Annotated in this window: 51 protein-coding genes and 1 rRNA gene (1 of these 52 running past the window's edge); 21 read left to right on the forward strand and 31 right to left on the reverse strand. The window is 55.1% G+C overall.

Going from position 1 to position 57,671, the window contains the following annotated elements; genetic code table 11:
• Positions 1–97, forward strand: a 5S ribosomal RNA gene (gene rrf, locus KIF87_RS11815); the annotation flags it as partial.
• Between the two features lie 106 nt (positions 98–203).
• Here rrf and KIF87_RS11820 read toward each other — a convergent pair.
• The 7 genes from KIF87_RS11820 to KIF87_RS11850 all read right to left on the reverse strand — a co-directional run bounded on the left by KIF87_RS11820 (position 204) and on the right by KIF87_RS11850 (position 9,621).
• Entirely contained in the window at positions 204–962 is a 759-nt protein-coding gene (locus tag KIF87_RS11820; protein ID WP_014171880.1) for an amino acid ABC transporter ATP-binding protein, read from the reverse strand.
• A 7-nt stretch (positions 963–969) separates the two neighbouring features.
• Positions 970–2,073: an amino acid ABC transporter permease gene (locus KIF87_RS11825; protein WP_213328940.1), complete on the reverse strand. Its 1,104-nt coding sequence runs from the start codon at positions 2,071–2,073 to the stop codon at positions 970–972.
• 9 nt (positions 2,074–2,082) lie between these two features.
• Positions 2,083–3,264 carry an amino acid ABC transporter permease gene (locus tag KIF87_RS11830; RefSeq protein WP_213328833.1) on the reverse strand — a complete coding sequence of 394 codons (1,182 nt, stop codon included), beginning with the start codon at positions 3,262–3,264 and terminating at the stop codon, positions 2,083–2,085.
• 67 nt (positions 3,265–3,331) lie between these two features.
• Positions 3,332–4,357 carry an amino acid ABC transporter substrate-binding protein gene (locus KIF87_RS11835; RefSeq protein ID WP_023333654.1) on the reverse strand — a complete coding sequence of 342 codons (1,026 nt, stop codon included), beginning with the start codon at positions 4,355–4,357 and terminating at the stop codon, positions 3,332–3,334.
• Between the two features lie 473 nt (positions 4,358–4,830).
• Positions 4,831–5,052, reverse strand: coding sequence for a lipoprotein (locus KIF87_RS11840; RefSeq protein WP_008502867.1), 222 nt, complete (start codon positions 5,050–5,052; stop codon positions 4,831–4,833).
• Between the two features lie 304 nt (positions 5,053–5,356).
• Positions 5,357–8,470, reverse strand: coding sequence for an efflux RND transporter permease subunit (locus KIF87_RS11845; protein WP_213328834.1), 3,114 nt, complete (start codon positions 8,468–8,470; stop codon positions 5,357–5,359).
• An 11-nt stretch (positions 8,471–8,481) separates the two neighbouring features.
• Entirely contained in the window at positions 8,482–9,621 is a 1,140-nt protein-coding gene (locus KIF87_RS11850) for an efflux RND transporter periplasmic adaptor subunit (protein ID WP_213328835.1), read from the reverse strand.
• Between the two features lie 389 nt (positions 9,622–10,010).
• On the opposite strand from KIF87_RS11850, the gene envR reads away from it, so the two are divergent.
• Positions 10,011–10,730 (forward strand): acrEF/envCD operon transcriptional regulator, encoded by a 720-nt coding sequence (envR, locus tag KIF87_RS11855; protein ID WP_213328836.1) that lies wholly within the window; start codon positions 10,011–10,013, stop codon positions 10,728–10,730.
• Here envR and KIF87_RS11860 read toward each other — a convergent pair.
• The 14 genes from KIF87_RS11860 to acuI all read right to left on the reverse strand — a co-directional run bounded on the left by KIF87_RS11860 (position 10,646) and on the right by acuI (position 23,562).
• Positions 10,646–12,727: a putative bifunctional diguanylate cyclase/phosphodiesterase gene (locus tag KIF87_RS11860; RefSeq protein WP_213328837.1), complete on the reverse strand. Its 2,082-nt coding sequence runs from the start codon at positions 12,725–12,727 to the stop codon at positions 10,646–10,648. The two genes, envR and KIF87_RS11860, sit on opposite strands and share 85 nt — an antisense overlap.
• Positions 12,728–12,866: 139 nt before the next feature.
• The gene (locus KIF87_RS11865) at positions 12,867–13,031 is read right to left on the reverse strand and encodes a DUF2556 family protein (protein WP_193941273.1); all 165 of its coding nucleotides are present in this window, start codon (positions 13,029–13,031) and stop codon (positions 12,867–12,869) included.
• 177 nt (positions 13,032–13,208) lie between these two features.
• The gene (gene fis, locus KIF87_RS11870; protein ID WP_000462905.1) at positions 13,209–13,505 is read right to left on the reverse strand and encodes a DNA-binding transcriptional regulator Fis; all 297 of its coding nucleotides are present in this window, start codon (positions 13,503–13,505) and stop codon (positions 13,209–13,211) included.
• Between the two features lie 23 nt (positions 13,506–13,528).
• Complete coding sequence (dusB, locus tag KIF87_RS11875; protein WP_023309409.1) at positions 13,529–14,494, reverse strand: tRNA dihydrouridine synthase DusB; 966 nt, start codon at positions 14,492–14,494, stop codon at positions 13,529–13,531.
• A gap of 330 nt (positions 14,495–14,824) precedes the next feature.
• A complete protein-coding gene (locus tag KIF87_RS11880; protein WP_213328941.1) occupies positions 14,825–15,565 on the reverse strand; it encodes a carbonic anhydrase in 741 nt (246 codons plus the stop codon).
• 128 nt (positions 15,566–15,693) lie between these two features.
• Positions 15,694–16,575 (reverse strand): 50S ribosomal protein L11 methyltransferase, encoded by an 882-nt coding sequence (prmA, locus tag KIF87_RS11885; RefSeq protein ID WP_032639765.1) that lies wholly within the window; start codon positions 16,573–16,575, stop codon positions 15,694–15,696.
• An 11-nt stretch (positions 16,576–16,586) separates the two neighbouring features.
• The gene (gene panF / locus KIF87_RS11890; RefSeq protein WP_032650448.1) at positions 16,587–18,038 is read right to left on the reverse strand and encodes a sodium/pantothenate symporter; all 1,452 of its coding nucleotides are present in this window, start codon (positions 18,036–18,038) and stop codon (positions 16,587–16,589) included.
• Positions 18,028–18,270, reverse strand: a complete 243-nt coding sequence (locus KIF87_RS11895; protein ID WP_063143609.1) for a YhdT family protein — start codon at positions 18,268–18,270, stop codon at positions 18,028–18,030. Before KIF87_RS11895 ends, panF begins: the two co-directional genes overlap by 11 nt.
• 108 nt (positions 18,271–18,378) lie before the next feature.
• The gene (gene accC, locus KIF87_RS11900) at positions 18,379–19,728 is read right to left on the reverse strand and encodes an acetyl-CoA carboxylase biotin carboxylase subunit (RefSeq protein WP_010436177.1); all 1,350 of its coding nucleotides are present in this window, start codon (positions 19,726–19,728) and stop codon (positions 18,379–18,381) included.
• 10 nt (positions 19,729–19,738) lie between these two features.
• Positions 19,739–20,200: an acetyl-CoA carboxylase biotin carboxyl carrier protein gene (gene accB / locus KIF87_RS11905; RefSeq protein ID WP_010436174.1), complete on the reverse strand. Its 462-nt coding sequence runs from the start codon at positions 20,198–20,200 to the stop codon at positions 19,739–19,741.
• A gap of 21 nt (positions 20,201–20,221) precedes the next feature.
• Entirely contained in the window at positions 20,222–20,674 is a 453-nt protein-coding gene (gene aroQ, locus KIF87_RS11910; RefSeq protein ID WP_063143608.1) for a type II 3-dehydroquinate dehydratase, read from the reverse strand.
• A 234-nt stretch (positions 20,675–20,908) separates the two neighbouring features.
• Positions 20,909–21,508: a protein-methionine-sulfoxide reductase heme-binding subunit MsrQ gene (msrQ, locus tag KIF87_RS11915; RefSeq protein ID WP_213328838.1), complete on the reverse strand. Its 600-nt coding sequence runs from the start codon at positions 21,506–21,508 to the stop codon at positions 20,909–20,911.
• Positions 21,509–22,510: a protein-methionine-sulfoxide reductase catalytic subunit MsrP gene (gene msrP / locus KIF87_RS11920; protein WP_213328839.1), complete on the reverse strand. Its 1,002-nt coding sequence runs from the start codon at positions 22,508–22,510 to the stop codon at positions 21,509–21,511.
• A 77-nt stretch (positions 22,511–22,587) separates the two neighbouring features.
• Positions 22,588–23,562: an acrylyl-CoA reductase (NADPH) gene (gene acuI, locus KIF87_RS11925; RefSeq protein ID WP_213328840.1), complete on the reverse strand. Its 975-nt coding sequence runs from the start codon at positions 23,560–23,562 to the stop codon at positions 22,588–22,590.
• 183 nt (positions 23,563–23,745) lie between these two features.
• On the opposite strand from acuI, the gene csrD reads away from it, so the two are divergent.
• The 8 genes from csrD to tldD all read left to right on the forward strand — a co-directional run bounded on the left by csrD (position 23,746) and on the right by tldD (position 36,017).
• Positions 23,746–25,686, forward strand: a complete 1,941-nt coding sequence (gene csrD / locus KIF87_RS11930; protein ID WP_213328841.1) for an RNase E specificity factor CsrD — start codon at positions 23,746–23,748, stop codon at positions 25,684–25,686.
• Between the two features lie 282 nt (positions 25,687–25,968).
• A complete protein-coding gene (gene mreB, locus KIF87_RS11935) occupies positions 25,969–27,012 on the forward strand; it encodes a rod shape-determining protein MreB (protein ID WP_000913396.1) in 1,044 nt (347 codons plus the stop codon).
• A gap of 62 nt (positions 27,013–27,074) precedes the next feature.
• Positions 27,075–28,091 carry a rod shape-determining protein MreC gene (gene mreC / locus KIF87_RS11940; RefSeq protein ID WP_023309400.1) on the forward strand — a complete coding sequence of 339 codons (1,017 nt, stop codon included), beginning with the start codon at positions 27,075–27,077 and terminating at the stop codon, positions 28,089–28,091.
• On the forward strand, positions 28,091–28,579 hold the full coding sequence (gene mreD, locus KIF87_RS11945) for a rod shape-determining protein MreD (RefSeq protein WP_023309399.1): 489 nt from the start codon (positions 28,091–28,093) through the stop codon (positions 28,577–28,579). The genes mreC and mreD overlap by 1 nt, the downstream gene beginning before the upstream one ends.
• Positions 28,580–28,588: 9 nt before the next feature.
• Entirely contained in the window at positions 28,589–29,182 is a 594-nt protein-coding gene (locus tag KIF87_RS11950) for a Maf family protein (protein WP_032639757.1), read from the forward strand.
• Complete coding sequence (rng, locus tag KIF87_RS11955; protein WP_010436156.1) at positions 29,172–30,641, forward strand: ribonuclease G; 1,470 nt, start codon at positions 29,172–29,174, stop codon at positions 30,639–30,641. The genes KIF87_RS11950 and rng overlap by 11 nt, the downstream gene beginning before the upstream one ends.
• Positions 30,642–30,683: 42 nt before the next feature.
• The gene (yhdP, locus tag KIF87_RS11960; protein WP_213328842.1) at positions 30,684–34,487 is read left to right on the forward strand and encodes an AsmA2 domain-containing protein YhdP; all 3,804 of its coding nucleotides are present in this window, start codon (positions 30,684–30,686) and stop codon (positions 34,485–34,487) included.
• A gap of 84 nt (positions 34,488–34,571) precedes the next feature.
• Entirely contained in the window at positions 34,572–36,017 is a 1,446-nt protein-coding gene (gene tldD / locus KIF87_RS11965; protein WP_196367259.1) for a metalloprotease TldD, read from the forward strand.
• A gap of 48 nt (positions 36,018–36,065) precedes the next feature.
• Here tldD and KIF87_RS11970 read toward each other — a convergent pair whose 3' ends face one another.
• Positions 36,066–36,680 carry a YagU family protein gene (locus KIF87_RS11970; RefSeq protein WP_032642433.1) on the reverse strand — a complete coding sequence of 205 codons (615 nt, stop codon included), beginning with the start codon at positions 36,678–36,680 and terminating at the stop codon, positions 36,066–36,068.
• 218 nt (positions 36,681–36,898) lie between these two features.
• Entirely contained in the window at positions 36,899–37,825 is a 927-nt protein-coding gene (aaeR, locus tag KIF87_RS11975) for an HTH-type transcriptional activator AaeR (RefSeq protein ID WP_023616809.1), read from the reverse strand.
• A gap of 179 nt (positions 37,826–38,004) precedes the next feature.
• Between aaeR and aaeX the strand changes: the two genes are divergently transcribed.
• The 5 genes from aaeX to KIF87_RS12000 all read left to right on the forward strand — a co-directional run bounded on the left by aaeX (position 38,005) and on the right by KIF87_RS12000 (position 42,984).
• Positions 38,005–38,208 carry a p-hydroxybenzoic acid efflux pump operon protein AaeX gene (gene aaeX, locus KIF87_RS11980; protein ID WP_003860416.1) on the forward strand — a complete coding sequence of 68 codons (204 nt, stop codon included), beginning with the start codon at positions 38,005–38,007 and terminating at the stop codon, positions 38,206–38,208.
• A gap of 7 nt (positions 38,209–38,215) precedes the next feature.
• A complete protein-coding gene (aaeA, locus tag KIF87_RS11985; protein ID WP_032659667.1) occupies positions 38,216–39,148 on the forward strand; it encodes a p-hydroxybenzoic acid efflux pump subunit AaeA in 933 nt (310 codons plus the stop codon).
• Between the two features lie 5 nt (positions 39,149–39,153).
• The gene (gene aaeB / locus KIF87_RS11990; protein WP_121424793.1) at positions 39,154–41,121 is read left to right on the forward strand and encodes a p-hydroxybenzoic acid efflux pump subunit AaeB; all 1,968 of its coding nucleotides are present in this window, start codon (positions 39,154–39,156) and stop codon (positions 41,119–41,121) included.
• Positions 41,122–41,211: 90 nt separating this feature from the next.
• On the forward strand, positions 41,212–42,666 hold the full coding sequence (locus tag KIF87_RS11995) for an NAD-dependent succinate-semialdehyde dehydrogenase (RefSeq protein WP_213328843.1): 1,455 nt from the start codon (positions 41,212–41,214) through the stop codon (positions 42,664–42,666).
• 45 nt (positions 42,667–42,711) lie between these two features.
• Entirely contained in the window at positions 42,712–42,984 is a 273-nt protein-coding gene (locus tag KIF87_RS12000) for a barstar family protein (protein ID WP_063143598.1), read from the forward strand.
• Between the two features lie 62 nt (positions 42,985–43,046).
• Here the strand turns inward: KIF87_RS12000 and yhcN (KIF87_RS12005) are convergent, their stop codons facing one another.
• From yhcN (KIF87_RS12005) to argR, 3 genes are all read right to left on the reverse strand, one after another.
• A complete protein-coding gene (yhcN, locus tag KIF87_RS12005; RefSeq protein ID WP_023333630.1) occupies positions 43,047–43,313 on the reverse strand; it encodes a peroxide/acid stress response protein YhcN in 267 nt (88 codons plus the stop codon).
• A 112-nt stretch (positions 43,314–43,425) separates the two neighbouring features.
• Positions 43,426–43,689 (reverse strand): peroxide/acid stress response protein YhcN, encoded by a 264-nt coding sequence (gene yhcN, locus KIF87_RS12010; RefSeq protein WP_023309389.1) that lies wholly within the window; start codon positions 43,687–43,689, stop codon positions 43,426–43,428.
• A 375-nt stretch (positions 43,690–44,064) separates the two neighbouring features.
• Positions 44,065–44,535 carry a transcriptional regulator ArgR gene (gene argR / locus KIF87_RS12015; protein WP_023309388.1) on the reverse strand — a complete coding sequence of 157 codons (471 nt, stop codon included), beginning with the start codon at positions 44,533–44,535 and terminating at the stop codon, positions 44,065–44,067.
• Between the two features lie 397 nt (positions 44,536–44,932).
• Between argR and mdh the strand changes: the two genes are divergently transcribed.
• A complete protein-coding gene (gene mdh / locus KIF87_RS12020) occupies positions 44,933–45,871 on the forward strand; it encodes a malate dehydrogenase (protein ID WP_213328844.1) in 939 nt (312 codons plus the stop codon).
• Between the two features lie 57 nt (positions 45,872–45,928).
• Here mdh and degS read toward each other — a convergent pair whose 3' ends face one another.
• The 3 genes from degS to zapG form a co-directional block, all read right to left on the reverse strand.
• A complete protein-coding gene (gene degS / locus KIF87_RS12025; RefSeq protein ID WP_213328845.1) occupies positions 45,929–46,996 on the reverse strand; it encodes an outer membrane-stress sensor serine endopeptidase DegS in 1,068 nt (355 codons plus the stop codon).
• 91 nt (positions 46,997–47,087) lie between these two features.
• On the reverse strand, positions 47,088–48,455 hold the full coding sequence (gene degQ / locus KIF87_RS12030; protein ID WP_213328846.1) for a serine endoprotease DegQ: 1,368 nt from the start codon (positions 48,453–48,455) through the stop codon (positions 47,088–47,090).
• A 171-nt stretch (positions 48,456–48,626) separates the two neighbouring features.
• Positions 48,627–49,025 carry a Z-ring associated protein ZapG gene (zapG, locus tag KIF87_RS12035; RefSeq protein WP_008502832.1) on the reverse strand — a complete coding sequence of 133 codons (399 nt, stop codon included), beginning with the start codon at positions 49,023–49,025 and terminating at the stop codon, positions 48,627–48,629.
• 189 nt (positions 49,026–49,214) lie between these two features.
• Here zapG and zapE point away from each other — a divergent pair, with 189 nt between their 5' ends.
• From zapE to sspB, 5 genes are all read left to right on the forward strand, one after another.
• Positions 49,215–50,339, forward strand: coding sequence for a cell division protein ZapE (gene zapE, locus KIF87_RS12040; protein ID WP_213328847.1), 1,125 nt, complete (start codon positions 49,215–49,217; stop codon positions 50,337–50,339).
• Positions 50,340–50,629: 290 nt separating this feature from the next.
• Positions 50,630–51,058 (forward strand): 50S ribosomal protein L13, encoded by a 429-nt coding sequence (gene rplM / locus KIF87_RS12045; protein WP_006178824.1) that lies wholly within the window; start codon positions 50,630–50,632, stop codon positions 51,056–51,058.
• A 15-nt stretch (positions 51,059–51,073) separates the two neighbouring features.
• Entirely contained in the window at positions 51,074–51,466 is a 393-nt protein-coding gene (gene rpsI, locus KIF87_RS12050) for a 30S ribosomal protein S9 (protein WP_003860436.1), read from the forward strand.
• Between the two features lie 308 nt (positions 51,467–51,774).
• On the forward strand, positions 51,775–52,413 hold the full coding sequence (gene sspA, locus KIF87_RS12055; protein ID WP_023333624.1) for a stringent starvation protein SspA: 639 nt from the start codon (positions 51,775–51,777) through the stop codon (positions 52,411–52,413).
• Positions 52,414–52,418: 5 nt separating this feature from the next.
• Entirely contained in the window at positions 52,419–52,916 is a 498-nt protein-coding gene (gene sspB / locus KIF87_RS12060; RefSeq protein ID WP_024906337.1) for a ClpXP protease specificity-enhancing factor, read from the forward strand.
• Positions 52,917–52,946: 30 nt separating this feature from the next.
• Here the strand turns inward: sspB and KIF87_RS12065 are convergent, their stop codons facing one another.
• Positions 52,947–54,365: a glutamate synthase small subunit gene (locus KIF87_RS12065; protein ID WP_193941261.1), complete on the reverse strand. Its 1,419-nt coding sequence runs from the start codon at positions 54,363–54,365 to the stop codon at positions 52,947–52,949.
• 9 nt (positions 54,366–54,374) lie between these two features.
• A protein-coding gene (gltB, locus tag KIF87_RS12070) for a glutamate synthase large subunit (protein ID WP_063143593.1) crosses the window boundary here: on the reverse strand, positions 54,375–57,671 show its 3' portion. The gene runs 1,164 nt beyond the window's last position; 3,297 of the gene's 4,461 nt are visible here — the last part of the coding sequence; its start codon lies off the right edge, out of view — the gene reads right to left on this strand; it ends in the stop codon at positions 54,375–54,377.

Genomic DNA, 57,671 nt, shown 5'->3' on the forward strand with positions numbered 1-57,671 from the left:
TGGTCCCACCTGACCCCATGCCGAACTCAGAAGTGAAACGCCGTAGCGCCGATGGTAGTGTGGGGTCTCCCCATGTGAGAGTAGGGAACTGCCAGACATCAAATAAGTGAAAAGGCCATCCGAAAGGATGGCCTTTTTGCGTTTATGCGCAGAAAAAACGGTAGGCCGGGTAAGGCGAAGCCGCCACCCGGCAGAGCAAACGACTAATGAATCACCTGCGACAGGAATGCTCGCGTGCGTTCTGACTTCGGATGCGCAAAGAACTCATCCGGCGGTGCCTGCTCAACAATCTCCCCGCGATCCATAAAGATCACCCGGTCGGCCACGGTTCGCGCAAACCCCATCTCATGCGTCACACACAGCATGGTCATACCGGATTGCGCCAGCCCAATCATGGTGTCCAGAACCTCTTTCACCATTTCCGGATCCAGGGCAGATGTTGGTTCATCAAACAGCATAATTTTCGGTTTCATGCACAGCGAACGGGCGATAGCCACACGCTGCTGTTGGCCACCCGATATCTGGCCAGGAAACTTATTGGCATGCTCTGCGATACGTACGCGCTCCAGGTAGTGCATGGCTAATGCCTCCGCTTCCTTTTTCGGCATCTTTCGTACCCAAATTGGCGCAAGCGTACAGTTCTGCAGAACGGTCAGGTGCGGAAACAGATTAAAGTGCTGAAATACCATTCCCACTTCCTGACGTACGCGTTCGATATTGCGGATATCTTCATTCAGCTCGATGCCATCAACCACAATGCGTCCTTGCTGATGTTCTTCAAGATGATTAATACAGCGAATGGTTGTGGATTTCCCGGATCCAGAAGGGCCGCAAAGGACAATGCGCTCTCCCTGCTTTACCTTAAGATTAATGTCCTTCAGGACATGAAATTGTCCGTACCATTTATTCACATTTTCCAGCGTAATCATCGCGTCGGCGGGTGTCATAGTTATTTGGCTCATAATTTCCTCAGTGCGGTGTACGCCCGGTGTTAAAGCGCTTTTCCAGATGCTGGCTATAGCGCGACATGCTAAAACAAAAGATCCAGTAGATCAGAGCTGCAAAGACATATCCTTCGGTGGACATACCCAGCCAGACAGGGTCAACGGTTGCCTGTTGCACGCTGCTAAAGAGATCGAACAATCCAATGATTATCACCAGGCTGGTATCCTTGAAGAGGGCAATGATCGTGTTGACCAGACCCGGGATGACCAGCTTGAGTGCCTGTGGAAGAATGACCAGTCCCTGCGTTTTCCAGTAACCGAGAGCCAGTGATTCCGCCGCTTCGTACTGGCCTTTAGGCAACGCTTGTAGCCCACCTCGCACAACTTCAGCGACATAGGCGGACTGGAAGAGAATCACCCCCACCAGGGCACGGATCAGCTTGTCGATGGTGGTACCTTCCGCCATAAACAGCGGCAGCATGACCGACGACATAAACAGAACGGTGATAAGCGGTACGCCGCGCCAGAACTCAATGAAGATAACGGAGAGCACGCGGACGATCGGCATTTTTGAACGCCGTCCCAGAGCCAGTAAAATCCCCCACGGTAGCGCACCGGCTATCCCCACTGAAGCGATAATCAGCGTCAGCGTCAGGCCGCCCCACTGGCGTGTTTCAACGCGTTCCAGCCCCAGGAAACCGCCATACAACAGTGCCCAGACAATAATTGGATAAACCACTGCCCAGGCGGCAATATAGCGTCCACGATGAGGCAGCTTTTTCCAGAACATGGCCGCGATAGAAAGCAGGCCGATAACCAGCGCCAGATTAATCCGCCAGCGCTGTTCATGGGGATACAATCCATACATAAACTGGCCGAAGCGCTCATGAATAAACACCCAGCAGGCGCCGGCCTTTGTGCAGTCTGCTCGGGTTGAACCGACCCAGTTGGCCTGTAAAAACGCCCAGTTCAGCAGGGGAGGAATCAATTCCCACATGAGCCACAGGCAGACAATCGTCAGCAGGCTGTTACTCCAGCTGGAGAACAGATTCTTACGCGCCCAGAGAATGAAACGTCCACCTGTCGAGTTGGCAGGGCGCGAGGAGTGCGACAGTATCGCTTTTGTCATCATAGATCCTTAGCGCTCGACCAGTGCTATACGACGGTTATAAAGGTTCATCAGCAGTGAAATCACCAGGCTGATGATCAGATAGACAGACATCGTGATGGCGATGGTTTCAATGGCTTGTCCGGTCTGGTTAAGCACGGTTCCGGCGAAGAGTGACACCATATCCGGGTAGCCAATGGCAGCGGCCAGCGACGAGTTTTTGACAATATTGAGATACTGGCTGGTCAGGGGCGGAATGATGACCCGTAAAGCCTGCGGAATGATGACCTGGCGAAGCGTCACGGTATGGGGTAATCCCAGTGAGCGTGCCGCCTCGTGCTGTCCATAAGGTACGGCCTGTATCCCCGCACGGATAATCTCTGCGATAAACGCGGACGTATAAATCGACAGCGCCAGCGTCAGGGCTGCCAGCTCGGGAATTAATACCATCCCGCCCTGAAAGTTAAAGCCCCGCAGATGTGGAATGTCCCAGTGCAGCGCGGCCCCAAACAGCCAGTGTGCGATCAGCGGCAGGCTAACGATCAGGACGACTGCCGTGGGCCAGGTTCTACGGAGCTGACCGGTTTTGATCTGATGCTTGCGGTTAAAACGGAATACCCCAGCAGAGAGAGCAAGCGCTATCGCAATCGCGCCGATGAAAGCGTACAGGCCTTCACCCACCAGGGGAGAGGGGATGGACAACCCACGGTTACTCAGGAAAAACAGCTCAAACGCGTCGACGGCCTGGCGGGGACCGGGAAGGTTACGCAGTACGGCGAAATACCAGAAGAATATCTGCAGGAGCGGGGGGATATTGCGGAACGTCTCAATATAAACAGTCGATAGTTTCCGCAGGAGCCAGTTTTCAGAAAGACGCGCCAGGCCAATAAAGAAGCCCAGTATCGACGCGAAGACGATACAAAGCGCCGATACCAACAGCGTATTCAGTAAACCGACTACGAACACGCGTCCGTACGTGTCACCTTCCTGGTAATCAATAAGGTGCTGAACAATACCAAACCCCGCGCTGCGATCTAAAAACGCGAAACCGGAAGTAATGCCGCGATTATTCAGGTTGGTGATGGTGTTATGGATGAGATACACGGCGATGAGAACAACCGCAACAATAGCAATAATCTGGAATAGCCAGGCGCGGACCGCGGGATGAGAAAAGGATAGCGATCCTTTTACGGCTGAGCGGCGATGGGACATAAAGAAACCTCAGTAACCATGACTCTGGAGTGGGCACTGCCTGAGCAGTGCCCGTTACAGCTATGACTTAACGTACTGGTGGCGCGTACTGAATACCGCCGTTGTTCCAGAGATTGTTCTGGCCGCGTTTGATCTTCAGCGGGCTTTCCGATCCCACGTTGCGCTCAAAGATCTCAGAGTAGTTGCCCACCTGTTTGATGATGTTGTAAGCCCACTTGTTATCCAGCTTCAGATCCTTGCCGAAATCACCTTCTTTACCGAGCAGGTGTGCCATATCCGGGTTGGATGGCTTAGCAGCTTTCTCATCAACGTTTTTAGAGTTGATGCCCATCTCTTCTGCGTTCAGCATGGCAAACAGCGTCCAGCGAACAATGGAGAACCAGTCTTCATCGCCGCGACGAACGACGGGGCCGAGAGGTTCTTTGGAGATTACTTCTGGCAGGACAATCCACTCTGCCGGGTTGCTCAGCTTAATACGTAAGGCATACAGCTGTGACTGGTCAGAGGCCAGCGTGTCGCAACGGCCGGATTCCAGCGCTTTGGCCGATTCATCCGAGCGGTCGAATGTCACCGGGGTGTATTTCATGTTGTTTGCTTTGAAATAATCCGCGACGTTCAGCTCGGTATCGGTGCCCGCCTGGATACAAACGGTGGCACCATCCAGTTCTTTGGCGCTTTTCAGACCGGCTTTATTGTGGGTCAGGAAGCCGATGCCGTCATAATAGGTCACGCCCGTAAATGACATCCCCATGCCTGCATCGCGGGAGGAAGTCCAGGTGGTATTACGGGAGAGCATGTCGACCTCGCCGGACTGCAGCGCCGTAAAGCGTTCTTTCGCCGTCAGCGGGGTGTATTTTACTTTGCTGTCATCGCCAAAAACGGCGGCTGCAACGCCACGGCAGACATCTACATCAATACCGGTAAATTTGCCGTTCGCATCGGCATAAGAGAAGCCAGGCAAACCGTCACTGATACCACATTGAACAAAACCTTTCTTTTTAACGGCATCCAGTGTCGTTCCCGCATGGGCTTGACCGGCTACGGCAAACAACATGCCTGCAGCGGCCAGGCTGGCTATCATCGTCTTTTTCATAATGCATCCTGTGTGGCGAAATTTATCGTTATAGAGGCGTTTTTAAACGCTTAACCTGTCTGTGGCTTTGGCCAACGTTTATAAAGCAAACGTAATGCCAGTTTTGCGTTCGACAAAATAAGAGACGAGTGAACGCTTAATGCTGAGTGTAGACAGGCTTAAATAAAACGAGCGCCCCGAAACGGTGCGAAATTACAACCTGTGCCACAAATCGGAGCAAAAGTTTTGAGTCGGGTCAGGAAAAAGAAGAGATAGTTTCCGGGGTGAATATTGGCAGGGTATTCAATAATATTAATGTGTGAAAATCATCACGATAGAATAAGTAATTTGAATGAGTATGCGAAAAAGTTGTGACTAACTTCAGGCTTGTATTAATTACGTGAATAAATACGGGGCTATTTTTTTACTTATTTGAAAATACTGCACTCATTAAAAGCAAAAGCGCGGGCAGAGCCGCGCTTTCTGAACAGATGTTACTTCGTCAGAGCAACAATACCCAGCGTCAAACCCGCTACTGCGGCAGCACCGCCGGCGATAGCACCCGCAGTCTCCCAGTTATCCTGGGTGGTGCCCTTCATACAGGTATTGGTATGAACCAGTCGGCCCTGGTCGTCGTAAACCGGTACACATGGAGAGTCGTGCGCGCAACCAGCAAGCAGCGCAGCGAGAAGTGCAACGGAAATGAATCTTTTCATGATGTTACCTCAGTATTATTTCTCATCCGCCATAAAGCCAGGAGGGCTATTAACGAACTGGAGGTTATTTTACCACCGGGGTAAGTCCTCGTTACACGAGGAATAATCTCAAATTATGTAGTTTGTAAAAATCGTGGAGAAAAGTCGGTTTCAGGAGGAATTAATGGAGACATTATGAAGATGTAAGGGGCTGTTTTTACTTAATGCAAATCATCATGTTTAAACACTGCCTTTATGTAAAGCCTAATTTATTGTTTATGTTAAAAATAAAAAAAGGCACCAGAGGTGCCTTTTCAGGGGAACATTACTCTTTATGGTGAGTAAACCGTCGCCGAACAACCACAAAGAAGACGGGCACGAAGAAAATCGCCAAAAGCGTTGCGGAAAGCATTCCCCCCATAACCCCCGTACCGACGGCATTTTGGGCGCCGCTTCCGGCCCCGGTGCTGATCACCAGCGGCATGACGCCAAGGATAAAGGCCAGGGACGTCATCAGGATCGGTCGAAGGCGCATCCTGGAAGCTTCCAGCGTGGCTTCAATAATGCCTTTGCCTTCTTTATCCATCAGGTCTTTAGCAAATTCGACGATCAGGATGGCGTTTTTCGCCGATAAACCAATCGTCGTCAGCAGGCCGACCTGGAAATAGACGTCATTATTCAACCCGCGCAGCGACGCTGCGAGAAGCGCCCCAATGACCCCCAGTGGGACAACCAGCATAACGGAGAACGGAATGGACCAGCTTTCATACAGCGCTGCCAGACACAGGAACACCACGATCAGTGAAATGGCGTACAGTGCAGGCGCCTGGTTACCCGAGAGCCGCTCCTGATAAGACATCCCCGTCCAGTCATAGCCGATGCCAGAAGGCAGTTTTGCCGCGAGACTTTCCATCATAACCATGGCCTCACCGGTACTTTTACCCGGGGCTGATTCACCCAGGATCTCCATAGAGGGCATCCCGTTATAGCGCTCCAGGCGAGGTGAACCATAGACCCAGTGAGCGTTGCTGAAGGCTGAGAACGGGACCATTTCCCCATTCGCGCTGCGCACGTAAAGGTTGTTAATATCGCCTGGCAACATACGGAATTTTGCGTCGGCCTGTACGTAGACCTTTTTCACGCGGCCATGATCGATAAAGTCGTTCACATAGGTACCACCTAAGGCCGTCGAAATCGTCTGGTTGACGTCAGAAAGACTGACGCCCAGCGCCTGCGCTTTCTCTTGATCGACATCCAGCTTGAACTGAGGCGTATCTTCAAGACCGTTAGGACGCACGCGAACCAGCAGGTCAGGGTGCTCTTTCACCATGCTGAGCAGTTGGTTACGCGCCTGCGTCAGCTGGGTGTGCCCCAGGTTAGCCTGATCGATCAATTCAAAGTCGAAGCCCGTGGCGGTACCCAGCTCAATAATTGCAGGCAGGTTAAACGGGAACACAAGGCCATCTTTAATCTGACTGAAGGCTTTCGTCGCGCGACCCACAATGGCTTCGACGCCATTTTCCGACCCCGGGCGCTCCTCCCAGGGCTTCAGGCTGACGAATGCAATACCGGAGTTCTGACCCTGGCCGCTAAAGCTAAAGCCGTTTACGGTAAAGACGGATTCAACGTTCGCCTTCTCTTTGTTCAGATAGTAATCCTGAACCTGGTCGAGGACCTGCTGAGTACGCGTCTGGGTTGCACCTGCCGGGAGTTGAACCATCGTCATAAATACCCCCTGATCCTCTTCGGGCAGGAAGGAGGTGGGCAAGCGCAGGAAAAGCACCGCCATGCCACCGACAATAATGACGTACACCACCAGATAGCGCCCTGTCTTACGCAAAATACCGCTCACGCTGTTGCTGTAGTGCTCCACGCTTTTATCAAAGAGCGCATTAAACCAGCCGAAGAACCCCCCTTTTTTCTCATGTTGGTCGCCGGATACGGGCTTAAGCAACGTTGCACAGAGTGCGGGCGTCAGGATTAGCGCAACCAGTACGGACAAGGCCATAGCGGAAACGATAGTCAGCGAGAACTGGCGATAGATTGCCCCCGTCGAGCCGCCAAAAAAGGCCATCGGAATAAAGACCGCCGAGAGCACCATGGCGATCCCCACCAGTGCGCCCTGGATCTGCTCCATCGACTTCTGCGTGGCCTCTTTCGGCGGCAGCTTGTCCTCGACCATGACACGCTCAACGTTTTCAACGACCACGATAGCGTCATCGACCAGCAGACCTATCGCCAACACCATGCCGAACATCGTCAGGGTATTAATGGAGAAACCAAACGCCGCCAGAACCGCGAAGGTACCCAGCAGAACGACCGGCACCGCGATAGTCGGGATGAGGGTCGCGCGCAGGTTTTGCAGGAACAGGTACATGACCAGGAAGACGAGAACGATCGCTTCAAACAGGGTCTTCACCACTTCGTGGATGGAGATTTTCACGAAAGGCGTGGTGTCATAGGGATAGACAACTTTCAGCCCCTGTGGGAAGAACTGCTGCAGCTGTGCCAGCTTGCTTTTGATGGCTGCCGCAGTGTCCAGCGCATTTGCCCCGGTTGCCAGCTTAATCCCCAGGCCGGTTGCCGCCTGCCCGTTGATTTTAGTGACCATGTTGTAGTTTTCGCCACCCAGCTCAATGCGAGCCACGTCCTTCAGATGAACCATCGAGCCGTCCTGGTTCACCTTAAGCGTCACGCGGCCAAACTCCTCCGGTGATTTCAGACGAGTTTGCGCGATGATCGAGGCATTCAGCTGCTGCCCTGGAATGGACGGCGTTCCGCCCAGCTGGCCTGCCGCTATCTGATCGTTCTGGGTTTTCAACTGGTTGATAATATCCAGCGGCGTCAGCTGGTATTTGTTCATCGCGTTGCTGTCGAGCCAGATGCGCATCGCATACTGAGCGCCAAACAGCTGAACGTCACCGACACCAGACGTTCGGCTGATGGCATCTTTGACGTTTGAGGCGACATAGTCAGAGATGTCGTTCTGCGTGAGGCTTTTGTTGTCTGAAACAAAACCGGCGACCAGCAGGAAGCTGCTGCTGGATTTCTCTACGCCAATCCCTTGCTGCTGAACCTCTTGCGGTAGCAGCGGCATGGCGAGCTGCAGCTTGTTCTGCACCTGCACCTGAGCGATGTCCGGGTCGGTTCCTGACTCGAAGGTCAGGGTGATGGTGACGTTACCCGCTGAATCGCTGGTGGAGGACATATACATCAGGTTATCGATACCGTTCATGTTCTGTTCGATAACCTGGGTCACGGTATCCTGCACCGTTTGAGCGTCCGCTCCCGGGTAGGTCGCGGATATCGCCACGGCGGGAGGGGCAATGGTCGGATACTGTGCGACGGGAAGTTTGAGAATGGCCAGCCCGCCTGCAATCATCAAAATGATGGCAAGTACCCAGGCGAAAACCGGCCTCTGAATAAAGAAATTAGCCATGTCGTCGTCCCTTAACCGGCTGGAGTCGTGGTGGTATCCGGCGTGGCGACGACGGTTACCCCCGGTTTGACTTTCTGTAGCCCGCTGACAATCACGCGGTCACCGTTTTTCAGCCCTTCCGTCACCAGCCAGCGATCGCCAATTGCCTGAGGGGCCACGACGGTTCGCGGCTCAACCTGGTTTTTATCGTTCACCACCAGGACGGTTGCATCGCCTCGCGGCGTACGGGTCACGCCTTGCTGTGGAACCAGAATCGCGTCCGGCTGGGTGCCTTCATCAATGCGGGCGCGAACAAACATGCCGGGTAATAACAGATGCTGAGGGTTCGGGAAAATGGCGCGAAGGGTAATCGAGCCGGTACTTTCATCGACCGTGACGTCAGAGAACTGCAACGTGCCTTTCAGCGGATAGGGCTGCCCGTTCTCCATTAGCAGTTCAACGCTGCTGGCGGTATCGCCTTTTTGCAGACTCGTCTGTTTCAGGCGCATAAAATCATTACTGGACTGGGTGACATCGACATAAATCGGATCGAGCTGCTGGACCGTTGCCAGCGCTGCGGCCTGCCCATTCGTCACAAGCGCCCCTTCGGTCACGCTGGATTTCCCGATACGACCATCAACAGGAGAGGTCACTTTGGTGTAAGCAAGGTTGATACGTGCGCTTTCAACGCCGGCTTTTGCGGCCACCACGCTGGCATCTGCCTGCTGAGCCGTCGCCACGGCCTGGTCATACTCCTGCTTACTGACATATTGGGTGCCTACCAGCGGGAGATAACGTTTCACCGTCAGGTGCGCAATATTGGCCGCTGCCTGGGCCTTCGCCAGTTCGCCTTTCGCGCTGTCATAGGCTGCCTGATAGGTCGCGGGGTCAATCTGGTACAGTGACTCACCCGCTTTTACATCGCTACCTTCCGCAAAGTTGCGGCGAAGGATAATACCGCTAACCTGAGGACGAACCTCCGCAACGCGAAATGCATCTGTTCTGCCCGGGAGTTCAGTGGTGACAGCCAGAGGCGCGCTTTTCACAATATGCACGCTGACCTGAGGCGCCTGCAGGTGTTGTTGTTGATTTTCCTGACCATCGCATCCAGTGAGCAGTACCGCGCAGACAATGAAACCGGATAAGGGCAAGCGTCTGAAATGATTCGTCATTACTGTTCCTTTAAATACCCATTAACCGATATATGTCGCGAACCGGTAGCTGGGGCAGAGGGATAAAAAATAAAATGTAGCTGCGTATAATAATGAGGGTATTTAATGTTTTTTAATTTATAAGTGCGAATGACCATGCTTGTAGAAAAAAAATCAGAATCAGACCTGGTCCATTCGGGGATATACTTCAGGCATGTTAATCAGGTAAATGGGATTAATGTTGTCTAATTATTCACTTCATGAATTTAATTGATTCGATGTATTTGTATTAATTATAAATTAAGAGGGTTGACTTTTTTTGTGCAAAATTAAAACGGATTTTAGTGAATACTTACATTTGCATGAACGCAATATTACCTTTAAACCTTGTGAGTAACGGGTAGTTACCTATGGCGCGTAAAAAGAAAGAAGAGGCTCAACTAACCCGGCAGCAGCTGATTGAGGCGGCTATCGGACAGTTTGCGACGCGTGGCGTAGCCAGCACGACGCTGACGGATATCGCTGATGCTGCTAAGGTGACGCGCGGCGCGATCTATTGGCACTTCACCAGTAAATCTGAAATATTTAATGCCATCTGGGAACAGCAATTACCGCTTCGCGACATTATTCGCGACAGGCTTTCCCTTTCCGATAGCGACGACCCGTTGTTAAAACTTCGTGAGCAGTTTATTACCGCGCTGCAGTATATTGCCCATGAACCCCGGCAATGTGCGCTTTTACAAATTCTGTATCATAAGTGTGAATTTAGCAGTGATATGATTTCAGAGCGTGAAATCAGAAAGCGTATTGGATTCAATGATGACACGCTACGCGCCACGCTGGAGACCTGTATTTCGCGCAATATCATTTCGCCAAAGGTGAATGTTGATCTCACTTTGATTGTATTCCACGGTTTTTTTAGCGGAATAATTAAAAACTGGTTAATGAATAACGACAGTTTTAATCTTTATCAGCAGGCACCCGCTCTGGTCGATAGCATACTGGCGACACTTCCTGTCATTCGCGTGTCGCCTGATGAGGGGGCTTACAGCTCAGCGCCAGGTAACATCTCCCCTCGGGCACAAAGTGCTTCTATGGTCTGCGCGCTGGCGGGTTTACCTAACAGATAGCCCTGAAGGGTGTTACAGCCCAGCTCGGTTAAAAAGGCTTGCTGTGCTTCGGTTTCCACACCTTCTGCCACGACTTTCAGGTTAAGTGTTTTAGCGAGGGCCACGATCGCTGAGACAATAGTGGCATCCTCGCTTTCGCCGCTGAGCTCTTTCACAAACGCCCTGTCGATTTTCAATTCACAGGCCGGTAAGCGCTTGAGATACAGCAGGCTCGAATATCCGGTGCCAAAATCATCAATGGAGGCCTTCACGCCCGCATCCGTCAGCTCTGTCAGCACCCGTACGCTCTCATCCGGGTTGCTCATCGCCGTGGTTTCCGTCACTTCGAGGATCAACATTTCCGGTGGTACATGGTGAAGTGCCAGGCAGTCGAGAACCGTTTTAACCAGCGAAGGTTGTTCAAACTGCAGTGTCGACAGGTTTACCGCCATTGACCAGCTTTGATGCCCCTGAAGATGCCATTCCCGCAGCTGGCGACAGGCTTCATTAATCACCCAGTTGCCAATGGGGATGATCAGCCCCGTTTTTTCCGCCAGCGGCAGAAAAAGTTCTGGCGTCAGTAACCCCTGCTTAGGATGCTGCCAGCGCAATAGCGCCTCGAATCCGAGAACAGGACCTGCGGGAGCATGAAATTTTGGCTGATACAGCAGGCGCAGCTCATTGCGATCGATCGCCATCCACAGATCGTTCATTAGCTGGAGATGGGTCTGCGCCAGGGTGTTCATGGAGGGCTGGAAAAAGTGGTAACCGTTACGGCCCATATGCTTCGTGTGATACATCGCCGCGTCGGCGTTAAACATCAGCTCACGCTCGGTTTTACCGTCGTGAGGATACAGCGCGATACCAATGCTGAGGGTCACCACCAGTTCATAGGGGCCGAGATTGAACGGGCTATCGATCGCGCGGACCAGCGAATTCGCCAGCGATGCCGCGTCGTCCGGGCCTTCCCCCTCTGCCAGCAGAACAAACTCATCACCGCCGATACGTGCAAGGGTGAACTGGCCTTTCAGGAGAAGCAGCAGACGCTGCGTAACGGCGACCAGCAGCCTGTCACCGACATCATGGCCGTAGGCGTCATTGATGGCTTTAAAGCCGTCGAGATCCATGAACATCAGGGCAAAATGGTTCCCTTCACGATCGGCTTTGCTGATGGCCTGATCGAGTCTGTCTTCCAGCAGGATACGGTTGGGCAGACGCGTCAGGGTATCGTGCAGCGCCAGTTGAGCGAGTTCCCGGTTAGCTTCTGCCAGCGACGAAGCCAGAAGGGCGGTACGTGCCTGAAGGCGGGCATCCAGCATCGACACCAGCAGGGTGATCCCAAGAATAGAGAGCGCGACGACGCTGACCAGTACCGCCAGCCAGCTCCCGTTAATCCCCTCATGATGAACCATTGTGGACATGGGAAACTGCGCCGCTTTCATCCCGGCATAGTGCATACCGGCAATGGCAATCCCCATCGTGATGGCGGCCCCCATGCGCATCAGCACGACCTGCGCGGCTTCGCGACGCAGGCGGAAGGTCAGCCATAATGCTGCGAGCGAAGCGGCAAGCGCAATCACGACCGAAATGGCCACCCAGACCTTGTCCCAGATAATCCCCGGCATCACTTCCAGCGCCGCCATGCCGGTGTAATGCATAGCAACAATACCGCTCCCCATCACCAGCGCGCCGGGCAGCAGTCGGCGCAAGCGTAATTGCTCGCAGCTCACGAGCCATAGCGCAAACAGCGACGAACCCACGGCGATAGCCATGGATAACACCGTCAGGGTGGCGTTGTAGCTCATGCTCATGGAGAGGTCCATCGCCAGCATGCCGATGAAATGCATGGCCCACACGCCAATACCCATTGCAATACCGCCTCCAGCCAGCCAGACGCGGGTAGCGACGCCCTCACTCCCGGCGACGCGTGCAGCCATGTTCAGCGCGGTATACGCAGCAAGGATGGCAACAACAAAGGAGAGGACAACAAGGATATGGTTGTATTGGCTGACCAGCATGGACGGTTCTACTCGAGTGTGGGGTTACGCTAGAGCGGTTGAGAAGGGCGAGACATTATCACCGTCAGGTAATGGCTCAAAGGGATTTAAATCCCCGTTTTTAGTGGGTAATAACGGGGTGACTTGCGCAATCGGACGGTTAGTCGAGCTCTGAGCAGTTCACGAGTTTCAGCGGATTGACGGAGTTCATATTGCGACACTTATCGGTTTCGGTGCTCATCAGTTCAATCCACTGCATCAGGAGTGCATCGAAAAGGAGAACGGAGATTGCAAAGACAACCAGCCACCAGTATTTACGAATCATTGTGTCATTCCGCAGAAAGAACGCCAGTAAGGTGGGGGAAATATACACGAAAAACCGTGGTTGAAAAGCGGGAGAAGCGAAGGTTTACAATGCGTTGACGGAGTGGCACAGGTAATAAAAAAGGCGCTTCCCCATGCCGAAGAGCGCCTTTTTAAACAAGCATTTAACTGATTAGTATCAGTTCATGCCGTATTTTTTCAGTTTCTTACGCAGAGTACCACGGTTGATACCCATCATCAGCGCAGCGCGGGTTTGGTTACCGCGGGTGTATTGCATCACCATGTCCAACAGTGGCTGTTCAACTTCAGCCAGTACCAGCTCATACAGGTCATTAACATCCTGACCGTTCAGTTGAGCAAAATAGTTCTTCAGTGCCTGTTTAACCGAGTCACGCAGGGGCTTTTGAGTTACCTGGTCCTGAGAGTTAACGGTAGAAACGGTCAGTACGTCAGAATTTACGCGTTGTTCGAACATAGTTCTGTCAGCTCTTTATTTCATTACGCAAGATTTTCGAAGTATGCCTCCAACGCCTCCAGCTGTACGCTGGCATCCTCTATGGCGTTGAATGTGCGCCGAAACTGGTCATCTGGAGCGTGCTCCTGGAGATACCAGGAGACGTGTTTACGCGCAATTCGGTACCCTTTTGCCTGACCGTAGTGGTCATGCAGTTCCCGAACATGCGAACAAAGCAAGCGCTTAACCTCTGCCAGAGGCAGCGGGGCAAGCAGCTCCCCAGTGTCCAGATAATGCTGGATTTCCCGGAAGATCCAGGGTCTTCCCTGAGCGGCACGTCCTATCATCAGAGCATCAGCTCCCGTATAGTCGAGTACAGCTCTGGCTTTAAGCGGGTCAGTTATGTCGCCATTCGCGATAATCGGAATGGAAACTTTCTGCTTAACTGCCCGAATGCTGTCGTATTCAGCTTCACCGTTGAACAAACAGGCGCGAGTGCGTCCATGAATGGTCAGGGCCTGAATGCCACAGTCTTCGGCCAGTTGGGCAATCTCTACACAGTTACGGTGTTCCGGCGACCAACCCGTGCGAATCTTCAACGTAACAGGAACGTCCACTGCGCTGACAACCGCCGTCAGGATAGCTTTCACCTGGTCGGGGTATTGCAGAAGGGCTGAACCTGCAAGCTTGCGATTCACCTTTTTGGCCGGGCACCCCATATTGATATCAATAATCTGGGCACCACTTTCCACGTTAATCCGCGCGGCATCTGCCATCTCTTCAGGCACGCTTCCGGCAATTTGCACGGTGCGAATACCTGGTTCATCAACGTGCACCATCCGAAGGCGGGATTTATCGCTTTCCCAAACCTGCGGGTTAGACGACATCATCTCGGATACGGTTAAACCGGCTCCCATCTCATAGCACAGCGTCCTGAACGGCCGGTCTGTAATACCTGCCATAGGGGCTGCGATCAGGCGATTTCTAAGCTGGTGGTGTCCGATGCGCATGAGTTAAGAAATGACCATACTGTGACTGCAAGGCGGCGTATATTACGCATTTTTTGCACGAGATGAAAGGCCAAACTTTGAACAATCCACTGTTGTAGATCAAGGAATCGCCGCTCAATCTTCCTGTTCAAAATTATTCATTATTTAAATCATTATGTTATACGATAATGGTTATTTTATGGGCGCTTACAATTTCCCGTAACTTCTCATCATTTCTGAATAAATGCTTCGCTGAAGCGGGATAATCTGCTGTTTTTAGCAGCAGATTTCCCCACTTCTTTGCGATCTGCGTCGCATTTTAGAACATGATCGTCATGCGAAAAATGCGTCTTATTCGACCACAACGCGCCCGTGCAGCGACTGTACCGGACGGTTATTATCGTGATGCATTGTATGGGTGAATCTATCAAGCTGTTCTGCAGAAACCGTCAGGGGCTGCTTAAGCACAATCCAGGTGACGCCTTCTGAACACGGAGGGGTGGTCAATGAGCCGCTAAAGCGCCAGTACGTTTTATCTTTTGGCAGCAGTTTGTTCAGATTAAGATCCTGTTTAATGGAGACGTTCTGCTCGGCCTGCTGAGGCATAACGCGCCACAGTTTTTCAAGCTCCGGGTTTGCGGCCCCTTTATCAAACATCACCGCCACCACCGTCAGTTCTCCTCCGGCATTTTTATGAACCAGGTGCATTTCCATCGCATATTTCTTGCCATGAACGGTGTTTTCGCTCGGCGCGTGGAAATGGAACTGCTGTAATGTCCAGGTTTGCTTATCGAGAGTAAGGGTATCGCGGGTGTCAGCCTGTTCGCTTGCCTGAATGGTATGGCCGTTGTTTGTCAGCGTAACAGGGCCATCAACGTAGTGGGTTTGTAGCGGGGAAAGATGGGCGTTAGCGGTCGAATCAATATTAATGGGAGACTGGTTCATTCCGCTTTGACAGGTCTTGTATGCCTCGTCCAGCTCGCCCCAGTGTTCCGGCGAACCTTCCCCTTCGTAGCTCCAGTGTGATGCGAATGCTGAAGCCGAGATCATGCTCAGCGCCAGCAGCGCTGCCTTGCCTGTAATGTGTTTCATCATATTCTTCCGGTGAATTTTTGTAATACAAATCAACATGATTTGTGTGGTTATTTTACCGAAGAATGAACGGGGGAGAGAGGATTATCAGAGGGGGAGAGGCGTGGTCAGATGACCACGCCAAATGCTTATTTTTTACGGCCGGTGATGCGGCACCACTCTTCTTTTTCCACTACCGGGTCAAGGGCAAAGAGATCGGCGTAGGCTTCACATACGCTGTCGGCCTGGCTCGCCAGGATACCGGAAAGCCCCAGCAGACCGCCCTCAACGGGCAGCACGCTAATTAACGGGGCCAGCTCGCGCAGTGGGCCCGCCAGAATGTTTGCGACCACCACATCGGCTTTCATGGCGTCTGGCTGAGCATCCGGCAGATACAGCTCCAGACGGTCGGAAACGCCGTTACGCTCGGCATTATCGCGGCTGGCCTGAATCGCCTGCGGATCGATATCGATCCCGATGGCTTTTGCCGCGCCCAGTTTCAGAGCTGCAATCGCGAGGATCCCGGATCCACAGCCGAAGTCGATCACCGTCTTTCCGTCCAGATCCAGCCCATCAAGCCACTGCAGGCACAGGGACGTGGTTGGGTGAGTGCCGGTCCCAAACGCCAGGCCCGGATCGAGCATCACGTTGACCGCATTCTCGTCCGGGACGTCGCGCCAGCTTGGGCAGATCCACAGACGTTTGCCGAACTGCATCGGGTGGAAGTTATCCATCCACTCGCGTTCCCAGTCTTTGTCTTCCAGCTGTTCGATTTTGTGCACAAAACCCGCGCCCAGCAGAGGATGATTCTCCAGAATCGCGACAACCTCTTTCATATCGGTTTCGGCATCAAACAGGCCAATAACGTCGGTATCGCCCCACAGGCGGGTTTCGCCCGGCAGCGGCTCAAAGACCGGCGTGTCATGCGTGTCCTGGAAGGTGATGGAGACCGAGCCGGCCTCCATCAGCGCATCGCTCAGTTCCTCGGCGTTAGCGCCGGTTGTGTTCAGTTTTAGTTGGATCCACGGCATGGCAAAACTCTTTATTTATCAGTAGAAATCATAGCGGGCTGTGGGACGGGCTGACCGAAACGGTTCCCCACCACAAACGCCAGTAAACTTAGCAGTAACGAAGGCACAATCGGATGGAAGCCCAGGTACTGAATCTTAAACGTTGCGAGGACGGCATACAGCACACCGCCGACGATCATGCCGCTCAGCGCGCCTGCCGCGTTTGCGCGTTCCCAGTAAAGCCCTAACACCAGCGGCCACAGGAATACAGCCTCAAGCCCACCAAATGCCAGCAGGTTCAGCCAGATGATCATCTCCGGCGGACGCCATGCGGCGAGCATCATCAGAATGCCGAGCACCAGCGTGGTCCAGGTTGAGATGCGTTTAAGCTTCTGCTCATTATGCATTTTAGCCGGACGCGCGCTAAGCCACAGATCTTTGATGATAGTGGCGGAAGCCTGAAGCAGGTGCGCGTTAACGTTGGACATGATTGCCGCCATCGGTGCAGCAAGGAACAGCCCGGCGGCCCACGGCGGCAGAACCTGCACCATCAGCGTAGGGATCACCTGATCCGGCACGGTCAGGTGAGGTAATACGGCCCGACCCAGCGCGCCCGCCAGATGCATTCCCAGCATCAGAAGGGCGACAACGACGGTACCAATCACAATCCCACGGTGAACGGCTTTGCTGTCTTTATAAGAGATACAGCGCACGGCGGTGTGCGGCAGACCGATAACCCCAAAGCAAACCAGCACCCAGAAGGAGGTCATAAACGCGGGCGTCAGGATATCGTCAGCACCATGAGGGCTGACCAGCTTAGGATCAATCTGTTCCAGCGTTTGCACCGCATTGTGTAACCCGCCGGCCGCGTAGATGACGCCAACCAGCAGCACCAGGGTGCCTATCAGCATCACCATGCCCTGCATGGTGTCGTTCAGTACGCTGGCGCGGAAACCGCCAAACGCGGTGTACAGCGCAATCGTGATCCCGAAGATGAGCAACCCGGTCTCGTACTTGATACCCGCTGCCGTTTCCAGCAGGCGCGCGCCGCCAATAAACTGAACGGCAATGGCGCCAACGAAGGCGACAATCAGGCTGATACTGGCAATCCAGACCACCGCACGGCTCTGATAACGCGCCTGCAGCATGTCGTTCAGCGTAATGGCGTTATAGCGACGGGCGAGAATGGCAAATTTTTTGCCCAGAATGCCCAGCGACAGCCAGATTGTGGGCACCTGAATCATGGCCAGCAATACCCAGCCCAGGCCGTATTTGTATGCGGCTCCCGGCCCGCCGATAAACGAACTGGCGCTCACGTAAGTGGCGGTCAGCGTCATCGCCAGCACAAACCCGCCCATGGAACGGCTGCCGAGGAAATATTCGCTCAGAAACGATCCGGTACTGCGTTTGCGCATGGCATAGAAAGAGAGACCAAATACCACGATCAAATAGACAACCAGTACGGTGATGATTTCAGTTTGCATCACTGTCCTCCAGCGGGAAATCGCGGAAGATAAAGCGCACCATCAGCCAGCTGAGCAAAATAAAAATCAGCGGCACCAGCAGACACGCCATTTCGAACCAGTGCGGCAGGCCGGTGATGCCTGTGGTTGAGTCTGGTAAGTAAGCAGTCACTAACCATGCAGCGAGATAGAGAAGGGTCAGCCACAGCGCCCAGCGCGCTTCTTTATGGGCCTGAACAAAACGCTTGTCCATTTTTTGTCCCTTGTGGATGAAGAAAGCGGGGATTGTACATGATGAGGCTTTCCAGGCCCCAGAAATAAAAAAGGCCGGATAATCCGGCCTTTTCGCAAAGATGCTGTATTACTTCTCGTGCAGACCGAGTTTTTTCTCCAGATAGTGGATGTTGGTTCCACCATTCTGGAAGTGCTCGTCGCTCATAATGCGCATCTGCAGATCAACGTTGGTTTTGATACCGTCGATGATCAGCTCCTGCAGGGCGTTCTTCATGCGGGCAATCGCCACGTCACGGTTTTCGCCGTAGCAGATAAGCTTGCCGATCATTGAGTCATAGTACGGCGGTACGGTGTAACCGGCGTAGATATGAGATTCCCAACGCACGCCAAAGCCACCCGGCGCGTGGAAACGCGTGATTTTACCCGGGCTTGGCAGGAAGGTGTTCGGGTCTTCGGCGTTGATACGGCACTCTACCGCATGGCCTTTCACCACAACTTCTTCCTGCTTGATGGACAGCGGCTGGCCTGCAGCGATACGCAGCTGTTCTTTGATCAGGTCAACGCCGGTGATCATTTCGGTAACCGGGTGTTCAACCTGAATACGGGTGTTCATTTCGATGAAATAGAACTCGCCGTTTTCGAACAGGAACTCAAAGGTACCTGCACCGCGATAGCCGATATCGACACACGCTTTGGAGCAACGCTCGCCGATGTAGCGACGCAGCTCTGGGGTAATGCCCGGTGCTGGTGCTTCTTCGACCACTTTCTGGTGACGACGCTGCATGGAGCAGTCACGTTCTGCCAGATAGATCGCGTTACCCTGACCGTCAGCCAGCACCTGAATTTCGATGTGGCGTGGGTTTTCCAGGTATTTTTCCATGTACACCATGTCATTGCTGAAAGCGGCTTTCGCTTCTGCTTTGGTCATGGAGATGGACTGAGCCAGTTCAGCATCGCTGCGCACAACGCGCATACCGCGACCGCCGCCACCGCCGGACGCTTTGATGATAACCGGGTAGCCAATGCGTTTAGCATGAGCACGGTTAGCATCCATGTCGTCGGTCAGAGGGCCGTCAGAGCCTGGTACGGTTGGAACACCGGCTTTTTTCATCGCGGTGATAGCAGACACTTTGTCGCCCATCAGGCGGATAGTGTCGGCTTTCGGGCCGATGAAGATAAAGCCAGAGCGTTCAACCTGCTCAGCAAAGTTGGCGTTCTCAGAGAGGAAGCCGTAACCCGGATGAATTGCCACCGCGCCGGTGATTTCAGCGGCGCTGATGATAGCCGGGATGTTCAGATAGCTTTTTACGGACGGAGCCGGACCAATACAGACCGTCTCATCCGCCAGCAATACGTGTTTTAAATCGCGATCCGCGCTTGAGTGCACAGCGACGGTCTTGATGCCCAGTTCTTTGCAGGCACGAAGAATACGCAGTGCGATCTCGCCGCGGTTGGCGATAACAATTTTATCCAGCATGTACGCCTCGTTACTCGATGACGACCAGCGGCTCGTCAAATTCAACCGGCTGACCACTTTCGACCAGAATCGCTTTCACAGTACCTGATTTGTCTGCTTCGATCTGGTTCATCATTTTCATCGCTTCAACGATGCACAGGGTATCGCCTACGTTGACTTTCTGACCCACTTCGATGAACGCCTTCGCGTCCGGGCTCGGGGTGCGGTAGAAAGTACCAACCATTGGGGAACGTACGATGTGACCACTGATTTCTGCTGCAGCGGCAGGTGCGGCTTCAGCTGCTGGCGCAACGGCTGCGGAAAGCGCAGGCTGCTGCACTGGCGCAGCATAAGCTTGCTGCATTACCGGGAAGCTAGCGGCTGGGGCTGCACGGCTGATGCGTACAGACTCTTCGCCTTCAGAAATTTCCAGTTCGGAGATGCCTGATTCTTCAACCAGCTCGATCAGTTTTTTAATCTTACGAATATCCATGAGTGGGTTCCGTACTCTTGTTTAGTGTGATTGTGACAAGCGTTTTACCGCTGTCTGTAAAGCGTATGAATAGCCGTCAGCGCCCAGTCCACAGATAACGCCAGCAGCGATATCTGACAGATACGAGTGGTGGCGGAACGGCTCTCGGGCGTGCACATTACTCAGGTGGATCTCGATAAACGGGATACTCACCGCGAGCAGTGCGTCGCGGATAGCAACACTGGTGTGCGTAAACGCGGCCGGATTGATCAGGATATAGTCCACAGTGTCTTTAGCCTGATGAATACGGTCGATGAGTGCGTACTCCGCATTCGACTGAAAATGATCCAAATCCACATTCAGTGACGCTGCTTCCGTTCCCAGACGGTTAACAATTTCACCCAATGTTAGCGTGCCGTACTTCTCTGGCTCACGGGTGCCGAGCATGTTCAGGTTCGGTCCGTTCAAAACTAAGATATGGAACTTATCAGTCATTATGCCGCTATCTCCTGCGATTTTCGGGTAAAAAACAAAATATACCTTCAAAGCGCAAATGTCACCTTTTCAGAGGCTTAAAACCGCTGTCAGGCGAACCAAGGTCGCACATTATAACGATTTCGTAGCATTTAGCAGCTAAATACTGGTCTTATCAGGGAAGATTATCAACCGCTATCCGAAAAAGATTTGCGGTTGACGGCCAATCTGCGGGAAAACGCACAGTTTCGCGAACTATCGCCACCACTGGCGGAACTTCTTATAACGCCATGCTAAAAGCGCCACGGCCGCCAGTGCATAAAGTACCGGCTGCGGGGAGAGGATCTTCACCGACCACAGGTAATGAATGGGGGCGAGGATCGCGACAAGATAGACGAAGTTGTGCAGCAGCTGCCAGCGCCTGCCCAGTTTTCGCTGCGCATACTGCGTGGATGTCAGCGCTAACGCCAGTAAAACCACCCAGCTCACGATACCGAGCGTCAGATAAGGACGCGTCACCAGTTCGCGGCCAAGCAGCGCCAGATTGTTAATTCCCAGCTCCAGCAGGGCATAGCTGGTGAGGTGCAGCGTCGCCCAGGCAAAACACCATAGCCCTAACAGCCGACGGGTGCGAATCAATAATGGCTGTTTAGCGTAGCGCGCCAGCGGCGAGACGAGCAAGGTGGCCAGCAAAAATTTCAGAGCCATCCGACCGGTAAAATGCTGGATATCCTTTGCCGGGTCTGCGCTAAAGAGCCCCTGGCTGGCGGCCCAGAACAGCCATATAAAAGGAAGCAGCCCGGCCAGGTGCAGCAGTACTTTCAGCCAGGTAATCTGTTTTGCCGTTAAACGCACTCAGAAGTTCTCCCGTAAATTGAGACCACGGTAAAGCGAGGCCACTTCATCCGCATAGCCGTTAAACAGCAGCGTCGGCTGGCGCTTCACGTCCAGCGCACCGCCGGAACCGATAAACCGCTCGGTTGCCTGCGACCAGCGCGGATGATCCACGTGCGGGTTCACGTTGGCGAAGAAGCCGTATTCGTCCGGGGCCGCCAGATTCCAGGTGGTTGGCGGACGCTCGCGGGTAAGCTTAATGCTGACGATAGATTTAATCCCTTTGAAACCATATTTCCAGGGTACGGTTAAACGGATGGGGGCTCCGTTCTGCGGCGGAAGCGCTTTGCCATAAACGCCGACGGTCAGCAGGGTAAGAGGGTGCATCGCTTCGTCGAGGCGTAACCCTTCCACATACGGATACTCAAGCCCGCCGCCGATAAACCGATCTTTCTGCCCGGGCATCTCGTCCGGCGCATAGCGCGTCTGGAAAGCGACATATTTTGCGTTGCTGGTGGGCTCAACCATCGCCAGCAGTTTATGCAGCGGGAAGCCTACCCAGGGCACCACCATCGACCACGCTTCAACACAGCGCATGCGATAGATACGCTCTTCGAGCGGGAAACGGGTGATGAGATCGTGGTGGTCCAGCGTCAGGGGTTTCGCCACTTCGCCATCAATCTTCAGCGTCCACGGATCGGTTTTAAGGCTTCCGGCGTTCGCGGCAGGATCGGCCTTATCGAGACCAAATTCGTAGAAGTTGTTGTAGCCGGTGACTTTATCTTCCGGCGTGAGCGTCAGTTTGTTTTGCCATTGGGCGGGTTTGGTAAAGGTGAGCGGGGCGCCGGAAGGGGCCTTCGGCCGATCGTTGCCTTTAAACCAGTCGAGCAGGTCGGCGTGTGCCGCCGGAGAGAGCGTCAGGGCAGTGGCGCTGATGCCAAGCATTTTCAGGATCTGGCGGCGCTGTAACATAAAGACAGACTCGGACGTTACGTCGGCTTCCGTCAGTTTTCGGTTTTTCATGGCATCCTCCGTCATGCGTTTTTCTAAGCATGACGGAGGAGAGGGATTCGCGCGAATATGTCACGAAAATTTGAAGATTAGGCGATTTTCACTAGCGCACGACCGTGGAACTGGTTGTCCATGATCTTACTGGCGTATTCTGGCGCCTGGCTCAGGGTTATCTCCGTTGCGCTCTGGGTATAGAAAGATTCAGGCAGATCGCGCACCAGCCGCTCCCAGGCTTCATGACGACGAGCCGGCGGGGTCATCACGGAATCCACACCCTGCAGGCGTACGTTACGCAGAATAAATGGCATCACGGTGGTTGGCAGGGCAAATCCGCCCGCCAGACCGCAGGCTGCCACGCAGCCGCCGTAGTTCATCTGCGCCAGGACTTTTGCCAGCACCTTATCACCGACGGTATCCACCGCCCCTGCCCAAACCTGTTTTTCCAGCGGGCGGGTTTCGGCAAATTCGTCGCGGCTGAGAATGCGGCTGGCACCGAGCTGGCGCAGATAGTCATGGGTGCTTTCACGGCCGGAAACCGCAGCGACCTGATAGCCCAGCTTGTGCAGCAGCGTGACCGCCGTGCTGCCCACGCCGCCGCTGGCGCCAGTGACGACAATTTCACCCCACTCAGGGCGGATACCCGCATCTTCCAGCGCCATCACGCACAGCATGGCGGTAAAGCCTGCCGTGCCGACGATCATCGCCTTGCGGCCATCCATGCCTTTCGGCATTGGCACCAGCCAGTCGCCCTTCACGCGCGCCTGCGTTGCCAGCCCGCCCCAGTGATTTTCACCTACGCCCCAGCCGGTAAGCAGCACCTGCTGGCCCGCATGGAAACGCGGATCTTCGCTGGTATGAACCCGGCCTGCGAAATCAATCCCCGGCACCATAGGGAAATTTCGGATGATTTTACCCTTACCGGTAATAGCCAGCGCGTCTTTATAATTTAAACTGGACCAGTCGATGTCGACGGTTACTTCGCCTTCCGGCAGGCGACTCTCTTCAACCGCCTGCACTGAGGCAAGCGTTTTGCCGTCCTGCTGTTCTAAGATCAAAGCCTGCATACGGGGGTCCTCTCGACTCAGATGATTGGAAAATAATTTCTGAAGACTATACTCGCTCAGGGAAACGCAATGCCGATTTAACGCAATAAATTGCCAGATACGCCCGATTTGGTAGTATGCCGCATTTGAAATGCAAGTTAGCGCTTACTCGCTACCCCATCAACCCACGGAGTAATCTCAAGGATGCGATTAACGACGAAGTTCTCGGCTTTTATCACCTTGCTGACGGGGCTTACCATTTTTGTCACGCTTATGGGCTGCTCCCTGAGCTTTTACACCGCCATTCAGGACAAGCTGGTTAACCGGGTACAGTCTGTTGCATCGGTGATTGATACGCGTCTGCTGACGACGCCGCTGCCGGCGCTCTCCCGTGAGCTCGATGAGTTGATGGTACCTGTTGATATCGTTCAGATCGACATTCTGCAAGGAAAGCACCGTGTTTTAAGCCATGAACGGCCGGGAAGTTATCTGCCCGCGGGCGTGGTGAGCCAGTATCGGGACGTGACGGTGCACTCCCTTAAAAATCCGGGGATGACCATACACATGGTCTACCTCGATCCGATGGCGAGCTATTTCCGTTCCATGATGACCACCGCGCCGCTCACCGTCGCCGTTGCGTTTATCGTCCTGCTGATCTTTCTCGCGGTCCGCTGGCTGCGCCGCCAGCTCTCCGGCCAGGAGCTGCTGGAGATGCGCTCTGTGCGGATCCTTAACGGTGAACGCGGCCCGCAGGTGCGTGGCTCCGTCCACGAGTGGCCGTCGCGCGCCAGCAGCGCGCTGGATACCCTGCTCTCCGAAATCCAGTTTGCCAGCGATCAGCGCAGCCGTATGGATACGCTGATCCGCTCTTATGCGGCGCAAGATAATAAAACCGGCCTTAACAACCGTCTGTTCTTTGATAATCAGCTCGCCACGCTGCTCGACGATTCAGAAAAAGTGGGGACACACGGGGTGGTGATGATGATTCGCCTGCCCGATTTCGATCTCCTGCGCGACACCTGGGGACAGCGGGTCGCGGAAGAAAACCTCTTTACGCTGATCAACCTGCTCTCCACCTTTATTATGCGCTACCCGGGCGCGCTGCTGGCCCGCTATCACCGCAGCGACTTTGCCGTATTGTTGCCTCACCGCACGCTGAAGGAGTCGGAAAGCATCGCCAGCCAGCTGCTGAAGGCGGTGGATGCGCTGCCGCAGAGCAAAATGCTCGACAGGGACGATATGGTCCACATGGGGATCTGCGCCTGGCGTGGCGGACAATCCACGGAACAGGTGATGGAGCATGCGGAAGCCGCTACCCGCAACGCCGTGTTGCAGGGGGCGAACGGGTGGGCGGTTTATGATGACTCGCTGCCGGAAAAAGGGCGCGGCAACGTGCGCTGGCGAACGCTGATTGAGCAAATGCTCAGCCGCGGCGGGCCACGTATTTATCAAAAACCCGCGGTCATGAAAAACGGCAACGTTCATCACCGTGAACTGATGTGTCGTATTTTTGACGGTACGGAAGAGGTCATCTCTGCGGAATATCTGCCGATGGTGCTGCAATTTGGCCTGTCCGAAGAGTATGACCGCCAGCAAATTACCCGGCTGATTCCGTTTTTATCCTTCTGGCCTGAAGAAAACCTGGCGTTACAGGTCACCGTGGAGTCGTTAATACGCCCACGTTTTCAGCGCTGGCTACGTGATACATTAATGCAATGCGAAAAATCGCAACGCAAACACATTATTTTTGAACTTGCTGAGGCCGACGTAGGTCAACACATCAGCCGGTTACGTCCGGTGGTACGTTTGATCAATGCGCTGGGTGCGCGAGTAGCGGTGACGCAGGCAGGTTTAACGCTGGTCAGTACCAACTGGATCAAGGAGCTGGATGTGGAGTTATTAAAGCTACATCCGGGGCTGGTAAGGAATATTGAGAAGCGTACGGAAAACCAGCTGCTGGTACAGAGTCTGGTTGAAGCATGCAAGGGAACGCGAACACAAGTATTTGCCGCGGGCGTGCGCTCCAGAAGCGAATGGCAGATGTTAACAGAGCGCGGTGTGATGGGTGGTCAGGGGGATTTTTTTGCTGCCTCTCAACCGCTTGACACCAACGTGAAAAAATATTTGCAAAGATACTCTGTTTGACCTGCCGTTTACGCTGTTTTCACGTAGAATATCGCGCCTGTAGCTTTGAGTATGTCGAGCAAAAAGCCAGTGAACGACCTGTAACGGGTTACAAACGTCAGTGGGGAACGCTACTGTTTACTCAGCCCTGAGGGAGTCAGGGGATGGTTTTGTAACATCAGGAAACGTACTGCACAAATTTTCACCGTTGCAGATGATTTTTGCGCCTTGTCGCTGCTGCGTGTGGTTGGTAAAGTAAGCGGATTTTGTTTTCCGCCCCAGCTTTCAGGATTATCCCTTAGTATGTTGAAAAAATTTCGTGGCATGTTTTCCAATGACCTGTCCATTGACCTGGGTACCGCGAATACCCTTATTTATGTAAAAGGACAAGGCATCGTATTGAATGAGCCTTCTGTTGTGGCCATTCGTCAGGATCGTGCGGGCTCGCCGAAAAGCGTGGCCGCTGTGGGTCATGACGCGAAGCAGATGCTGGGTCGTACCCCTGGCAACATCGCCGCCATTCGCCCAATGAAAGACGGCGTTATCGCCGACTTCTTCGTGACTGAAAAAATGCTTCAGCACTTCATCAAGCAGGTTCACAGCAACAGCTTCATGCGTCCAAGCCCGCGTGTTCTGGTGTGTGTGCCGGTTGGCGCAACCCAGGTAGAACGTCGCGCAATCCGTGAATCTGCCCAGGGTGCAGGTGCACGTGAAGTGTTCCTGATTGAAGAGCCAATGGCTGCAGCCATCGGTGCGGGCCTGCCTGTTTCCGAAGCTACCGGTTCTATGGTGGTGGATATCGGTGGTGGTACCACTGAAGTGGCCGTTATCTCTCTGAACGGCGTAGTCTACTCCTCTTCCGTACGTATCGGTGGTGACCGCTTCGATGAAGCCATCATTAATTATGTGCGCCGTAACTACGGCTCTCTGATCGGTGAAGCCACCGCAGAGCGTATCAAACACGAAATCGGCTCTGCGTACCCGGGCGATGAAGTGCGCGAGATCGAAGTACGTGGCCGTAACCTGGCGGAAGGTGTTCCACGCGGTTTTACCCTGAACTCCAACGAAATTCTGGAAGCACTGCAGGAACCACTGACGGGCATCGTGAGCGCGGTAATGGTTGCGCTGGAACAGTGTCCACCAGAGCTGGCGTCCGATATCTCCGAGCGCGGTATGGTTCTGACCGGTGGTGGTGCGCTGCTGCGTAACCTCGACCGCCTGTTAATGGAAGAGACAGGTATTCCTGTCGTAGTTGCAGAAGATCCACTGACTTGCGTCGCCCGTGGTGGTGGCAAGGCGCTGGAAATGATCGACATGCACGGCGGCGATTTGTTCAGCGAAGAGTAGTCGAGTTTGAGAGGGTAGCAATTTGCTACCCTTTCTCTCTGACGCGAGAATACGCATAGCCTATGAAGCCAATTTTTAGCCGTGGCCCATCGCTACAGTTTCGCCTCATCCTGGCGGTTCTGGTTGCGCTTGGGGTCATTATTGCCGATAGCCGCCTCGGTACGTTCAGCCAGATCAGAACGTACATGGATACCGCCGTCAGTCCTTTCTACTTTGTTTCAAATGGTCCCCGTGAACTGCTCGACTCCGTTTCTCAAACGCTGTCTTCGCGCGACCAACTCGAACTCGAAAACCGGGCATTACGTCAGGAACTGCTGCTCAAAAACAGCGAACTGCTGATGCTGGGGCAATACAAGCAGGAAAACGCGCGTCTGCGTGAACTGCTCGGCTCGCCGCTGCGTCAGGATGAGCAGAAAATGGTCACGCAGGTAATCTCCACCGTGAACGACCCCTACAGCGATCAGGTTGTGATCGACAAAGGGAGCGTGAACGGGGTGTATGAAGGTCAGCCTGTTATCAGTGATAAAGGCGTCGTGGGCCAGGTTGTTGCCGTGGCCAAACTGACCAGCCGCGTGCTGCTGATTTGCGATGCCACGCATGCGCTGCCGATCCAGGTCCTGCGCAACGACATCCGCGTGATTGCGGCCGGTAACGGCTGTACGGACGACCTGCAGCTGGAACACCTGCCGGCTAACACGGATATCCGCGTGGGCGACGTGCTGGTGACGTCCGGCCTGGGTGGACGCTTCCCTGAAGGCTATCCGGTTGCGGTGGTCTCTTCGGTCAAGCTGGATACTCAGCGTGCCTATACCGTGATTCAGGCGCGTCCAACCGCCGGTTTGCAGCGTCTGCGCTATCTGCTGCTGCTGTGGGGCGCCGATCGTAACGGTGCTAATCCGATGACGCCTGAAGAGGTGCATCGCGTAGCAAATGAGCGCCTGATGCAGATGATGCCGCAGGTTCTCCCGCCTGCGGATTCCATGGGGCCGCCTGCGCCAGTACCGGCGCCGGCAACCGGGTTAACGCAGCCGCTGCCGGATGCGCCGCCACCGCCTAAACTCTCTTCGGGAGGGCAGTAGTGGCAAGCTATCGCAGCCAGGGACGCTGGGTCATCTGGCTCTCGTTTCTCATTGCACTGTTACTGCAAGTGATGCCCTGGCCGGATGACATTCTCGTTTTCCGGCCAAACTGGGTATTGCTCATTTTACTCTACTGGATCCTTGCCCTGCCGCATCGCGTAAATGTCGGCACAGGTTTCGTGATGGGTGCCATACTGGATCTCATTAGCGGCTCTACGCTTGGCGTGCGCGCCTTGTCCATGAGCATTATTGCGTACCTCGTCGCACTCAAATTCCAGCTCTTTCGTAACCTTGCGCTCTGGCAACAGGCCCTGGTGGTGATGCTATTGTCGCTCGCTGCGGATATCGTTGTTTTCTGGGCAGAGTTTTTAGTGATCAACGTCTCTTTCCGACCGGAAGTGTTCTGGAGTAGTGTAGTAAACGGTGTGCTCTGGCCATGGTTATTCCTGCTGATGCGTAAGGTTCGCCAGCAGTTTGCTGTGCAATAAAAGGTTTCTATGACGTCTTTGTATCTCGCTTCCGGCTCCCCGCGCCGTCAGGAACTCCTGACGCAGCTAGGGGTCTCTTTTGAACGCATCGTTACCGGCATTGAAGAAAAACGTGCTGAAGGCGAAAGCGCTCAACAGTACGTGTCTCGCCTGGCGCGCGAGAAAGCGCAGGCGGGCGTGGCCAGTGTGCCACGCGATCTTCCCGTGCTGGGAGCAGATACCATCGTGATTCTGAACGGTGAAGTGCTTGAGAAACCGCGCGACGCCGATCATGCGGCGCGCATGCTGCGCAAAATGTCCGGACATACGCATCAGGTGATGACGGCCGTCGCACTGGCTGACAGCCAGCACGTGCTGGATTGCCTGGTGGTGACAGAAGTAACGTTCAGAGTACTTACCGACGACGACATTGCCGCTTATATTGCCAGCGGTGAACCAATGGATAAAGCAGGTGCATACGGTATTCAGGGGCTGGGTGGCTGTTTTGTCAGGAAGATTAATGGCAGCTATCACGCCGTAGTCGGCTTACCGCTGGTGGAAACGTATGAGTTGCTGAGCAATTTTAACTCACTGCGTGAGGGAAGGGATAATTATGACGGCTGAATTGTTGGTAAACGTAACGCCATCGGAAACCCGTGTGGCCTATATTGATGGTGGCATTCTTCAGGAAATTCATATTGAGCGTGAAGCGCGGCGCGGAATAGTAGGCAATATCTACAAAGGTCGTGTCAGTCGTGTACTACCGGGTATGCAGGCGGCTTTTGTAGATATTGGACTGGATAAGGCGGCGTTTTTACATGCCTCCGATATCATGCCGCACACCGAGTGCGTCGCGGGCGAAGAGCAAAAGCAGTTTGCCGTGCGCGATATTTCTGAACTGGTACGTCAGGGACAGGATCTGATGGTGCAGGTGGTGAAAGATCCCCTCGGCACCAAAGGCGCCCGTCTGACCACCGACATCACCTTACCTTCCCGCTATCTGGTCTTTATGCCCGGCGCGTCGCACGTGGGCGTTTCGCAGCGTATTGAGAGCGAAACCGAGCGCGAGCGGCTGAAGAAAGTGGTCAGCGCCTACTGCGATGAGCAGGGCGGGTTTATCATCCGTACCGCTGCGGAAGGGATCAGCGAAGAAGATCTGGCCTCGGATGCGGCTTACCTGAAGCGCGTCTGGACCAAGGTGATGGAGCGTAAAAAACGCAACCAGACCCGCTACCAGCTCTACGGTGAACTGGCGCTTGCCCAGCGCGTTCTGCGTGACTTTGCCGATGCGCAGCTCGACCGCATTCGCGTGGACTCGCGCCTGACCTATGAAGCGCTGCTGGAATTTACCGCCGAGTATATCCCGGAGATGCCTGGCCTGCTGGAGCATTATTCAGGACGTCAGCCGATCTTCGATCTCTATGATGTCGAAAACGAGATCCAGCGTGCGCTGGAGCGTAAGGTCGAGCTGAAGTCCGGCGGCTATCTGATCATCGATCAGACCGAAGCGATGACCACCGTCGATATCAACACCGGCGCGTTTGTCGGCCATCGCAACCTGGATGACACCATCTTCAACACCAACATCGAAGCCACGCAGGCGATTGCGCGCCAGCTTCGTCTGCGCAATCTGGGCGGCATTATCATCATCGACTTCATCGATATGAGTAATGAAGACCATCGTCGCCGCGTGCTGCACTCGCTCGAGCAGGCGCTGAGTAAAGATCGCGTGAAAACCAGCATCAACGGCTTCTCACAGCTGGGGCTGGTGGAAATGACGCGTAAGCGTACCCGTGAAAGCGTTGAGCATGTGCTGTGTAATGAATGCCCTACCTGCCATGGACGCGGAACGGTAAAGACGGTTGAGACCGTCTGCTACGAAATTATGCGTGAAATCGTTCGTGTCCATCATGCCTACGACTCCGATCGTTTTCTGGTCTATGCTTCCCCTGCGGTGGCTGAAGCGCTGAAAGGCGAAGAGTCGCACGCGCTGGCGGAAGTGGAAATCTTTGTCGGCAAACAGGTAAAAGTACAAATTGAACCGCTCTATAACCAGGAGCAGTTTGACGTCGTGATGATGTAAGACGCAGTACGCTGCGTGACGAAAGCTGACAAGGAGAGATGCGTGAGGCGATTGCCGGGGATTTTATTGCTTACAGGGGCAACGCTGGTCGTGATTGTCGCGTTGCTCGTGAGCGGGCTACGCCTCGTATTACCGCATCTGGACAGCTGGCGTCCGCAGCTGCTGGCTAAAATCGAATCCACCACCGGCGTGCCGGTGAACGTAAGCCAGATTAGCGCTAACTGGCAGAATTTTGGCCCGACGCTCGATGTCCGGGATATCAACGCCAGCCTGAAAGATGGCGGCTACCTGAAAATCAAACGCGTAATCCTGGCGCTGGACGTCTGGCAAAGCCTGCTGCATCTGCGCTGGCAGTTTCGCGATCTCACCTTTTATCAACTCCAGTTTCTGACCAATACGCCGCTGTCTGGCGGCGATAGCGGTCAGGGTCTTGAAGCCAACCGCTTCAGCGATCTTTTCCTCCGCCAGTTCGATCATTTCGATCTGCGCGACAGCGAAGTGAGCTTTATTACCCTTTCCGGCCAGCGCGCCGAACTGGCGATCCCTCAGCTGACTTGGCTCAACGGTAAAGAACGTCACCGCGCCGAGGGGCAGGTCAATCTCTCAAGCCTGAACGGCCAGCACGGCGTGATGCAGGTGCGCATGGATCTGCGGGACGACGACGGCCTGTTAAACAACGGCAAAGTCTGGCTGCAGGCCGACGATGTGGACGTGAAGCCGTGGCTGGGCGACTGGATCCAGCAAAATATGCAGCTGGAGACTGCCCGCTTCAGCCTTGAAGGCTGGCTGACCCTGACCAAAGGCGAATTTGCCAGCGGCGATATCTGGCTCAAGCAGGGGGGCGCAAGCTGGAAAGGCGAAAAACGGCAGCATCAGCTTTCCGTCGATAACCTCACCGCGCACGTGACGCAGGAGAAAGAGGGCTGGCAGTTTGCCATTCCGGATACGCGTATCACCATGGACGGCAAGCCGTGGCCGCGCGGTGCGCTGACGCTGGCCTGGATGCCGGAGCAGGACGTCGGCGGCGCGGCCAGTAAACGCAGCGATGAGCTGCGCATCCGCGCCAGTAACCTGGATTTGGCAGCCATTGAAGGCCTGCGCTCGATGGCGGCAAAGCTCTCTCCGGATCTGGGCGAGATCTGGCTGGCAACGCAGCCGAGCGGGACGATCGATGCTCTGGGGCTGGACATCCCGCTTCAGGCGACGGAAAAAACGCGCTTCCAGGCCACATGGAAAGATCTTGCCTGGAAGCAGTGGAAGCTGCTGCCGGGGGCGGAACACTTTAGCGGCAAGCTGGAAGGCAGCGTGGAAAACGGCAGGCTGACGGTTGATATGCACGACGCCAAAATGCCTTACGAAACGGTCTTCCGCGCGCCGCTGGAAATCGAACAGGGCAGCGCGGTGCTTAACTGGCTCCGTAACGACAAGGGTTTCCAGCTTGATGGCCGCCATATCGATGTGAAAGCCAAAGCGGTGCACGCGCGCGGCGATTTCCGCTATCTGCAGCCTGAAGGTGATGAGCCGTGGCTGGGCATTCTGGCCGGGATCAGCACCGATGACGGCTCTCAGGCCTGGCGCTACTTCCCGGAAAACCTGATGGGAAAAGCCCTGGTAGACTATCTCAGCGGCGCGATTCAGGGCGGTCAGGCGGACAATGCCACGCTGGTCTATGGCGGTAATCCGCATCTTTTCCCGTACAAACATAATGAAGGCCAGTTCCAGGTGCTGGTGCCGCTGCATAACGCGACCTTCGCTTTCCAGCCCGGCTGGCCCGCGCTGAAAGACCTGGATATCGAACTCAACTTCCTCAATGACGGACTATGGATGAAGTCCGACAGCGTGGCGCTGGGCGGCGTGACGGCCAGCAACCTGACGGCCAACATCCCGGACTACTCAAAAGAGATGCTGCTGATTGATGCCGATATCAACGGTCCGGGCAAAGCGGTGGGACCGTACTTTGAGGAGACGCCGCTGAAGGAGTCGCTGGCGGCGACGCTTCAGCAGCTGCAGCTTGATGGCGATGTGAATGCTCGCTTACATCTTGATATCCCGCTGGACGGGGAGATGACCACCGCCAAAGGCGACGTCCGCCTGAAGAACAACAGCCTGTTCATCAAGCCCCTTGAGAGCACGCTGAAAAATCTCAGCGGGCAGTTCAGCTTTGAGAACGGTAACCTGAAGAGCGAGCCGCTTACGGCCAGCTGGTTTAATCAGCCCGTGAATATTGACTTCACGACTACCGAAGGTGAAAAGGCCTATCAGGTGGCCGTCAATCTGGACGGCAACTGGCAGCCAGCACGAATGGACGTCCTGCCGAAGCCTATTGAGGCGTCAGTGGAGGGGGCGGTCGCCTGGCAGGGTAAAGTGGCAATCGACCTGCCTTATCACGCGGGTGCCCGGTATAAGGTCGACATTACGGGCGATCTGAAAAACCTTCACAGCCAGCTGCCTGCGCCGCTGGATAAACAGTCCGGACAGCCGCTGCCGGTAAAGCTGAACGTCGATGGCAACCTGAACAGCTTCGAGCTGACCGGCAGCGCGGGTGGGACAAACCACTTCAACAGCCGCTGGCTGCTTAACCGCAAGCTCACCCTCGACAAAGCCATCTGGACAACGGATAGCCGCTCCACTCCGCCGCTGCCGGAGCAGCCGGGCATTGAGCTGAACCTCCCGCCGATGGACGGTGCAGAGTGGCTGGCGCTGTTCCAGAAAGGCGTTGGGCAAAACGTTGATGAAACCGCCCAGTTCCCGCAGGCCATTACCGTACGTACGCCGTCGCTGATGCTGGGCGGGCAGCAGTGGAACAACCTGAGCATTGTCTCGCAGCCTGGCGCTAACGGTACGAAGGTGGAGGCCCAGGGCAGAGAGATCAACGGTACGCTGACCATGCGCAATCACGCGCCGTGGCAGGCGGCGATCCGCTATCTCTACTACAACCCGGCAGCCGCCGCGAGCGATAAAGACAAACCGGCAGAGACGTCGCCGCTGAGCCATACCTCCCGCGTCGATTTTAGCGGCTGGCCCGATCTCCAGCTGCGCTGTGCGGAGTGCTGGCTGTGGGGGCAGAAATATGGCCGTATCGACGGTGATTTCACTATTCAGGCAAACACGCTTACGCTCTCCGGCGGCCTGGTTGATACCGGCTTTGGCCGCATGACGGCTGCGGGGGAATGGGTGAATAAGCCAGGCGAGCAGCGAACGTCCCTGAAGGGCGACATTAAAGGCAATAAACTGGACGCGGCAGCCAATTTCTTTGGTATCAGCACGCCGCTGCGCGGCTCGTCATTTGACGTCAATTACGATCTTCACTGGCGTGACGCCCCGTGGAAGCCGGATGAGGCCTCGCTGAACGGCATTCTGAAAACCCACTTTGGCAAAGGTGAAATTGCCGACGTGAGCACGGGGCGCGCCGGGCAGATCCTGCGCCTGCTGAGTTTTGACGCGCTGCTGCGCAAGCTGCGCTTCGATTTCAGCGATACCTTCAGCGAAGGTTTCTACTACGATTCCATTCGCAGCACGGCGTGGATCAAGGACGGCGTTCTGCATACGGACGACACGCTGGTGGATGGCCTGGAAGCGGATATCGCCATGAAAGGCTCCGTCAACCTCGTGCGCCGCGAGCTGGATATGGAAGCCGTGGTGGCACCGGAAATTTCCGCAAGCGTGGGCGTTGCGGCGGCCTTTGTGGTGAACCCGATTGTCGGTGCGGCGGTGTTTGCCGCCAGTAAAGTGCTGGGGCCACTCTGGAGCAAGGTCTCCATTCTGCGCTACCGCATTACCGGTCCGGTAGATAAACCGCAGATTAACGAGGTGCTGCGCCAGCCGCGCAAAGAAGCACAGCAATGATTTGACGTGGGCAGGTAATTGCCTCACTCTCAATAAATACGATCTTTATACCGCCACGGGCGGCAACGAACGAGTAGCAATACGATGAGTCTGAACCTGGTAAGTGAACATTTGCTCGCAGCGAACGGCCTGAGCCATCAGGACCTGTTCTCCATTCTTGGTCAACTGACCGAACGCCGTCTCGACTACGGCGACCTTTATTTCCAGTCGAGCTACCACGAATCCTGGGTTTTAGAAGACAGCATCATCAAAGATGGCTCCTACAACATCGACCAGGGCGTCGGCGTCCGTGCCGTCAGCGGCGAGAAAACCGGTTTTGCCTATGCCGATCAGATTAGCCTCACCGCACTTGAGCAGAGCGCGCAGGCCGCGCGTACCATTGTGCGTGATACCGGCGATGGCCGCGTGAAAACCCTGGGAGAAGTGCAGCACTCTGCGCTCTATACCAGCATCGATCCGCTGCAGAGCATGAGCCGTGAAGAGAAGCTGGATATCCTGCGTCGCGTGGACAAAGTCGCCCGCGCGGCGGACAAACGCGTGCAGGAAGTTTCTGCCAGCCTGAGCGGCGTGTATGAGTTGATTCTGGTTGCGGCAACGGACGGTACCCTGGCGGCAGATGTTCGCCCGCTGGTGCGTCTCTCCATCAGCGTGCAGGTCGATGACGACGGCAAGCGCGAGCGCGGCTCAAGCGGCGGCGGCGGTCGTTTCGGCTATGACTGGTTCCTGGGCGACGTTGACGGTGAAGCACGCGCTGACGCGTGGGCAAAAGAAGCCGTGCGCATGGCGCTGGTAAATCTGAATGCCGTCGCGGCGCCGGCGGGCTCATTCCCGGTGGTGCTGGGCGCTGGCTGGCCGGGCGTGCTGTTGCACGAGGCGGTGGGCCACGGTCTTGAAGGCGACTTTAACCGTCGCGGGACGTCCGTATTCAGCGGTCAGATTGGGCAGCTCGTCTCCTCCGAACTGTGTACCGTGGTGGATGACGGCACCATGCTCGATCGCCGCGGCTCGATTTCCATCGACGATGAAGGCACCCCGGGCCAATACAACGTGCTGATCGAAAACGGCGTGCTGAAAGGCTACATGCAGGACAAACTCAACGCGCGCCTGATGGGCGTAGCGCCGACAGGCAACGGACGCCGTGAATCTTACGCGCACCTGCCGATGCCGCGCATGACCAACACATACATGCTGCCGGGCAAATCCACGCCGCAGGAGATTATCGAATCCGTTGATTACGGTATCTTTGCGCCAAACTTTGGCGGCGGCCAGGTGGACATCACCTCCGGTAAGTTTGTTTTCTCCACGTCAGAAGCGTATCTGATCGAGAAAGGCAAAGTGACCAAAGCGGTGAAAGGCGCGACGCTGATTGGCTCCGGTATTGAAGCCATGCAGCAGATCTCCATGGTCGGCAACGATCTGAAGCTGGATAACGGCGTAGGTGTCTGCGGTAAAGAGGGCCAGAGCCTGCCGGTTGGCGTGGGCCAGCCAACGCTGAAAGTGGACAACCTGACGGTGGGCGGCACGGCCTGACCTGACCCTGCATAAAAAAAATGGCGCTACTGATGTAGCGCCTTTTTTTTAACGTAAGTTACCCAGCGGTATCTCCGGATCCGGCTCGTGAGTGATGCGGTTACGCAAGTCACGACGAATGATTTCGATCGACCAGAACCAGACCAGATGGCCCACGATCTCTGACACGTGTTCATACCACGGCAGCTCAAATAGCGGTGGCGTCAGCCCCATCAGAGGGAAGGAGATCATATGCACAAAAAGCTGAGCTAACGCGCCCGCCAGCAAACCCTGCCAGAGTTTAATTTTCGGGAAGACTTCAGCCACTACACAATAACCTACAGCGAACACGATTGAGAAAATAATATGTGTTACGCCGACCCAGTTAAATATATGCCCGGCAAATGTATAAACCGCCGCGTTAGGATCGACGACGCCCAGCCAGTCGCGTAAAAATACATAGGGAGGGTTTAAAAAATTTCGTGAGCAGTCAATCTGGCTGGCGGCTCTTATTAATTGCTCGGGCCCGCATGCGCCGGTGAATAAATCGGTGGGGCTGCGTGGCGGAAGCGGTACTTCGGCTCCCCATTTGACAAAGGCGGAGACAATCCCTGCAATTAAACCAATGAACGCGGCGAGCCCATAGCGCCTGCGTGAAGGCGGTGTTTGTTCAAATAGATTCATTTCTTTTCCTTGTTTAACGTCATCCTGCGGAATGCATTTTATTATTCATATAAGCAACAAATTAATAACAGTCTGAAAGGCAGACTGTTATTAAGGTAAAGGGCAGGCGGCGGCAGTGTCAATTCTCTATTCCTGATAGTGACGAAGCAATATTCCAGAATGCTGAGGGGTTTCATCCTGGAAATATTCATCGCTCATATACTTTCAGCGTTAAATCGTTATTCCTTCCTTCTTCCCCGCATCCCCTGAAACAGTTCCGCCACGTCCACAAAATACTCGGTCAGATAGTTAATACACACCTGTACCTTGAGCGGGAGTTTGTCTTTTTCGGTATACAGGGCGTACACCGGACGCGGATCGGACTGGTAGCGCGGGAAGAGGATCTCCAGCACGCCGCTGTTGATCTCGTTGATCACCCACATTAACGGCACGTAGGCGATCCCGGCACCGGCCACCAGCCAGCGCGAAATGGTCATCGGATCGTTAGTGACAAACCGTCCTTCCGGCAGCAATTTGGTAGAAATCCCTTCCGGGGCAATCAGCTCAAATTCATTATCGGGCCGCACGCTGTACTCCAGCCACGAGTGGTTGGTGAGATCGGCGGGTTTCTCCGGAACGCCGTACTGCGCCAGATAGCTTTTCGAGGCGCAGACGACCATCGGCATGCTGCCCAGCCTGCGCGAGAACAGGCTGGAATCCTGCAACGCGCCGACGCGGATCACCACGTCCAGCCCGTCGGCAATCAGGTCCGGCGCCGGGATACCCGTCACCAGATTGACGGTAAGCCCAGGGTACTCTTTCAGCATATCCGCGGTCATGGCAGCGAGAACATTTTGTGCCATAGTTGAAGAACACCCGATGCGCAGCGTGCCGATGGGGGTGTTGTTGAAGGCATAGAGCTGTTCGTGAACATCCTGCACTTCAAGCAGCATGCGGCGACAGCCCTGATAGTAAATTTTACCCGCTTCCGTCAGCCCAATGCTGCGGGTACTGCGGTTGAGCAGCTTGACCTGAAGCTCATCTTCCAGTTTGGACACCGTCTGGCTGATGGATGAGACGCTCATCTGAAGCTGGCGGGCAGCGGCGGTAAACGAGCCCAGTTCAACCACTTTGGCGAAGACCGACATGCGTTTTAAACGTTCCATTGTTCACTCTGGCTTAAAAGTGATTTAGATCACATATTATAGATAACAGCATAACAGTTACGTTAATATATTATTAATTACATAACGGCTGCGCCATTCTCGCCCGGCGTTTCTTGCTCTCCTGCGGTGGCGTGCGCTTAAAAATTCTGAAGCCTGCACTCTCTCTTATCAAGGTCAACATGAGTCTGTTTCCCGTTATCGTGGTGTTCGGTCTGTCGTTCCCACCGATATTTTTCGAGCTTCTTTTATCACTGGCGATCTTCTGGCTGGTGCGCAAGGTGCTGGTCCCTACCGGGATCTACGATTTCGTCTGGCACCCTGCATTGTTCAATACCGCGCTGTATTGCTGCCTGTTTTACCTGATATCGCGCATGTTTGTCTGAGGTTGATGTGAAAACGCTAACAAGAAAAATCTCCCGCACTGCCATTACGATGGCGCTGGTTATCCTCGCCTTCATCGCTATTTTCCGCGCCTGGGTTTATTACACCGAATCACCGTGGACGCGTGATGCACGCTTCAGCGCCGATGTGGTGGCAATAGCCCCAGACGTGGCCGGTCTTATCACGGCGGTCAACGTCCACGATAACCAGCTGGTGAAGAAAGATCAGGTCCTGTTCACCATCGACCAGCCTCGTTACCAGAAAGCGCTGGAAGAGGCGGAAGCGGACGTGGCCTATTACCAGGCGCTGGCTGCGGAGAAACGCCGTGAGGCAGGCCGCCGTAATCAGCTGGGCGTTCAGGCAATGTCCCGCGAAGAGATTGACCAGTCCAACAACGTGCTGCAAACCGTGCTGCACCAGCTGGCGAAAGCGCAGGCAACGCGCGATCTGGCGAAGCTCGATCTGGAACGCACCGTGATCCGCGCGCCGTCCGATGGCTGGGTGACCAACCTGAACGTCTATGCCGGGGAATTCATTACCCGCGGCTCAACCGCCGTGGCGCTGGTTAAACAGAACTCCTTCTACGTGCTCGCCTATATGGAAGAGACCAAGCTGGAAGGCGTGCGTCCGGGGTTCCGGGCGGAAATTACGCCGCTCGGCAGCAACCGCGTCTTTAAAGGTACCGTCGACAGCGTTGCTGCAGGGGTAACTAACTCCAGCAGTTCTAACGATGCCAAAGGGATGGCGACGGTAGACTCCAACCTGGAGTGGGTACGTTTGGCCCAGCGCGTGCCGGTGCGCATCCACCTGGATGAACAGCAGGGAAATCTGTGGCCTGCGGGTACCACGGCGACGGTGGTGATTACCGGTGAAAAGGATCGGGATGCCAGCCAGGACTCGTTCTTCCGTAAAATTGCCCACCGCCTGCGCGAGTTTGGTTAATCGCCATGGGTATCTTTTCCATCGCCAGCCAGCACATTCGCTTCGCCGTGAAGCTGGCGTGCGCCATTGTGCTGGCGCTGTTTGTCGGCTTCCACTTCCAGCTTGAAACTCCTCGCTGGGCGGTGTTAACGGCCGCCATTGTCGCGGCGGGTCCTGCCTTCGCCGCGGGCGGGGAGCCCTATTCAGGCGCGATCCGCTATCGCGGTATGCTGCGTATTATCGGGACGTTTATCGGCTGCTTCGCGGCGCTGACCATTATTATTCTGATGATCCGCACCCCGCTGCTGATGCTGATGGTCTGCTGCATCTGGGCGGGTTTCTGCACCTGGATCTCGTCTCTGGTGAAAGTGGAGAACTCTTACGCCTGGGGGCTGGCGGGCTATACCGCGCTGATTATTGTCATCACCATTCAGTCTGAACCGCTGCTCGCCCCGCAGTTTGCGGTTGAGCGCTGCAGCGAGATTGTGATTGGTATTGTCAGTGCGATTGTCGCTGACCTGCTTTTCTCCCCGCGCTCCATCAAGCAGGAAGTCGACCGTGAGCTTGACGCGCTGATTGTTGCCCAGTACCAGCTGATGCAGCTCTGCATTAAGCACGGCGACAGCGAAGAGGTGGATAAAGCCTGGAGCGGGCTGGTACGCCGTACGCAGGCGCTGGAAGGAATGCGCAGCAACCTTAATATGGAGTCCTCGCGCTGGGCTCGCGCGAATCGTCGTCTGAAAGCCCTCAACACCGTCTCTCTGACGCTGATTACCCAGGCATGTGAAACCTATCTGATTCAGAACACCCGGCCGGAAGCGGTCACCGACACGTTTCGCGAACTGTTTGCCGAGCCGGTGGAAACCGTGCAGGACGTGCATAAGCAGCTTAAGCGCATGCGCCGGGTCATTGCCTGGACCGGGGAGCGCGACACGCCTGTAACTATTTACACCTGGGTCGGTGCCGCGACGCGCTACCTGCTGCTGAAGCGCGGTGTGATCGGCAACACCAAAATCAGCGCGGCGGAAGAAGAGGTGCTGCAGGGAGAAGTGGTGATCAAGGCGGAATCCGCCGAGCGCCATCACGCGATGGTCAACTTCTGGCGTACGACCCTTGCCTGCATGCTCGGCACGCTGTTCTGGCTGTGGACGGGCTGGACGTCCGGCAGCGGCGCGATGGTGATGATTGCCGTCGTGACCGCACTGGCGATGCGTCTGCCTAACCCGCGTATGGTCGCCGTTGATTTCCTCTACGGCACCATTGCCGCCCTGCCGATAGGCGCGCTCTATTTCCTGGTCATCATCCCGTCGACGCAACAGAGCATGCTGCTGCTCTGTATTAGCCTGGCGGTAATGGCGTTCTTTATCGGCATTGAAGTGCAAAAGCGGCGCCTGGGATCGCTGGGGGCGCTGGCGAGTACGATTAACATCATCGTGCTCGATAACCCGATGACCTTCCATTTCAGCCAGTTCCTCGACAGCGCGTTAGGTCAGCTGGTGGGCTGTTTCCTGGCCATGATGGTGATACTGCTGGTTCGGGATAACTCGCAGGCAAGAACGGGCCGCGTGCTGTTGAACCAGTTCGTGTCGGCTGCCGTGTCGTCGATGACAACCAATACCGCGCGCCGCAAAGAGAACCACCTGCCCGCGCTCTACCAGCAGCTGTTTTTACTGCTGAACAAGTTCCCAGGCGATATCGCGAAGTTCCGCCTGGCGTTAACCATGATCATCGCGCACCAGCGTCTGCGTAACGCGCCTGTGCCGATCAACGACGACCTGTCGGCCTGGCACCGCCAGCTGCGTCGTACCGCCGATCACGTGCTTTCCGCCAGCAGCGATGACAAACGGCGTCGTTACTTTACGCAGCTGCTTGAAGAGCTCGATATCTATCAGGAAAAGCTCAAGCACTGGGAGGCTCCGCCTCAGGTGACCGAGCCGGTAGGACGGCTGGTGTTTATGCTGCATCGCTACCAGAATGCCCTCACGGATAATTGACAGACGTAAAAAAACCGACGCCAAAAGCGTCGGTTTTTTTGTGGCTATACTTATTCCAGCACGTTCTTACATTTCAGAAAGGGAGAACACATGACGACGCAGGCGCTTCAGGACCACATCCTTTTTCAGACCGGTTATCTGGTCAACGGAATCTGGAAAACGCTGGATACAACCTTTGATGTGCTGAACCCCGCGACCGGTGAGGTCATTGCTAAAGTCGCAAAAGCGGGTAAAGCGCAAACCGAAGATGCTATCGCAGCGGCTACCCAGGCCTTCCCGGCATGGCGTGCCAAAACCGCGAAAGAACGCTCGGCCATTCTCTACCGCTGGTACGAACTGATTATTGAGAATAAAAGCTGGCTCGGGCGGTTGATGACCACCGAACAGGGCAAACCCCTGAAAGAGGCGGAGGGAGAAGTCGAGTACGCCGCCAGCTTTATCCAGTGGTTTGCCGAAGAGGCCAAACGCGCGAACGGTGAAATTATTCCGCCGATCAAGCCCGGCTCACGCATTCTGGCGACCCGTGAACCCATTGGGGTGGTCGCGGCGATTACGCCGTGGAACTTCCCGATGGCCATGCTCACCCGCAAGTTGGGTCCGGCGCTGGCAGCAGGATGTACCGGGGTGATCAAACCGGCCAACAACACGCCGCTCAGCGCCTTTGCGCTGCTTACGCTGGCGAAACAGGCCGGTGTGCCCGACGGCGTGCTCAACGCCGTGGCCGGGAATACGCATGAAATCAGCGATGCGATCATGGCAAGCCGCGACGTGCGTAAAATCTCCTTTACCGGTTCAACCTCCGTCGGCAAGACGCTGGTGCGGAACGCCGCAGAAACCATGAAAAAAGTCTCGATGGAGCTGGGGGGGAATGCCCCGTATATCGTTTTTGAGGATGCGGACATCGACGCGGCGGTAAAGGGGGCGATCGCCAACAAGTTCCGCAATGCCGGGCAGGTCTGCGTCAGCGTGAACCGTTTTTATATTCAGGAAACCGTCTACGACAAATTTGTGAATAAACTCGCCGATGCGGTGAATGCGCTGAAGGTGGGCAATGGTCTTGAGGAGGGGGTGGTCGTCGGGCCGCTGATTGAATCTTCTGCGGTCAACAAGGTGCGTGAGCATGTCGACGATGCCGTTGCCCGGAGCGCAACCGTACTGGCTGGGGGTAAGCCCCATCCGCTTGGCGGGAATTTCTGGATGCCAACCGTACTGGGCGACTGCCATGAAGGCATGAAGCTGGCAGAAGAAGAGACGTTTGGCCCGGTGGCGGCGTGCTTCCGTTTCACCTCGGAAGATGAAGTCATCCAGCGCGCCAACAATACGCCGTATGGGCTGGCGGCTTACTTCTATACCCAGAATCTCTCCCGGGTCTTCCGCGTTTCACAGGCAATCGAGAGCGGGATGATCGGCATTAACGAGTGCGCCGTCTCCACGGAGCTCGGCCCCTTTGGCGGCGTAAAAGAGTCTGGTCTTGGACGAGAGGGCTCCGTGCTGGGGCTGGAAGAGTATCTGGAAGTTAAAACCCTGCATATTGGGGGATTATAATAGACAGGGCGGCATCTGCCGCTCGCCTGGACTGGGTGGCTGGCAATGAAAACCTATACGTTTGATTTTGACGAGATCGACAGTCAGGAAGACTTCTACCGTGAATTTATCCGGGCGTTTGATCTTGAACGGGAAAGCGTGACGAATCTGGATACGCTGTGGGACGTGGTCACCGGCAGTCTGTTGCCGCTACCGCTGGAAATTGAGTTCATCCATTTGCCCGATAAGCTTCGCAGACGTTTTGGCGCGCTGATATTGCTGTTCGATGAAGCGGAAGAAGAGCTTGAAGGGCAGCTGCGCTTTAACGCGCGGCATTGAATGAAAAAAAGCCCCTGACCATGAGGCCAGGGGCAAGTCGTATGATGAGATACGACGAGGGTTTATTTATACAGCTCTGCCGTTGCATGCCAGTGGTCACCCTGATTCAGTTCGGTGACGCGATAGCTGCTGGCGCCTGCTTTTTCAGCTTTGGCGGCAAGTTCGTGACGAATATCCATCGGTGAACCGGTGACAGACGTTACGGAGATGCTGCCCATACGCTGTAGATTTTGTGCCTGGTCGGCATTCACCTGCTGTACGGCTGCGCTTGCGCCGAAAGAGAGAACAGATGCCAGACCGAGGGTTGCGATGATCAATTTGGTTTTCATAGTCTTTACTCCTGAATAGGGTTTTTTTACTCAACGGCGAGAAGGGTTGAACCGCTATTTTTATGCCTGGTGCCGTTGAGTGGAGATTTACGTTTTCAGCTATTACTAAAACTTATTTGTACAGCTCAGCGGTGGCGTGCCAGTGGTCACCGGAACGCGCTTCGATGATGCGATAGGATGACGCACCCTGTTCTTCCGCTTTTTTGTTCAGCATCTCATGCATGTCCATTGGCGATGTGCCGACCGCACCGACAGAAACCGTACCGATAGCCTGGCGGGATTGCGCCTGGTCAGCATTGATAGAGTCAGCCGCGAAAGCACCGAATGACAGGACAGACAGGACGCTCAGCGCCGCTACAGTTGATTTGATTTTCATGATTCTTACCTCGTCGAATTTTTTAGTGGGGTCTTGTTTCGTGACCCTCATCACAAAATCAAGTATACACTAATAACGGCAAAAATTAATACCAGACTAATGGTTTCCCTTGTTATTACGTGTTAACCAGTCTGTTTTTTATAACCAAATTGCATAATATTGGGCGTTTTTTGTCCGCTAGTGGCGGGTATATCTAATTAAATCATATGGATATCCGCTTTTGATTTTTTGTGCGATTTTTTGATTTAGCATTCACCAGATGAATGTTAATGGGTGGTAAAAAGCACTATTTGTCAAAGTGAAGGGCAGTGGAAAAGAGGGGGAAACGCAGCAGAAGCAGAACGATCCCCGCAGCGGCGCTACGGGGAGAGGGAATTAGAGTTCCTGTTCGAACAGAACCAGAATCGCTTCGTGGAGATCTTTCACGGAGAAACCGCTAGCCGGTGTGGTAAAGATGGTGTCATCGCCGGCGATAGTCCCGAGGATACCCTCCGTTTTACCCAGCGAGTCCAGCATGCGGGCAATCAGCTGTGCGGCACCCGGGCTTGTGTGGATCACCACGACGGCGTCGTTATGATCGATATCCAGAACCAGATTCTTGAGCGGGCTGGAGGTGGTCGGCACGCCAAGTTCTGCCGGCAGGCAATAGACCATCTCCATCTTGGCGTTACGGGTACGCACCGCGCCAAATTTCGTTAACATGCGGGAGACTTTCGACTGGTTGATGTTATCGAAGCCTTGTTCCTGCAGCGCCTGAACAATTTCTCCCTGAGAACTGAATTTCTCTTCTTTGAGTAGCGCCTTAAACGCCTTTACTAATTCTTCTTGCTTAGACGAGCTTCGCATAAGTCACCCGGAATATGACGATAGAAACAACATTATTATGCATGTGGATGAATTTTTATGCAAATTATCTACCCAGCGGTAGGCTGAAATAATGTTATGAAAGGGAGTGATTTTATCAGATTTCGTTATCAGAAAACATGCCTGGGTCACGCCGCGCAAATAAGCTTAAAAGTAAATTAAATGTTATCAAAATGATGTTGTTTTGGTGGCGGGGCAGGGTGTATTGTAACCACCTCTTAAAGCGTTGCCCTCTGTCCTCAGATAGTCTTCTGATGAGAGATAAAGTCGCGTGACCTCAAATTCTTTAGCTACGAAAATTGTAATTATTTACTTGCTGAATTATGGTCGCCGCAACGGATTTACAGATACTTAAGTTAACCATAATAAGGAGTTTAGGATGAAAGTCGCAGTCCTCGGCGCTGCTGGTGGTATCGGCCAGGCGCTTGCCCTACTACTGAAAACCCAACTGCCTTCAGGCTCAGAACTCTCCCTGTACGATATTGCCCCGGTAACCCCAGGTGTGGCGGTTGACCTGAGCCACATCCCGACCGCTGTAAAAATCAAAGGCTTCTCCGGTGAAGATGCACGTCCTGCACTGCAGGGTGCCGACGTGGTGCTGATTTCTGCAGGCGTGGCGCGTAAGCCAGGCATGGATCGTTCAGACCTGTTCAACGTCAACGCGGGCATCGTGAAAAACCTGGTGCAGCAGATTGCAGAAATCTGCCCGAAAGCATGCATCGGTATCATCACTAACCCGGTGAACACCACCGTGGCTATCGCGGCAGAAGTGCTGAAGAAAGCGGGTGTTTACGACAAAAACAAACTGTTCGGCGTGACCACGCTGGATATCATCCGTTCCAACACCTTTGTTGCTGAGCTGAAAGGCAAACAGCCAACAGAAGTGGAAGTTCCGGTCATCGGCGGTCACTCTGGCGTCACCATCCTGCCTCTGCTGTCGCAGATCCCAGGCGTGAGCTTCACCGAGCAGGAAGTGGCTGACCTGACTAAACGCATCCAGAACGCGGGCACCGAAGTGGTGGAAGCGAAGGCGGGTGGCGGTTCTGCGACCCTGTCTATGGGCCAGGCTGCTGCACGTTTTGGTCTGTCACTGGTTCGCGCTCTGCAGGGCGAGAAAGGCGTTGTTGAATGCGCTTACGTTGAAGGCGACGGCGAACACGCTCGCTTCTTCTCTCAGCCGCTGCTGCTGGGTAAAAACGGTATCGAAGAGCATAAATCCATTGGTACGCTGAGCGCGTTTGAAAAACACGCGATGGAAGGCATGCTGGATACGCTGAAGAAAGATATCACCCTGGGCGAAGAGTTCGTTAACAAGTAAAACGAACCGTCTCCCGGTAAAAAAAACGGAGCTTATCGCTCCGTTTTTTTATGCCTGTCAGTTAGTGGCCGGGTATTCCTGAATCGTTACCTGCAGCGTCAGTTTCTTATCGTTGCGCATGACCTCAACAGGGATGATAGAACCCGGGCGAATTTCTGCCACCTGATCCATCGTCTCCAGCGCGGAGACCGCTGGCGTGCCGTTGACCGACACAATGACATCATTAACCTGAATACCCGCATTAGCGGCCGGGCCACCAGGCGACACCTCGTTGACCACGATGCCCTGAATCTGATCGATACCGCCGCCCTGGGTATGCATCGGCGCAATTTCACGCCCGCCGATACCGATATAGCCGCGGATCACGCGCCCGTCGCGGATCAGTTTATCCATAATTTTGGTCGCCAGCTGGAACGGAATGGCAAAGCCGATCCCTTCCGGCGTCTCACCGTCGTTACTCTTATCGAACGAGAGGGTGTTGATGCCCATCAGCTCGCCCAGCGAGTTGACCAGCGCACCACCGGAGTTACCGTGGTTGATTGAGGCATCGGTTTGCAGGAAGTTCTGCCGCCCGGAGGGGTTCAAACCGATACGACCGGTCGCGCTGATAATCCCCTGGGTGATGGTCTGGCCCAGGTTGTAAGGGTTACCGATAGCCAGTACGACGTCACCAATATGCGGGGTACGTTTACGGTTGATCGGGATGACCGGCAAACCGCCCGTGGCGTTAATTTTCAGCACGGCCAGGTCGGTCAGGCTGTCAGATCCAACGAGTAACGCCTCAAACACGCGGCCATCCTGCAGGGCGACGATGATCTGGTCGGCATCGTTAATCACGTGCTTGTTGGTAATAATGTAGCCGCGCTCGTCCATGATCACGCCGGAGCCGAGTGTACGGATCTCCAACTGGTTATGGGCTGAAGCATTCAGGCCACGGTTATAGACGTTAACCACGGCAGGTGCGGCACGGCGGACGCCCTGGTTATAGGTGGCCGGCGTTTCATCCGTGCTATCGAACTGGGGAGCCGACAGTTTATTGAACTGACGTAAAGACGGCAGCGCCAGCAGCAGCAGGCCAGCGACAATCAAACCGATGACAATAGAACGTAAGAGCTTTAAAAGCATGATGCGCGTGTCGTTAAAATAGGAACGATTTGCAGCATAACATGAGTTATCCGGACATCACACGCAGCGGTGATGTCCGGGTCGCAAATGCTTAGCGCAACAGAATATAGATAGACTCATTGCCACGCATGACCTGCAGGGCAATAACCGCCGGTTTACTTTCCAGCACCTTGCGCAGTTCGGCAATGGACTGCACGCGATTGCGGTTGACACCGATGATCACGTCATCCTGGTGCAATCCAGCCTGTGCCGCAGGGCTGCTCTTTTCGACGGTGTCGATGCTAATGCCTTTCGTACCGTCCTTCAGCTGCCCATCGCTCAGCGTAGCCCCTTGTAGCGCCGGGGCGATAAGCTCCGCACTGGCCGAGGAAGAGGTGCTCTTATCCAGCGTCACTTCAACGTCAAGCGGCTTACCGTCACGTATCAGGCCCAGCTTCACTTTGGCGCCTGGTTCCGTTGTGGCAATCCGCGAACGCAGTTCTGCAAAGCTGCTCAGCGGTTTGTCGTTCAGGCTGACGATCACATCACCCGACTTCACGCCCGCTTTTGCTGAGCCGGAGTTTGGCAGCACTTCACTGACAAACGCCCCGCGCTGTACGTTGATGTTGAACGCTTTTGCGATATCCGCGCTCATCTCCATACCTTTAATACCCAGCAGCCCGCGTTTGACTTCGCCAAACTGAATGAGCTGTTGAGAGAGGGTTTTGGCCATATTGCTGGGGATAGCAAAACCGATCCCGATGCTGCCGCCGCCCGGGGCCAGAATCGCCGTGTTAATCCCAATCAGCTCGCCGTTCAGGTTAAGCAATGCCCCGCCGGAGTTACCACGGTTGATTGAGGCATCGGTCTGGATAAAGTTTTCCAGCCCTTCCAGATTGAGGCCGCTGCGCCCGAGCGCCGAGACGATCCCGGAAGTCGCGGTCTGCCCTAAACCAAAGGGGTTGCCCACGGCGACGGCAAAATCGCCGACGCGCAGTTTGTCCGAGTCCGCGATGGCAATCTGGGTCAGGTTGCTCGGGTTTTGCACCTGCAGCAGCGCGATGTCGCTCTGGTCATCGCCGCCGATCAGTTTGGCATCAAATTCACGGCCATCGTTCAGCTGGACGCTGATTTTATCGGCCTGGCTGATGACGTGATTGTTGGTCAGAATATAGCCTTTTGCCGCATCAATAATGACGCCAGAGCCCAGGCCTTCAAAAGGCTGCGCCTGCTGGTCCGGAGACTCATCGCCAAAATATTTTTTCAATTCTTCAGGGACGCGTTGGCTTTGTACTGCGGTGCCCTCAACCTGAACGCTGACGACCGCAGGCAACACTTTTTCCAGCATGGGCGCGAGGCTTGGAATGGCCGCCTGGCCAGGTACCTGGGTGGGTATGGCGGCGAATACAGGGACGGACGCCGAGAGAGATAACCCGACACTTAACGCGATAGCGCTCAACAGCTGGTTTTTTTTCTTCATCGATGTTGACTCTCGTAACCTGGAATAAAGGAAAAACGGCCCTAAAAACACGTTGATGTTATTGAATTTTAAACCGCTGAACAATGAGGTGTTTAACTAAATGATAGCTGGGGTCATCAAGAAAGGACGGGCGCAACCGCTGCGCCCGTAAAATAAATTCAGGTTGTGCGATTAATCGCGTTTTACACCGCCGCGCAGCAGGCCGGACGCGCCATCGGAATAGTCGCGAGGCATCTGAACGGGCGCCTGATCGTTACCGGCTTCAGAGTCAGCCAGACGGTTGCGGAATGGGTTGGTTTCCGCCGTCATTTCCGGCAGCAGGCTGCTGGAGCTTTTTGCCATATGTTGATACAGCTGACGATAGTCGGTTGCCATGTTGTCCAGCAGCTCGGCGCTACGGGCAAAATGGCTGACCAGCTCTTCGCGATACTCTTCCAGCTCGGCTTTGTTCTTTTCCAGTTCGTACTGCAGTGACTGCTGCTGACGTAATTTGCGATTACCGAAACGCATGGCCACAGCACCGATGACGATGCCGACGACTAAACCGATTAGCGCATATTCCCAGGTCATGAACTTCTCCCGTTGTCTTGTTGTTCCGTAGGGTGTTGGCTCGGCTCCTGCCTGTGCCTGATAATGCCACTATAACCGCTATTTCTGCAGAAGTGGAATCCTGACGTATCATCGCGTAGTGTAGAACGGCCTTTTTTTCATCAGTCACGTCTGCTGGTGAGCGTTAATTGAAGGAATAACAATAAGATTATGCAAAACCTGTCCCCTGCATCGCGTTATCAACTGGCCCTAAACGAGGGCACTCATCAGCCTGATGACGTTCAACGTGAGGCGGTAAACCGTCTGGAGATGATTTATCAGGAGCTCACGGCAAAACCCGCTGAAGTCGAACAGAACGGTGGGCTAAAGGCGGCGTTTGGGCGGTTGCTCGGTAAAAAAGCGCCACAGGCTCACGCGCCGGTGCGCGGTTTATATATGTGGGGCGGGGTCGGTCGCGGAAAAACCTGGCTGATGGACCTGTTCTATCTGAGCCTGCCCGGCGCACGTAAACAGCGTCTGCACTTCCATCGTTTTATGCTGCGGGTGCATGAAGAGCTGACTGCACTACAGGGCAAGAGCGATCCGCTGGAGATTGTGGCCGACAGGTTCAAGGCGGAAACCGACGTGCTCTGCTTCGACGAGTTTTTTGTGTCTGACATCACCGACGCCATGCTGTTAGGCGGCCTGATGAAAGCGCTTTTTGCCCGCGGGATCACGCTGGTGGCCACGTCGAATATCCCGCCGGATGAGCTCTATCGTAACGGCCTGCAGCGGGCACGCTTCCTGCCCGCCATCGATGCCCTCAAGCAGCACTGCGATATCATGAACGTCGATGCCGGTGTTGACTATCGTCTGCGCACGCTGACCCAGGCGCACCTGTGGCTTTCGCCGTTAAATGCAGAGACCACCCGCGAGATGGATAAACTCTGGCTGGCGCTGGCGGGGGCAAAACGCGAGCACGCCCCGGAACTCGAGATTAACCATCGCCCGCTGCCCACCCTTGGCGTCGAAAACCAAACGCTGGCGGTCTCCTTTACGACGCTCTGCGTGGATGCCCGCAGCCAGCATGACTACATTGCGCTTTCGCGTCTGTTCCACACCGTGATGGTGCTGGGTGTACCGGTGATGACGCGGCTGATGGAGAGCGAAGCACGGCGCTTCATTGCGCTGGTGGACGAGTTTTATGAGCGCCACGTCAAGCTGGTGGTCAGCGCCGAGGTACCTTTATATGAGATTTACCAGGGCGAGCGGCTGAAGTTTGAGTTCCAGCGCTGCCTGTCGCGCTTGCAGGAGATGCAGAGCGAGGAATACCTGAAGCTGGAGCATATGCCGTAAATGCCACCCTCTCCCTGTGGGAGAGGGGCTGGGGGTGAGGGCACCAGACCGCACAATATCTAACCCCGAAAAACCCATTCCAAATCGCATTTAAGGGTCGATCTTTGACCTCAACTTCTCTATAATCTTGCGACCCCACGTTACGAGAAGGTTTTTTTCCCAAAACTTTCTATGTGTCGGCATGTGCTATTCGAAGGGGTAGGTTTGCCGGACTTTGTCGTGTGAGCCTCAACTGACTAAACGTTTGGGTGTTCACCAACGTGTAACTTATTTATTTGGGTAAGCTTTTAATGAAAACTTTTACAGCTAAACCAGAAACCGTACAGCGCGACTGGTATGTTGTTGACGCGACCGGTAAAACTCTGGGCCGTCTGGCTACTGAACTGGCTCGTCGCCTGCGCGGTAAGCATAAAGCGGAATACACTCCGCACGTTGATACCGGTGATTACATCATCGTTCTGAACGCTGATAAAGTTGCTGTAACCGGCAACAAGCGTACTGACAAAGTGTACTATCACCACACCGGCCACATCGGTGGTATCAAAGAAGCGACCTTTGAAGAGATGATTGCCCGCCGTCCTGAGCGTGTGATTGAAATCGCGGTTAAAGGCATGCTGCCAAAAGGCCCGCTGGGTCGTGCTATGTTCCGTAAACTGAAAGTTTACGCAGGCAACGAGCACAACCACGCGGCACAGCAACCGCAAGTTCTTGACATCTAATCGGGATTATAGGCAATGGCTGAAAATCAATACTACGGCACTGGTCGCCGCAAAAGTTCCGCAGCTCGCGTTTTCATCAAACCGGGCAGTGGTAAAATCGTAATCAACCAGCGTTCTCTGGAACAATACTTCGGTCGCGAAACTGCCCGCATGGTAGTTCGCCAGCCGCTGGAACTGGTTGATATGGTAGAAAAACTGGATCTGTACATCACCGTTAAAGGTGGTGGTATCTCCGGTCAGGCAGGTGCGATCCGTCACGGTATCACCCGCGCTCTGATGGAGTACGACGAATCCCTGCGTTCTGAACTGCGTAAAGCTGGCTTCGTTACTCGTGACGCGCGTCAGGTTGAACGTAAGAAAGTGGGTCTGCGTAAAGCACGTCGTCGTCCACAGTTCTCCAAACGTTAATCCATTCTGCTTACGCAGAACGATTGGCGAAAAACCCGCTTCGGCGGGTTTTTTTATGGATAATGCGCAGGTTATCCACAATCTCCATGCATATATCTTCTCTTTTTCCACATTTCCAGAATCCCCTCACCACAAAGCCATCAAAATCTGGTAAACTATCATCCAATTTTCTGCCCAAATATCGGTGAATACTCGATTTTTGTTCGTTTCTTGAACAATGTGTTTTCTCTGGGATGGGCGATACAACATCTGGCTGGCCCCTGTTGGGCTGGTAGCAGTAAAAATTCTGAATATACCTGGAGGTTTTCATGGCTGTCGCTGCCAACAAACGTTCGGTAATGACGCTGTTTTCTGGTCCTACTGACATTTATAGCCATCAGGTTCGTATCGTGCTGGCCGAGAAGGGTGTCAGTTTTGAGATCGAGCATGTGGAAAAGGATAACCCGCCTCAGGATCTGATCGATCTCAACCCGAGCCAAAGCGTACCGACGCTAGTGGATCGCGAGCTGACCCTGTGGGAATCCCGTATCATTATGGAATATCTGGATGAGCGTTTCCCGCATCCGCCGCTGATGCCTGTTTACCCTGTCGCGCGTGGTGAAAGCCGCCTGTACATGCAGCGTATCGAAAAAGACTGGTACTCGCTGATGAACGTTATCGTCAGCGGTTCCGCTTCTGAAGCCGACGCTGCGCGTAAGCAGCTGCGTGAAGAGCTGCTGGCAATCGCGCCTGTGTTTGGTCAGAAACCGTTCTTCCTGAGCGATGAGTTCAGCCTGGTGGATTGCTACCTGGCACCGCTGCTGTGGCGTCTGCCAACCCTGGGCGTAGAGTTCAGCGGTCCTGGCGCGAAAGAGCTGAAGGGCTATATGACTCGCGTATTTGAACGCGACTCTTTCCTGGCATCTTTAACTGAACCGGAACGTGAAATGCGTCTCGGCCGAGGCTAATGACTGTGGAAATGTCACAACTTACCCCACGCCGTCCGTATCTGCTGCGCGCCTTCTATGAATGGCTGCTGGATAACCAGCTCACGCCGCACCTGGTTGTGGATGTGACGTTGCCGGGCGTGCTGGTTCCTATGGAATATGCGCGTGACGGACAGATCGTACTGAACATTGCGCCGCGTGCGGTGGGTAACCTGGAGCTGGCAAACGATGAAGTGCGCTTCAACGCGCGTTTCGGCGGCGTGCCGCGTCAGGTTTCCGTACCTCTGGCAGCCGTGCTGGCTATCTACGCGCGTGAAAACGGTGCGGGTACCATGTTCGAGCCGGAAGCGGCGTATGATGAAGATGTTGCCAGCCTGAATGATGACAACGCATCCGATGAGCGCGAAAGCGACACGGTGATGTCACTTATTGATGGCGATAAACCCGATCATCACGACGACAATGACCCTGATGACGATCCGCCTCCGCGCGGTGGTCGTCCGGCACTTCGCGTCGTGAAATAAAAAAACAGGCCCAATCGGGCCTGTTTTTTTTTACACTTCCAGGAAGTTCAGTATACCGTCAGCCGCCTTGCGGCCTTCGGCAATCGCCGTCACCACCAGGTCAGAACCGCGAACGATATCGCCGCCGGCGAAGATTTTCGGGTTGCTGGTCTGGAACGCGTTATCGCTACCTTCCGGCGCGATTACGCGGCCCTGTGAATCCAGCTCGACGCTATGCTTCGCCAGCCACTCCATGCTGTGAGGACGGAATCCGAACGCCATCACCACGGCATCGGCCGGGATCACGTGTTCAGAACCGGCGACGATCTCGGCGCGACGACGGCCTTTCGCATCCGGTGCCCCCATCTCAGTGCGCGCCATCTTCACGCCGCTCACTTTACCGTTGGCATTCACTTCAATACCCAGAGGCTGGATGTTGAACTGGAACTCCACGCCCTCTTCACGCGCGTTTTTCACTTCGCGTTTAGAGCCCGGCATGTTCTCTTCGTCACGACGGTAGGCGCAGATCACGTGTGCCGCATTCTGACGAATGGAGGTACGCACGCAGTCCATCGCGGTATCACCGCCGCCCAGCACCACCACGCGTTTGCCTTCCATGCTGACGAACGGCTCATCGGCGGTTTCGCCGTAGCCCATGATCTGCTTGGTGTTGGCAATCAGGAACGGCAGCGCGTCAAACACGCCCGGCGCATCTTCGTTCTCCAGACCGCCGCGCATGGACTGATAGGTGCCCACGCCGAGGAACACGGCGTCGTAATCCTTCAGCAGGTCGTCGAGCTGCACGTCGCGGCCCACTTCCACGTTCAGTTTGAACTCAATGCCCATGCCGGTGAAGATTTCACGGCGACGGGTCATGACCTCTTTTTCCAGCTTGAAGGCCGGGATACCGAAGGTTAGCAGACCGCCGATTTCCGGATGACGGTCAAAGACCACCGCCTTCACGCCGTTGCGGGTCAGCACGTCAGCACAGGCCAGGCCCGCCGGACCTGCACCGATGATGGCCACGCGCTTGTCGGTTTGACGCACGCCGGTCATATCCGGACGCCAGCCCATCTCGAACGCTTTATCGTTGATATAGCGCTCGATGTTGCCGATGGTCACCGCACCGAACTCGTCGTTCAGCGTACAGGAGCCTTCGCACAGACGGTCCTGAGGACACACGCGGCCGCACACTTCCGGCAGGGTGTTGGTCTGGTGAGACAGCTCGGCGGCTTCAAAAATACGCCCTTCATTGGCCAGCTTCAGCCAGTTCGGGATGTAGTTGTGTACCGGACATTTCCATTCGCAGTAAGGGTTACCGCAGGACAGGCAGCGGTCTGCCTGCGCTTTGGCCTGGCCTTCTGAAAACGGCTCGTAGATTTCAACAAATTCAATTTTGCGGATCTTCAGCGGTTTCTTTGGCGGATCAACACGCTGCAGGTCGATAAACTGGTATACGTTCTGGCTCATCTGAATTCCTTACTGCGCCTGCACGCGCAGCTCTGCTGCGCTACGACTACGGTGACCCAACAGGGCTTTAACATCGCTGGACTTCGGCTTAACCAGCGCGAATTTCGCAGAGAACGCCGGCCAGTTCGCCAGGATCTCTTCGCCGCGCGAAGAACCGGTATGCTGCACGTGTTCGGTAATCAAGCCGCGCAGGTGTTCTTCATGGATAGCCAGCGTATCAACGTCCAGCACTTCCACCAGCTCCGGGTTCACGCGTTTGCGGAACTCACCGTCTTCGTCCAGGACGTACGCAAAACCGCCCGTCATGCCCGCGCCGAAGTTCACGCCGGTTTTACCCATTACGCAAACAATCCCGCCCGTCATGTATTCACACCCGTTATCGCCAATGCCTTCCACCACGGTGATAGCACCGGAGTTACGCACCGCAAAACGCTCGCCCGCGCGGCCTGCTGCGAACAGACGACCGCCGGTCGCGCCGTACAGGCAGGTGTTACCGATGATGCTGGCTTCATGGCTGCGGAAGGCTGAGCCGACCGGAGGACGCACCGCCAGCAGACCGCCTGCCATGCCTTTACCGACGTAGTCGTTGGCATCGCCAGTCAGGTACAGCTCAACGCCGCCTGCATTCCATACGCCGAAGCTCTGACCCGCGGTACCGCTGAAGTGCGCGGTAATCGGATCCGCCGCCAGCCCCTGGTCACCGTGCGTTTGCGCGATGTAACCGGAAAGGGAGGCGCCCACGGAGCGGTCGGTGTTGCGGATATCAAACCAGAACGTTTTGCTCTGCTTGTCGTCCACGTACGGCTTAGCCTGCTGCAACAGCTGCGCGTTCAGCACGCCGTTATCGAACGGCGGGTTGTTCTCGGTGCAGTAGACCGCTTTGCCAGGGTGCGGCTGCGCGGTTTCCAGCAGCTTAGACAGCTCAAGCTTCTGCTGCTTCGCCGTGAAGCCTTCCAGCTCTTTCAACAGGTCGGTGCGGCCAATCAGGTCCACCAGGCGTTTAACGCCCAGCTGCGCCATCAGCTCGCGGGTTTCGCGGGCGATGAAGTCAAAGTAGTTGGTCACTTTGAACGGCAGGCCGTGATAGTGGTTCTTACGCAGCTTCTCGTCCTGGGTAGCCACGCCGGTTGCGCAGTTGTTCAGGTGGCAAATACGCAGGTACTTACAGCCAAGCGCAACCATTGGGCCGGTACCGAAGCCGAAGCTTTCCGCGCCGAGGATCGCCGCTTTGATGATGTCGAGGCCGGTTTTAAGGCCACCGTCCACCTGCAGGCGGATCTTGTGACGCAGACCGTTAGCCACCAGCGCCTGCTGGGTTTCCACCAGGCCAAGCTCCCACGGACAGCCCGCGTATTTCACGGAGGAGAGCGGGCTGGCGCCGGTACCGCCGTCGTAGCCGGCGATGGTGATGAGGTCCGCATAGGCTTTCGCCACGCCGGTAGCGATGGTGCCGACGCCCGGTTCGGAAACCAGCTTCACGGAGATCATCGCCTTCGGGTTGACCTGCTTCAGGTCGAAAATCAGCTGCGCTAAGTCCTCGATAGAGTAGATATCGTGGTGCGGCGGCGGGGAGATCAGCGTCACGCCCGGCACGGAATAGCGCAGTTTGGCGATGTACGGGGTAACTTTATCACCCGGCAGCTGACCGCCTTCGCCCGGTTTAGCACCCTGAGCGACTTTAATCTGGATCACGTCGGCGTTGACCAGGTACGCGGGCGTTACGCCAAAGCGACCGGATGCCACCTGCTTGATGCGGGACACTTTGTTGGTGCCGTAACGCGCCGGATCTTCACCGCCTTCGCCGGAGTTGGAGTTGCCGCCGATGCTGTTCATGGCTTCCGCCAGCGCTTCGTGGGCTTCCGGGCTCAGCGCGCCGATGGACATCGCCGCGGTATCGAAGCGTTTGAACAGCTCGGATGCAGGCTCAACCTCGTCAATGCTGACCGCTTCATCACCCGGGTTCAGGGCAATAAGGTCGCGCAGCGTTGCCGCAGGACGGTTGTTGACCAGCTCAGCGTACTGCTGGTAATCACTGTATTCGCCGCTCTGAACCGCCTGCTGCAGCGTGCGCACCACGTCCGGGTTATAGGCGTGGTATTCGCCACCGTGAACGTATTTCAGCAGACCGCCCTGATCCAGCGGCTTACGTGCCAGCCATGCGCGTTTGGACAGGTTCACCAGATCCTGCTGGAAGTCAGCAAAACCGGCGCCGCCGATGCGGCTGACCACGCCCTGGAAGCAGAGGTTGGCGACTTCGTCATGCAGGCCGACCGCTTCAAACAGCTTCGAACAGCGGTAGGAGGCAATGGTCGAGATGCCCATTTTGGACATGATCTTGTACAGACCTTTGTTGATGCCGTTACGGTAGTTCAGCATCACCGCGCGGTAGTCTTTGTCGATCGCGCGGGTATCCACCAGGCGTGCCAGCGTTTCGTAGGCCAGGTACGGGTAGATCGCCGTCGCGCCGAAGCCTAACAGCACGGCAAAGTGGTGCGGGTCGCGGGCGCTTGCGGTTTCAACAATGATGTTGGCGTCGCAGCGCAGGCTCTTATCGACCAGACGCGTCTGGATAGCGCCAACCGCCATGGGGGCAGGCACCGGCAGACGGTTTTTCGCGATATTGCGGTCGGACAGCACCAGCAGAACGGTACCGTTACGCACCATCTGTTCGGCTTTGTCACACAGCGCATTCACCGTCTCTTCGAGGCTCGCTTCGTTCACGTCGAAAGTAATATCGAGCGTGTCGGCGCGATAGTGCTCCTCTTTCATGGTGGTGAGCTGTTTGAAATCGGAGTACAGCAGGATCGGCGATTTAAAGGTCAGACGGTGCGCCTGGCCTTCTGCTTCGCAGAAAACGTTCATCTCGCGACCGATGCTGGTTGCCAGCGACATCACGTGCGCTTCACGCAGCGGATCGATTGGCGGGTTGGTCACCTGCGCAAACTGCTGACGGAAGTAATCGTAAATGATGCGCGGCTGGCTGGAGAGCACGGCAAACGGGGTATCGTCCCCCATGGAGCCGACCGCTTCCTGACCGTTTTCACCCAGTACGCGAATAACAGAGTCCAGCTCTTCCGCGCTGTAGTTAAACTGTTTCTGGAAGCTCGCAAGCATATCGTCGTCCAGTTCGCGACGACCCACTTCTTCATCCGATAAATCTTCGAACGGCACGAGGCGACGCACGTTCTTCTCCATCCACTCTTTGTACGGATGGCGGCTTTTCAGATCGTGATCGGTTTCGGCAGAGTGCAGAATGCGCCCACCGCGGGTGTCGATAACCATCAGCTCGCCCGGACCGACGCGGCC

This window comes from Enterobacter sp. 120016 (assembly GCF_018383635.1).
GTDB lineage: Bacteria > Pseudomonadota > Gammaproteobacteria > Enterobacterales > Enterobacteriaceae > Enterobacter > Enterobacter asburiae_D.

What these genes read in the sequence shown, in the direction of transcription:
- zapG (WP_008502832.1), bottom strand. Translation starts at nt 49,025, where the DNA reads ATGACCTGGGAATATGCGCTAATCGGTTTAGTCGTCGGCATCGTCATC.
- KIF87_RS11825 (WP_213328940.1), bottom strand. Translation starts at nt 2,073, where the DNA reads ATGACAAAAGCGATACTGTCGCACTCCTCGCGCCCTGCCAACTCGACA.
- degS (WP_213328845.1), bottom strand. Translation starts at nt 46,996, where the DNA reads ATGCTTTTAAAGCTCTTACGTTCTATTGTCATCGGTTTGATTGTCGCT.
- rng (WP_010436156.1), top strand. Translation starts at nt 29,172, where the DNA reads ATGACGGCTGAATTGTTGGTAAACGTAACGCCATCGGAAACCCGTGTG.
- KIF87_RS11850 (WP_213328835.1), bottom strand. Translation starts at nt 9,621, where the DNA reads ATGACGAATCATTTCAGACGCTTGCCCTTATCCGGTTTCATTGTCTGC.
- prmA (WP_032639765.1), bottom strand. Translation starts at nt 16,575, where the DNA reads ATGCCGTGGATCCAACTAAAACTGAACACAACCGGCGCTAACGCCGAG.
- accB (WP_010436174.1), bottom strand. Translation starts at nt 20,200, where the DNA reads ATGGATATTCGTAAGATTAAAAAACTGATCGAGCTGGTTGAAGAATCA.
- yhcN (WP_023333630.1), bottom strand. Translation starts at nt 43,313, where the DNA reads ATGAAAACCAAATTGATCATCGCAACCCTCGGTCTGGCATCTGTTCTC.
- aroQ (WP_063143608.1), bottom strand. Translation starts at nt 20,674, where the DNA reads ATGACTGATAAGTTCCATATCTTAGTTTTGAACGGACCGAACCTGAAC.
- dusB (WP_023309409.1), bottom strand. Translation starts at nt 14,494, where the DNA reads ATGCGCATCGGACACCACCAGCTTAGAAATCGCCTGATCGCAGCCCCT.
- KIF87_RS11840 (WP_008502867.1), bottom strand. Translation starts at nt 5,052, where the DNA reads ATGAAAAGATTCATTTCCGTTGCACTTCTCGCTGCGCTGCTTGCTGGT.
- rpsI (WP_003860436.1), top strand. Translation starts at nt 51,074, where the DNA reads ATGGCTGAAAATCAATACTACGGCACTGGTCGCCGCAAAAGTTCCGCA.
- yhcN (WP_023309389.1), bottom strand. Translation starts at nt 43,689, where the DNA reads ATGAAAATCAAATCAACTGTAGCGGCGCTGAGCGTCCTGTCTGTCCTG.
- aaeR (WP_023616809.1), bottom strand. Translation starts at nt 37,825, where the DNA reads ATGGAACGTTTAAAACGCATGTCGGTCTTCGCCAAAGTGGTTGAACTG.
- KIF87_RS11970 (WP_032642433.1), bottom strand. Translation starts at nt 36,680, where the DNA reads ATGAATCTATTTGAACAAACACCGCCTTCACGCAGGCGCTATGGGCTC.
- KIF87_RS11835 (WP_023333654.1), bottom strand. Translation starts at nt 4,357, where the DNA reads ATGAAAAAGACGATGATAGCCAGCCTGGCCGCTGCAGGCATGTTGTTT.
- KIF87_RS11860 (WP_213328837.1), bottom strand. Translation starts at nt 12,727, where the DNA reads ATGCTGGTCAGCCAATACAACCATATCCTTGTTGTCCTCTCCTTTGTT.
- degQ (WP_213328846.1), bottom strand. Translation starts at nt 48,455, where the DNA reads ATGAAGAAAAAAAACCAGCTGTTGAGCGCTATCGCGTTAAGTGTCGGG.
- KIF87_RS12000 (WP_063143598.1), top strand. Translation starts at nt 42,712, where the DNA reads ATGAAAACCTATACGTTTGATTTTGACGAGATCGACAGTCAGGAAGAC.
- mdh (WP_213328844.1), top strand. Translation starts at nt 44,933, where the DNA reads ATGAAAGTCGCAGTCCTCGGCGCTGCTGGTGGTATCGGCCAGGCGCTT.
- KIF87_RS11845 (WP_213328834.1), bottom strand. Translation starts at nt 8,470, where the DNA reads ATGGCTAATTTCTTTATTCAGAGGCCGGTTTTCGCCTGGGTACTTGCC.
- csrD (WP_213328841.1), top strand. Translation starts at nt 23,746, where the DNA reads ATGCGATTAACGACGAAGTTCTCGGCTTTTATCACCTTGCTGACGGGG.
- accC (WP_010436177.1), bottom strand. Translation starts at nt 19,728, where the DNA reads ATGCTGGATAAAATTGTTATCGCCAACCGCGGCGAGATCGCACTGCGT.
- KIF87_RS11865 (WP_193941273.1), bottom strand. Translation starts at nt 13,031, where the DNA reads ATGATTCGTAAATACTGGTGGCTGGTTGTCTTTGCAATCTCCGTTCTC.
- KIF87_RS11820 (WP_014171880.1), bottom strand. Translation starts at nt 962, where the DNA reads ATGAGCCAAATAACTATGACACCCGCCGACGCGATGATTACGCTGGAA.
- KIF87_RS11995 (WP_213328843.1), top strand. Translation starts at nt 41,212, where the DNA reads ATGACGACGCAGGCGCTTCAGGACCACATCCTTTTTCAGACCGGTTAT.
- argR (WP_023309388.1), bottom strand. Translation starts at nt 44,535, where the DNA reads ATGCGAAGCTCGTCTAAGCAAGAAGAATTAGTAAAGGCGTTTAAGGCG.
- panF (WP_032650448.1), bottom strand. Translation starts at nt 18,038, where the DNA reads ATGCAAACTGAAATCATCACCGTACTGGTTGTCTATTTGATCGTGGTA.
- acuI (WP_213328840.1), bottom strand. Translation starts at nt 23,562, where the DNA reads ATGCAGGCTTTGATCTTAGAACAGCAGGACGGCAAAACGCTTGCCTCA.
- rplM (WP_006178824.1), top strand. Translation starts at nt 50,630, where the DNA reads ATGAAAACTTTTACAGCTAAACCAGAAACCGTACAGCGCGACTGGTAT.
- msrP (WP_213328839.1), bottom strand. Translation starts at nt 22,510, where the DNA reads ATGAAAAACCGAAAACTGACGGAAGCCGACGTAACGTCCGAGTCTGTC.
- fis (WP_000462905.1), bottom strand. Translation starts at nt 13,505, where the DNA reads ATGTTCGAACAACGCGTAAATTCTGACGTACTGACCGTTTCTACCGTT.
- KIF87_RS12065 (WP_193941261.1), bottom strand. Translation starts at nt 54,365, where the DNA reads ATGAGCCAGAACGTATACCAGTTTATCGACCTGCAGCGTGTTGATCCG.
- envR (WP_213328836.1), top strand. Translation starts at nt 10,011, where the DNA reads ATGGCGCGTAAAAAGAAAGAAGAGGCTCAACTAACCCGGCAGCAGCTG.
- tldD (WP_196367259.1), top strand. Translation starts at nt 34,572, where the DNA reads ATGAGTCTGAACCTGGTAAGTGAACATTTGCTCGCAGCGAACGGCCTG.
- KIF87_RS11950 (WP_032639757.1), top strand. Translation starts at nt 28,589, where the DNA reads ATGACGTCTTTGTATCTCGCTTCCGGCTCCCCGCGCCGTCAGGAACTC.
- mreC (WP_023309400.1), top strand. Translation starts at nt 27,075, where the DNA reads ATGAAGCCAATTTTTAGCCGTGGCCCATCGCTACAGTTTCGCCTCATC.
- zapE (WP_213328847.1), top strand. Translation starts at nt 49,215, where the DNA reads ATGCAAAACCTGTCCCCTGCATCGCGTTATCAACTGGCCCTAAACGAG.
- KIF87_RS11880 (WP_213328941.1), bottom strand. Translation starts at nt 15,565, where the DNA reads ATGAAACACATTACAGGCAAGGCAGCGCTGCTGGCGCTGAGCATGATC.
- aaeX (WP_003860416.1), top strand. Translation starts at nt 38,005, where the DNA reads ATGAGTCTGTTTCCCGTTATCGTGGTGTTCGGTCTGTCGTTCCCACCG.
- KIF87_RS11830 (WP_213328833.1), bottom strand. Translation starts at nt 3,264, where the DNA reads ATGTCCCATCGCCGCTCAGCCGTAAAAGGATCGCTATCCTTTTCTCAT.
- aaeB (WP_121424793.1), top strand. Translation starts at nt 39,154, where the DNA reads ATGGGTATCTTTTCCATCGCCAGCCAGCACATTCGCTTCGCCGTGAAG.
- sspA (WP_023333624.1), top strand. Translation starts at nt 51,775, where the DNA reads ATGGCTGTCGCTGCCAACAAACGTTCGGTAATGACGCTGTTTTCTGGT.
- KIF87_RS11895 (WP_063143609.1), bottom strand. Translation starts at nt 18,270, where the DNA reads ATGGACAAGCGTTTTGTTCAGGCCCATAAAGAAGCGCGCTGGGCGCTG.
- mreB (WP_000913396.1), top strand. Translation starts at nt 25,969, where the DNA reads ATGTTGAAAAAATTTCGTGGCATGTTTTCCAATGACCTGTCCATTGAC.